This is a genomic window from Brevibacillus sp. B_LB10_24 (assembly GCF_046036945.1).
In the GTDB taxonomy this organism is placed as follows: domain Bacteria; phylum Bacillota; class Bacilli; order Brevibacillales; family Brevibacillaceae; genus Brevibacillus_C.
On the sequence record NZ_JBJQOQ010000008.1, the window covers coordinates 115,343 to 173,013 of the forward strand.

59 protein-coding genes, 1 pseudogene and 1 riboswitch (2 of these 61 running past the window's edge) are annotated in these 57,671 nt (G+C 54.8%); of the genes and pseudogenes, 55 read left to right on the forward strand and 5 right to left on the reverse strand.

Annotated features, from left to right (window positions below):
- A protein-coding gene (locus ACI7RC_RS10055; protein WP_408108109.1) for a substrate-binding domain-containing protein crosses the window boundary here: on the reverse strand, positions 1 to 516 show its 5' portion. It extends 402 nt beyond the left edge of the window; the window shows 516 of its 918 coding nt (coding positions 1–516); its start codon is at positions 514 to 516; the stop codon falls past the left edge of the window.
- Between the two features lie 215 nt (positions 517 to 731).
- Here ACI7RC_RS10055 and ACI7RC_RS10060 point away from each other — a divergent pair, with 215 nt between their 5' ends.
- The 3 genes from ACI7RC_RS10060 to ACI7RC_RS10070 all read left to right on the forward strand — a co-directional run bounded on the left by ACI7RC_RS10060 (position 732) and on the right by ACI7RC_RS10070 (position 2,645).
- Entirely contained in the window at positions 732 to 1,037 is a 306-nt protein-coding gene (locus ACI7RC_RS10060) for a hypothetical protein (RefSeq protein ID WP_408108110.1), read from the forward strand.
- Positions 1,038 to 1,692: 655 nt separating this feature from the next.
- Entirely contained in the window at positions 1,693 to 2,190 is a 498-nt protein-coding gene (locus tag ACI7RC_RS10065) for a GNAT family N-acetyltransferase (protein ID WP_408108111.1), read from the forward strand.
- Between the two features lie 281 nt (positions 2,191 to 2,471).
- A complete protein-coding gene (locus ACI7RC_RS10070; protein WP_408108112.1) occupies positions 2,472 to 2,645 on the forward strand; it encodes a hypothetical protein in 174 nt (57 codons plus the stop codon).
- 109 nt (positions 2,646 to 2,754) lie between these two features.
- Here ACI7RC_RS10070 and ACI7RC_RS10075 read toward each other — a convergent pair whose 3' ends face one another.
- Entirely contained in the window at positions 2,755 to 2,991 is a 237-nt protein-coding gene (locus ACI7RC_RS10075; protein WP_408108113.1) for a hypothetical protein, read from the reverse strand.
- 150 nt (positions 2,992 to 3,141) lie between these two features.
- On the opposite strand from ACI7RC_RS10075, the gene modA reads away from it, so the two are divergent.
- The 20 genes and pseudogenes from modA (at position 3,142) to ACI7RC_RS10175 (ending at position 22,199) form a co-directional block, all read left to right on the forward strand.
- Entirely contained in the window at positions 3,142 to 3,999 is an 858-nt protein-coding gene (gene modA, locus ACI7RC_RS10080) for a molybdate ABC transporter substrate-binding protein (RefSeq protein WP_408108114.1), read from the forward strand.
- Between the two features lie 27 nt (positions 4,000 to 4,026).
- Positions 4,027 to 4,713 carry a molybdate ABC transporter permease subunit gene (gene modB / locus ACI7RC_RS10085; protein ID WP_408108115.1) on the forward strand — a complete coding sequence of 229 codons (687 nt, stop codon included), beginning with the start codon at positions 4,027 to 4,029 and terminating at the stop codon, positions 4,711 to 4,713.
- A gap of 14 nt (positions 4,714 to 4,727) precedes the next feature.
- Positions 4,728 to 5,384, forward strand: a complete 657-nt coding sequence (locus ACI7RC_RS10090; protein WP_408108174.1) for an ATP-binding cassette domain-containing protein — start codon at positions 4,728 to 4,730, stop codon at positions 5,382 to 5,384.
- 145 nt (positions 5,385 to 5,529) lie between these two features.
- The gene (gene aepX, locus ACI7RC_RS10095) at positions 5,530 to 6,423 is read left to right on the forward strand and encodes a phosphoenolpyruvate mutase (RefSeq protein ID WP_408108116.1); all 894 of its coding nucleotides are present in this window, start codon (positions 5,530 to 5,532) and stop codon (positions 6,421 to 6,423) included.
- Between the two features lie 3 nt (positions 6,424 to 6,426).
- Positions 6,427 to 7,563 (forward strand): phosphonopyruvate decarboxylase, encoded by a 1,137-nt coding sequence (gene aepY, locus ACI7RC_RS10100; protein WP_408108117.1) that lies wholly within the window; start codon positions 6,427 to 6,429, stop codon positions 7,561 to 7,563.
- 20 nt (positions 7,564 to 7,583) lie between these two features.
- Complete coding sequence (locus ACI7RC_RS10105; RefSeq protein ID WP_408108118.1) at positions 7,584 to 8,714, forward strand: 2-aminoethylphosphonate aminotransferase; 1,131 nt, start codon at positions 7,584 to 7,586, stop codon at positions 8,712 to 8,714.
- Positions 8,715 to 8,886: 172 nt separating this feature from the next.
- A complete protein-coding gene (locus tag ACI7RC_RS10110) occupies positions 8,887 to 9,663 on the forward strand; it encodes a YheC/YheD family protein (protein WP_408108119.1) in 777 nt (258 codons plus the stop codon).
- Entirely contained in the window at positions 9,660 to 9,920 is a 261-nt protein-coding gene (locus ACI7RC_RS10115) for a hypothetical protein (RefSeq protein WP_408108120.1), read from the forward strand. The genes ACI7RC_RS10110 and ACI7RC_RS10115 overlap by 4 nt, the downstream gene beginning before the upstream one ends.
- Positions 9,921 to 10,043: 123 nt before the next feature.
- Positions 10,044 to 10,853, forward strand: coding sequence for a TrmB family transcriptional regulator (locus tag ACI7RC_RS10120; RefSeq protein ID WP_408108121.1), 810 nt, complete (start codon positions 10,044 to 10,046; stop codon positions 10,851 to 10,853).
- 89 nt (positions 10,854 to 10,942) lie between these two features.
- Positions 10,943 to 11,665: an alanyl-tRNA editing protein gene (locus tag ACI7RC_RS10125; RefSeq protein WP_408108122.1), complete on the forward strand. Its 723-nt coding sequence runs from the start codon at positions 10,943 to 10,945 to the stop codon at positions 11,663 to 11,665.
- 53 nt (positions 11,666 to 11,718) lie between these two features.
- On the forward strand, positions 11,719 to 12,453 hold the full coding sequence (locus tag ACI7RC_RS10130) for an AzlC family ABC transporter permease (protein ID WP_408108123.1): 735 nt from the start codon (positions 11,719 to 11,721) through the stop codon (positions 12,451 to 12,453).
- Positions 12,444 to 12,770, forward strand: coding sequence for an AzlD domain-containing protein (locus ACI7RC_RS10135; RefSeq protein ID WP_408108124.1), 327 nt, complete (start codon positions 12,444 to 12,446; stop codon positions 12,768 to 12,770). Before ACI7RC_RS10130 ends, ACI7RC_RS10135 begins: the two co-directional genes overlap by 10 nt.
- 91 nt (positions 12,771 to 12,861) lie before the next feature.
- A complete protein-coding gene (locus tag ACI7RC_RS10140; RefSeq protein WP_408108175.1) occupies positions 12,862 to 15,135 on the forward strand; it encodes a DEAD/DEAH box helicase in 2,274 nt (757 codons plus the stop codon).
- Between the two features lie 74 nt (positions 15,136 to 15,209).
- Positions 15,210 to 15,851 (forward strand): annotated as a pseudogene (locus ACI7RC_RS10145) (IS607 family transposase).
- On the forward strand, positions 15,811 to 16,923 hold the full coding sequence (locus ACI7RC_RS10150; protein WP_408108125.1) for an RNA-guided endonuclease InsQ/TnpB family protein: 1,113 nt from the start codon (positions 15,811 to 15,813) through the stop codon (positions 16,921 to 16,923). Before ACI7RC_RS10145 ends, ACI7RC_RS10150 begins: the two are co-directional and overlap by 41 nt.
- Positions 16,924 to 17,086: 163 nt before the next feature.
- Complete coding sequence (locus ACI7RC_RS10155) at positions 17,087 to 18,337, forward strand: ribonuclease H-like domain-containing protein (RefSeq protein WP_408108126.1); 1,251 nt, start codon at positions 17,087 to 17,089, stop codon at positions 18,335 to 18,337.
- A gap of 48 nt (positions 18,338 to 18,385) precedes the next feature.
- On the forward strand, positions 18,386 to 18,526 hold the full coding sequence (locus ACI7RC_RS10160) for a hypothetical protein (RefSeq protein ID WP_408108127.1): 141 nt from the start codon (positions 18,386 to 18,388) through the stop codon (positions 18,524 to 18,526).
- A gap of 136 nt (positions 18,527 to 18,662) precedes the next feature.
- Complete coding sequence (locus ACI7RC_RS10165) at positions 18,663 to 20,423, forward strand: SulP family inorganic anion transporter (RefSeq protein WP_408108128.1); 1,761 nt, start codon at positions 18,663 to 18,665, stop codon at positions 20,421 to 20,423.
- A gap of 14 nt (positions 20,424 to 20,437) precedes the next feature.
- On the forward strand, positions 20,438 to 20,785 hold the full coding sequence (locus ACI7RC_RS10170; protein ID WP_408108129.1) for an ArsR/SmtB family transcription factor: 348 nt from the start codon (positions 20,438 to 20,440) through the stop codon (positions 20,783 to 20,785).
- Positions 20,786 to 20,873: 88 nt separating this feature from the next.
- Complete coding sequence (locus ACI7RC_RS10175) at positions 20,874 to 22,199, forward strand: AAA family ATPase (protein WP_408108130.1); 1,326 nt, start codon at positions 20,874 to 20,876, stop codon at positions 22,197 to 22,199.
- 36 nt (positions 22,200 to 22,235) lie between these two features.
- On the opposite strand, the gene ACI7RC_RS10180 is transcribed toward ACI7RC_RS10175, so the two are convergent.
- Complete coding sequence (locus tag ACI7RC_RS10180; protein WP_019120072.1) at positions 22,236 to 22,409, reverse strand: hypothetical protein; 174 nt, start codon at positions 22,407 to 22,409, stop codon at positions 22,236 to 22,238.
- 105 nt (positions 22,410 to 22,514) lie between these two features.
- Between ACI7RC_RS10180 and cymR the strand changes: the two genes are divergently transcribed.
- From cymR to ACI7RC_RS10265, 17 genes are all read left to right on the forward strand, one after another.
- Entirely contained in the window at positions 22,515 to 22,934 is a 420-nt protein-coding gene (cymR, locus tag ACI7RC_RS10185) for a cysteine metabolism transcriptional regulator CymR (protein ID WP_408108131.1), read from the forward strand.
- A 16-nt stretch (positions 22,935 to 22,950) separates the two neighbouring features.
- Positions 22,951 to 24,099 carry a cysteine desulfurase family protein gene (locus tag ACI7RC_RS10190; protein WP_408108132.1) on the forward strand — a complete coding sequence of 383 codons (1,149 nt, stop codon included), beginning with the start codon at positions 22,951 to 22,953 and terminating at the stop codon, positions 24,097 to 24,099.
- 104 nt (positions 24,100 to 24,203) lie between these two features.
- Positions 24,204 to 26,462, forward strand: coding sequence for an SF1B family DNA helicase RecD2 (gene recD2 / locus ACI7RC_RS10195; RefSeq protein ID WP_408108133.1), 2,259 nt, complete (start codon positions 24,204 to 24,206; stop codon positions 26,460 to 26,462).
- An 84-nt stretch (positions 26,463 to 26,546) separates the two neighbouring features.
- Positions 26,547 to 27,044, forward strand: coding sequence for a PRC-barrel domain-containing protein (locus tag ACI7RC_RS10200; protein ID WP_408108134.1), 498 nt, complete (start codon positions 26,547 to 26,549; stop codon positions 27,042 to 27,044).
- A gap of 22 nt (positions 27,045 to 27,066) precedes the next feature.
- A complete protein-coding gene (locus ACI7RC_RS10205; RefSeq protein WP_408108135.1) occupies positions 27,067 to 27,267 on the forward strand; it encodes a hypothetical protein in 201 nt (66 codons plus the stop codon).
- Between the two features lie 30 nt (positions 27,268 to 27,297).
- The gene (locus ACI7RC_RS10210) at positions 27,298 to 27,480 is read left to right on the forward strand and encodes a hypothetical protein (RefSeq protein WP_408108136.1); all 183 of its coding nucleotides are present in this window, start codon (positions 27,298 to 27,300) and stop codon (positions 27,478 to 27,480) included.
- Positions 27,481 to 27,594: 114 nt separating this feature from the next.
- Positions 27,595 to 28,659 (forward strand): AI-2E family transporter, encoded by a 1,065-nt coding sequence (locus ACI7RC_RS10215; RefSeq protein ID WP_408108137.1) that lies wholly within the window; start codon positions 27,595 to 27,597, stop codon positions 28,657 to 28,659.
- A gap of 334 nt (positions 28,660 to 28,993) precedes the next feature.
- Positions 28,994 to 31,639, forward strand: coding sequence for an alanine--tRNA ligase (alaS, locus tag ACI7RC_RS10220; protein ID WP_408108138.1), 2,646 nt, complete (start codon positions 28,994 to 28,996; stop codon positions 31,637 to 31,639).
- Between the two features lie 176 nt (positions 31,640 to 31,815).
- Positions 31,816 to 32,079: an IreB family regulatory phosphoprotein gene (locus ACI7RC_RS10225; RefSeq protein ID WP_026074229.1), complete on the forward strand. Its 264-nt coding sequence runs from the start codon at positions 31,816 to 31,818 to the stop codon at positions 32,077 to 32,079.
- 5 nt (positions 32,080 to 32,084) lie between these two features.
- On the forward strand, positions 32,085 to 32,498 hold the full coding sequence (ruvX, locus tag ACI7RC_RS10230; protein WP_408108139.1) for a Holliday junction resolvase RuvX: 414 nt from the start codon (positions 32,085 to 32,087) through the stop codon (positions 32,496 to 32,498).
- A 5-nt stretch (positions 32,499 to 32,503) separates the two neighbouring features.
- A complete protein-coding gene (locus tag ACI7RC_RS10235) occupies positions 32,504 to 32,794 on the forward strand; it encodes a DUF1292 domain-containing protein (protein ID WP_408108140.1) in 291 nt (96 codons plus the stop codon).
- Positions 32,795 to 33,070: 276 nt separating this feature from the next.
- On the forward strand, positions 33,071 to 33,685 hold the full coding sequence (locus ACI7RC_RS10240; protein ID WP_408108141.1) for a DedA family protein: 615 nt from the start codon (positions 33,071 to 33,073) through the stop codon (positions 33,683 to 33,685).
- 3 nt (positions 33,686 to 33,688) lie between these two features.
- Positions 33,689 to 34,417 carry a DedA family protein gene (locus tag ACI7RC_RS10245; RefSeq protein WP_408108142.1) on the forward strand — a complete coding sequence of 243 codons (729 nt, stop codon included), beginning with the start codon at positions 33,689 to 33,691 and terminating at the stop codon, positions 34,415 to 34,417.
- Positions 34,418 to 34,504: 87 nt separating this feature from the next.
- Positions 34,505 to 35,620, forward strand: a complete 1,116-nt coding sequence (mltG, locus tag ACI7RC_RS10250) for an endolytic transglycosylase MltG (RefSeq protein WP_408108143.1) — start codon at positions 34,505 to 34,507, stop codon at positions 35,618 to 35,620.
- 58 nt (positions 35,621 to 35,678) lie between these two features.
- Complete coding sequence (locus tag ACI7RC_RS10255; protein WP_408108144.1) at positions 35,679 to 36,326, forward strand: O-methyltransferase; 648 nt, start codon at positions 35,679 to 35,681, stop codon at positions 36,324 to 36,326.
- Between the two features lie 47 nt (positions 36,327 to 36,373).
- Entirely contained in the window at positions 36,374 to 37,003 is a 630-nt protein-coding gene (gene udk, locus ACI7RC_RS10260) for a uridine kinase (protein WP_408108145.1), read from the forward strand.
- Between the two features lie 187 nt (positions 37,004 to 37,190).
- The gene (locus tag ACI7RC_RS10265) at positions 37,191 to 38,984 is read left to right on the forward strand and encodes a peptidoglycan D,D-transpeptidase FtsI family protein (protein WP_408108146.1); all 1,794 of its coding nucleotides are present in this window, start codon (positions 37,191 to 37,193) and stop codon (positions 38,982 to 38,984) included.
- Here ACI7RC_RS10265 and ACI7RC_RS10270 read toward each other — a convergent pair.
- A complete protein-coding gene (locus ACI7RC_RS10270) occupies positions 38,944 to 39,423 on the reverse strand; it encodes a Mov34/MPN/PAD-1 family protein (RefSeq protein ID WP_408108147.1) in 480 nt (159 codons plus the stop codon). The genes ACI7RC_RS10265 and ACI7RC_RS10270 overlap by 41 nt on opposite strands.
- Before the next feature lie 205 nt (positions 39,424 to 39,628).
- Between ACI7RC_RS10270 and ACI7RC_RS10275 the strand changes: the two genes are divergently transcribed.
- Both ACI7RC_RS10275 and ACI7RC_RS10280 read left to right on the forward strand, forming a co-directional pair.
- Entirely contained in the window at positions 39,629 to 41,317 is a 1,689-nt protein-coding gene (locus ACI7RC_RS10275; RefSeq protein ID WP_408108148.1) for a methyl-accepting chemotaxis protein, read from the forward strand.
- Between the two features lie 136 nt (positions 41,318 to 41,453).
- Positions 41,454 to 41,762: a hypothetical protein gene (locus tag ACI7RC_RS10280; RefSeq protein ID WP_408108149.1), complete on the forward strand. Its 309-nt coding sequence runs from the start codon at positions 41,454 to 41,456 to the stop codon at positions 41,760 to 41,762.
- Positions 41,763 to 41,868: 106 nt separating this feature from the next.
- On the opposite strand, the gene ACI7RC_RS10285 is transcribed toward ACI7RC_RS10280, so the two are convergent.
- Entirely contained in the window at positions 41,869 to 42,285 is a 417-nt protein-coding gene (locus tag ACI7RC_RS10285) for a hypothetical protein (RefSeq protein WP_408108150.1), read from the reverse strand.
- A gap of 197 nt (positions 42,286 to 42,482) precedes the next feature.
- Positions 42,483 to 42,676: riboswitch (cobalamin riboswitch) on the forward strand.
- 241 nt (positions 42,677 to 42,917) lie between these two features.
- On the opposite strand from ACI7RC_RS10285, the gene ACI7RC_RS10290 reads away from it, so the two are divergent.
- The 13 genes from ACI7RC_RS10290 to ACI7RC_RS10350 form a co-directional block, all read left to right on the forward strand.
- On the forward strand, positions 42,918 to 43,961 hold the full coding sequence (locus tag ACI7RC_RS10290; protein ID WP_408108176.1) for a FecCD family ABC transporter permease: 1,044 nt from the start codon (positions 42,918 to 42,920) through the stop codon (positions 43,959 to 43,961).
- On the forward strand, positions 43,958 to 44,758 hold the full coding sequence (locus ACI7RC_RS10295) for an ABC transporter ATP-binding protein (protein WP_408108151.1): 801 nt from the start codon (positions 43,958 to 43,960) through the stop codon (positions 44,756 to 44,758). The genes ACI7RC_RS10290 and ACI7RC_RS10295 overlap by 4 nt, the downstream gene beginning before the upstream one ends.
- Entirely contained in the window at positions 44,748 to 45,824 is a 1,077-nt protein-coding gene (locus ACI7RC_RS10300; protein WP_408108152.1) for a methyltransferase domain-containing protein, read from the forward strand. The genes ACI7RC_RS10295 and ACI7RC_RS10300 overlap by 11 nt, the downstream gene beginning before the upstream one ends.
- Positions 45,825 to 45,888: 64 nt before the next feature.
- The gene (locus ACI7RC_RS10305; RefSeq protein ID WP_408108153.1) at positions 45,889 to 46,926 is read left to right on the forward strand and encodes an ABC transporter substrate-binding protein; all 1,038 of its coding nucleotides are present in this window, start codon (positions 45,889 to 45,891) and stop codon (positions 46,924 to 46,926) included.
- 64 nt (positions 46,927 to 46,990) lie between these two features.
- Positions 46,991 to 47,365, forward strand: coding sequence for a (2Fe-2S) ferredoxin domain-containing protein (locus ACI7RC_RS10310; protein ID WP_408108154.1), 375 nt, complete (start codon positions 46,991 to 46,993; stop codon positions 47,363 to 47,365).
- A gap of 253 nt (positions 47,366 to 47,618) precedes the next feature.
- Positions 47,619 to 48,371, forward strand: coding sequence for a vWA domain-containing protein (locus ACI7RC_RS10315; protein ID WP_408108155.1), 753 nt, complete (start codon positions 47,619 to 47,621; stop codon positions 48,369 to 48,371).
- A 17-nt stretch (positions 48,372 to 48,388) separates the two neighbouring features.
- Positions 48,389 to 49,300, forward strand: coding sequence for a hypothetical protein (locus tag ACI7RC_RS10320; protein WP_408108156.1), 912 nt, complete (start codon positions 48,389 to 48,391; stop codon positions 49,298 to 49,300).
- The gene (locus ACI7RC_RS10325; RefSeq protein ID WP_408108157.1) at positions 49,300 to 49,719 is read left to right on the forward strand and encodes an EsaB/YukD family protein; all 420 of its coding nucleotides are present in this window, start codon (positions 49,300 to 49,302) and stop codon (positions 49,717 to 49,719) included. Before ACI7RC_RS10320 ends, ACI7RC_RS10325 begins: the two co-directional genes overlap by 1 nt.
- A gap of 18 nt (positions 49,720 to 49,737) precedes the next feature.
- Positions 49,738 to 53,817, forward strand: a complete 4,080-nt coding sequence (gene essC / locus ACI7RC_RS10330; RefSeq protein WP_408108158.1) for a type VII secretion protein EssC — start codon at positions 49,738 to 49,740, stop codon at positions 53,815 to 53,817.
- A gap of 134 nt (positions 53,818 to 53,951) precedes the next feature.
- The gene (locus ACI7RC_RS10335) at positions 53,952 to 54,221 is read left to right on the forward strand and encodes a WXG100 family type VII secretion target (RefSeq protein WP_019120055.1); all 270 of its coding nucleotides are present in this window, start codon (positions 53,952 to 53,954) and stop codon (positions 54,219 to 54,221) included.
- An 87-nt stretch (positions 54,222 to 54,308) separates the two neighbouring features.
- Entirely contained in the window at positions 54,309 to 56,195 is a 1,887-nt protein-coding gene (locus ACI7RC_RS10340; RefSeq protein ID WP_408108159.1) for a hypothetical protein, read from the forward strand.
- A gap of 10 nt (positions 56,196 to 56,205) precedes the next feature.
- Positions 56,206 to 56,634 carry an SseB family protein gene (locus tag ACI7RC_RS10345; RefSeq protein WP_408108160.1) on the forward strand — a complete coding sequence of 143 codons (429 nt, stop codon included), beginning with the start codon at positions 56,206 to 56,208 and terminating at the stop codon, positions 56,632 to 56,634.
- 17 nt (positions 56,635 to 56,651) lie between these two features.
- A protein-coding gene (locus ACI7RC_RS10350; protein ID WP_408108161.1) for a WXG100 family type VII secretion target crosses the window boundary here: on the forward strand, positions 56,652 to 57,671 show its 5' portion. 45 nt of this gene lie beyond the right edge of the window; only the first 1,020 of its 1,065 coding nucleotides appear in the window; the start codon lies at positions 56,652 to 56,654; its stop codon lies off the right edge, out of view.

Sequence of the window (57,671 nt, forward strand, 5' to 3'; positions counted from 1 at the left end):
GGTCCGGATTTGCTTGGGGTTGCCCGGCTGCACGTAAAAACCGGCCCGGCGCGACAAGAGGTTCATCACGACGTAGCGATGCCCGATCAGCAGTCTGCGGATGTACGGTATGTTGTACTCTCCGGTATCGCCGTCGAACAGGTGGGTGCTGACCACATCGGCGTCCCCCTGATACATGGCAATCAGGCTGTTCAGGCTCCCGACGTAGGAGCGGAGCGGCCGATAGGATTTCGTCTGCCCTTCGATATGGTTGGCCAACATGTCCAGGCTGACATCCTGTCCGCTGATGATGATTTGCCTGGAGGCAGTACTTTTCAGGGAGGGAGCGGGCATGTGGACGACTGGCGCCCCTTTTGCTCTGGACTTGTACGCTTCGAGATCGACAGCATCTACCCGCATCTGCCGTCCGACCCGGTAGGCGGGCAGTTCGCCCTTCTTGATCAGATCGTAAACTGTCAGTTTGGAGATGCGCAGGATTTTGGCGATCTCTTCGGTTGTATAGGAAATGTCGTTCAATTATGTCCACCTCGAATCATTACCGGTTCCGGCGAGTAGAGCGCAGCGTCCGGCTGTACTCTCTATTATATCGCGCGGGGCGCCCCGGGAGAGAGGCCTTTTTTCGATCTTCCCGTCACCCCGATTTCCTTCGCGGATGGTTGAACACCGTTGCCGTTTTCCATTCGTATAGTACTATATATCACCGTAAAAATCTGTATGATGGAGGATCGGGCATGGCGAGAAGAAAAAGGGACAACAAAGAACAAGCAGCTGTTGAGATGACGCCTGAATTTGGAAATTGGCTGAAAGACAAAGGGGTAAAAGCCCGGACGCTGCGAAAGAGTCCTGCCAAGCTGCAGGAGTATTATCAAGAATGGCAGAAGGAGAGCAGACCAAAGAAAAGGTCGCTGCTGTCATTTCCGAAATTGCCTAAAATTAATTTGAGCTCCGTAAGTGAACGCGTCAGTCAAATCCACGATATTTTAAGCACCATTTCAAGTTTGAAAGATGCCTTTAGAAATTCATCCAAATGGTCATAGGTTATGGAGCCAGGGACTATCGTTCTTGGCTTGTTTTTTCGTTCGACGAATGGTGAGACCGCAAATGGTTGACAAGGGTATTCATCGTATCGTGTCAGAGGGGCTTACCGTACGAATCGATCAGAAAATTACGGATCAAGGCATTGCGATTTACTTCCAGGTTGTATGTTGAGGATTCATGTATTTTTGGTGAATTCCTGCATTTTTATGTGGAGAGCAAGAGGAAGTATCTACGGATTGCATAGGCAAGAAGTAGTAGATGGGCTGTTCCGCCCCCGATGTCTAAAAAGACATAGGTTGCTTACGAAGACAACTTCACAGATACCCCGTACTTGGATATGGAGTAGATCGGGCAAACCCCTATCTACAAAAGGTACATGAAGTTGCTCATGGTAAGAAGCCCCGACTTCAACTCGCGTTAGCGAGTAAGTTGGGGAGGTTCACAAGTCTGTATAATAGAGAAATCACATCAACTGAAACGGGAGGCTGTTATGGAGATAAGAGCACTTGGACCCGAGGATGCGAATTTGTATCGGAGCATCAGATTGGAAGCCCTGCAGCATCACCCTGAAGCATTTGGTTCCAGTTATGAGGAGGAAAAGGAATTNAAGTCTGTATAATAGAGAAATCACATCAACTGAAACGGGAGGCTGTTATGGAGATAAGAGCACTTGGACCCGAGGATGCGAATTTGTATCGGAGCATCAGATTGGAAGCCCTGCAGCATCACCCTGAAGCATTTGGTTCCAGTTATGAGGAGGAAAAGGAATTTTCTGTTGAAAAGTTTGCAGGCAGGTTGCAGGAAGAGCATTCCTTTACTTTCGGTGCCTTTGAGAATGGACGGCTTTTTGGTGTCGTTACACTCGTCTTGGAACAGAAAAACAAAAGGAAGCATCGGGCCAATATTTTCGCCATGTACGTTTCTCCCGAAAAACGAAATCTTGGCATCGCCAAGACATTAATGATCGAAGCCATAAGGAAGGCCAAAAATACAACAGACGTCGAACAGCTTCATCTCTCAGTCGTTACAGACAATCAACCTGCTAAGAAGCTGTACCGTTCCTTGGGTTTTGAAACGTATGGAATCGAGAAGAGAGCGTTAAAAATCGATCAGAACTACTTCGATGAGGAGCTCATGGTGCTGTATGTTTAGGTTTTTTCTTCCCCGCATACAAAAAGGGCTTCCCCATCTTGGAGAAGCCCTCGTGAGACCGGTACAGCAGTACAGCAAGAAGCGCCTAAAGAATGGCTATCGGAGCTTGAAATCTTTCTTGTGCTCTCCATTATATGATTCACTACAGAATCGGAACGCAACTTGGAGAATTGGTTCCATATGAGTGTGATACCAGTCTGATTGTCCGGACAGACGGGAAAGAAAACGGACAGCAAGTAGAAAAATCCCACCTATGATGTACCGGGTCAAGTGGCTTCAACTTGTTGAACTTCATTGAATCCGACCGTGTCGATCACCTTGGGAACGAAGTGTATACAGGTGTCGCGGTAAATGACAATCCCGAGGGACTCATCGCGTTTCTCACAAGCGGGGCCAAGCTGTCGCAGCCGATCTATCTGAATGGACGTCAGCCGAATTGGCGAGGTGAAGGGTAGTTGGAAGGGGAAAATCCTGATTGATCAAAGCAAAGCTACCGAGGCTACCAAAATAGCGCGGTAAACGCTCTTCGGGCGCATTATCTATGCCTCTCATTTCATTATAAAACTAATGCTGTTCTGCTGCTGGCAGATTGAGAATAATTTCCTTTAGAAATTTGTCATTATTGGTAAAATCCTCTGGATCATTAATCAAATGTTTCTTTTGTTGAGACGATAGATGATAAATGTATGTAGCTACTGTTTCTTTTGTTTGATCAAGTGATACATTTTCGACAGATGTAGCTGTACTCTCTCCGTTTTCGGAAGCAGCGATTGTGAGTTGAGGAATATTCGGTATAGTCAACTATTTTTTTCCATTATTTCATAGATTGCAGGTGAGGGGAGATAGATAGTTGCTACAAAAGGTTTGACATTGACCAATATATGTTTAATTATAATTAGATATATCTAATTATAATTAAACATAAGTGAGGAACATGGGAGGGATCTTTTCGTGCTAAAAAAATGGGCGATTCTACTAACTGCCTTGTTCATTCTGGCAGTTCCTGTCGGCTGTTCCAGCGGTGGGCAAGAGCCTGCGGGCGGGCAGCCAAATCAGCCGGCGGCAACCAGCGCCGGCACGGACCAAACGGATCAATCGAAAACAGAAACACCTGCCAAAGATGTGGAACTGATGGTCTCGGCTGCGGCCAGTTTGACGGATGCCCTGCAGGAGCTGAAGAGTGGATTTGAGAGCGAGCATCCCGGTGTTACGCTTACATATGTGTTCGGCAGCTCAGGCAAGCTGGGGCAGCAGATTGAAAACGGAGCGCCGGTTGACGTCTTTTTATCAGCCAGCGGGAAGGATATGGACAAGCTTCAGGAGAAGAATTTGATCAAACAGGATACTCGCGTCGATTTTGCCAAAAACCAATTGGTGCTTGTGGCCAATCAGTCCAGTTCTCTACAGCTCGACTCTTTTGAGAGAATCACTCCGGACAAGGTCCAACACTTTGCGATTGGGGAACCGGAAAGCGTCCCGGCGGGCAGGTATACGAAAGAAGTGTTGGAACATCTGAAACTTTGGGATTCGCTGCAAAGCAAGCTGGTGTTTGCCAATGATGTGCGCCAGGTGCTGACTTACGTCGAGTCCGGCAACGCGGATCTGGGCGCTGTCTACGCGAGTGACGCGGCCATCGCCAAACAGGTAAAGGTACTGGCGACCGCCGATCCCAGCTGGCATAAGCCGATTGTCTATCCGGGAGCCGTGGTCGCCAGTGCGGCCCATCCTGCCGAGGCGAAGGCGTTTTTGGACTATTTGCAGGGAGACAAGGGCAAAGAGACATTGGAAAAATATGGATTAACCCGATAAGGGTGCTGTTTGCAGGGGGTGGATACTATGCCAGACGCAAATTGGACTCCGCTATTATTGTCCCTTAAGGTAGCCGGCATTTCCACCTCTGTCGTCTTTCTTGCGGGGGTGCTGATTGCCAGGCTGCTTTCGCGAAAGAACTTCTTCGGCAAAAGCTTTCTGGATTCGCTGCTGCTGCTTCCGCTGGTGCTGCCTCCGACTGTCGTCGGTTTTGGCCTCTTGATCACGTTCGGGAAAAACGGATTCATCGGCAAATGGCTGATGGAGTGGTTTGACGTCCAGGTTGTCTTTTCCCTTACCGGTGCTGTCATCGCCTCGATCGTCGTCTCCTTTCCGCTCATGTACCAAAGCGCGGTCGCGGCCTTCTGCGGAATCGACAGCAGGTTGGAAAACGCCGCCCGAACGATGGGATCCTCGGAGTGGAGGGTGTTCTGGACGGTCTCGTTCCCGTTGGCCTGGACCGGCCTGCTCTCCGGACTCGTCCTTTCGTTCGCCCGCGCGCTGGGTGAGTTTGGGGCGACCTTGATGTTGGCCGGGTACATCCCGGGGAAGACGGACACGCTTCCGGTAGCGATCTACTTTGCTGTCGAGGCGGGACAGATGGACAAAGCATGGTTTTGGGTCGTCATCATCGTCGCGCTTGGACTCAGCACCACGATGTGGCTGAACTGGTGGAGCAAGCGAAACATCAATCGCTATGCGAATCAAAAATAGGCGGGGTGACGGGCATGTTTTCCATTCATATGAAAAAACAACTGGCTCACTTTCCCCTCGAGATCTCCTTTGAGGCAGACCGTGAGATCGTCGTCTTGTTCGGGCCGTCCGGTTCCGGCAAGACGACTGTGTTGAATTGCATCGCGGGACTTAGCCACCCCGATGCCGGCAGCATCACGCTGAACGGCGTCTGTTTCTTTGATGGAAAGTCGCGGCCGGTGGCGCCGCGCCGGCGCAACATCGGCTATCTGTTTCAAGATTATGCCTTGTTTCCTCATATGACGGTGGAAAAAAACATTCGCTACGGGATGAAGGGCGGCTCCTCGGCCCATGTCGATCAATTGGTGGAAGTGCTGGGCATCGGGCATCTGCTTGGCAAATACCCCCAGCAGATATCCGGCGGGGAGAAGCAGCGGGTGGCGCTGGCTCGCGCCTTGGCGACGGAGCCGCAGATGCTGCTCTTGGATGAGCCGCTGTCGGCGCTCGACCGAAAGACGCGCCTGCAATGCCAGGAGGAATTGCTGCGGCTGCACCGGGATTGGAACATACCGTACGTGATCGTCACGCACGATCTGGAAGAGGCCAAGAAGCTGGGCGACGCCATCTACTTTATCGAACGCGGGCAGATCGTCGACACATTCATCAAAAGGCCGGTGAGCGCCAACATATGAGCTTAGGAATGGACGAGGTTAACCCTGAAGCGGGTTAGCCTTTTTTTATGTACAAATGGCGAAAAACAGGCCTTTGCCGCAGGTTTTCTTCCGCTCATTTTCATAAGTTATTGTACATTTTGACTTCAGAAGAAGGGATGCTTCTATGAAAAAAACCGCGAAGTTCAGGCAGTTGATTCAGTCGAAAAACCTGGAGTTCTTAATGGAAGCACATAATGGACTGGCCGCGAAAATCGTCGAAGAAGTCGGCTTTAAAGGGATTTGGGCCAGCGGATTAACGATTTCGGCAAGTCTGGGAGTGCGGGACAACAACGAGGCTTCCTGGACCCAGGTACTGGATGTTCTGGAATTTATGAGCGACGCCTCAAGCCTGCCGATCTTATTGGACGGGGATACCGGATACGGAAACTTCAACAACGCAAGGCGATTGGTGAAAAAACTGGAGCAGCGAAATATTGCCGGGGTGTGCATCGAAGATAAGCTGTTTCCCAAGACCAACTCATTTATTAATGGCCGGGCCCAGCCGCTCGCCGAGATCGACGAGTTTTGCGGCAAGATCAAAGCGATGAAAGACGCGCAGTGTGACGATGATTTTGCGGTCATCGCGAGGGTGGAAGCCTTTATTGCCGGCTGGGATCTGGCGGAAGCGCTGCGGCGGGCAGAGGCGTATCGGCAAGCCGGTGCAGATGCTGTCCTGATCCACAGCAAGCGGGCAGATGCGGCGGAGATTGAAGCGTTTATGGCGGAATGGGGCGGCAGACATCCGGTCGTAATCGTCCCGACCAAATACTACGCCACTCCCAGCCGGCGTTTTGCGGAGCTGGGGATCAGTCTGGTCATCTGGGCGAACCACAATCTGCGGGCATCCATTCAGGCGATGCAAACCATTTCCCGCCAAATTTTTCTCCAGGAGAGCATCGAAGCGGCGGAGGGCAGCGTGGCCCCCTTGGATGAGGTATTCCGGCTGCAGCAGGCGGACGAACTACAAGCCGCCGAAAAGAAGTATCTCCCTTTCAAAAAAACAATTCAGGGGGATTGATTCATGCTGGAGACAAACGAATTCGGAGCAGAACTGCAGAAATGGGGGTTTGCCTTTTTCAGCGGCGTCCCGTGCTCCCTGTTGAAAAATCTGATCAATTACGCGATCAATGAATGCGAATACGTTGCCGCGGCCAACGAGGGAGATGCCGTGGCGATCGCGGCGGGCGCCTATTTGGGCGGAAAAAAACCGGTTGTCCTGATGCAGAATTCGGGCTTGACGAACGCCGTGTCTCCCCTGGTCTCGCTCAACTACCCGTTTCAGATTCCGGTGCTGGGATTTGTCAGCCTGCGGGGGGAACCTGGAGTGCCTGATGAACCGCAGCACGAACTGATGGGGCAGATTACGACACAACTGCTGGACTTGATGCAGGTAAAATGGCAGTACCTGTCGGCCGACATGGAGGAAGCCAAGCGGCAGCTGCGGCAGGCAAACCAGTGCATCAACGGCAACCAGCCTTTTTTCTTCGTCGTCAGGAAAGGAGTCTTTTCCGCAGAGCCCCTGCAAAGACAAGCGACCCCAGCCCGATCCAATCACAGCAAAACATTCAAAAATAGGGAGGATCAGCTGCCCACCCGCCGCGAAGCCCTTGCCGTCATCCATGCATTAAAAGGAAGCCGCACCGTACTGCTCGCCACGACTGGAAAAACCGGCCGGGAATTGTACGAGATCGAAGACGCCGACAATCATCTGTACATGGTCGGCTCGATGGGCTGTATCAGTTCGCTAGGGCTGGGATTGGCCCTGACCCGGAGGGATTTGGATATCGTCGTCATCGATGGAGACGGCTCGCTGCTCATGCGTATGGGAAGTCTGGCGACAAACGGCTATTACGGCCCGCCCAACATGCTGCATATCCTGCTCGACAACAATGCCCACGATTCGACCGGCGGCCAGAGAACGGTGTCAAACCAGACTGACTTTGCGGCGATTGCCGCTGCGTGCAGCTACGAAACATCGGCTTATGTCCACAGCTTGAAAGAACTGGAGGACGCGATCAAGGAATGGAAGCAGTCGCGCGGATTGACCTTTCTCCACTTGCGGATTGCAGCAGGCTCGAGCGGGCAGCTCAGCCGTCCCAAGACAAAACCTGCCGAAGTAAAAGAGCGCTTGCAGCGCTTTGTTCAAACATCATCCTGACTTGCGGAAGGGGAGTCCTTATGCAGGGGGTAAAGCGAAACATTTTACTAAATCCAGGTCCTGCGACAACGACCGACACGGTGAAATACGCACAGGTCGTGCCAGATATATGTCCCCGAGAAAGCGAATTTGGCGATTTGATGGAATACGTATCGGAGGAGCTTACCCGGCTGGTGGCCGACCCCGCGGAGTACACGACCGTCTTGTTCGGCGGCTCAGGTACGGCAGCGGTTGAAGCGATGCTCACCTCTGTCGTGGATGAGGATGCGGTATTAATCGTGAACAACGGGGCCTACGGCAAGCGGATGTGTGAGATTGCCGAAGTGTACGGGCTGCCTTTTCTGGAATGCAAGAGCCCTGCTGACGATGCGATTGACTTGGCCGCGCTGGAAAACATGATCAAAACCGCTCCTCGAAAAATAGCCCGGCTCGCTGTGGTTCACCATGAGACGACAACCGGCCTGTTGAACGACATTGCTTCAATTGGCGAGATCTGCCGCAAGTACCAGATTGACATGCTCGTCGACGCGATGAGCTCGTACGCAGCCGTCCCGATCGACATGAAGCAGACGAATGTCAGTTTTCTCACAGCAAGCTCCAATAAAAACCTGCAGGGGATGGCAGGCATCTCGTTTGTCATCGCCCGGCGGAGCAAATTGGAGGCGATGCGGGAGAGGAAACCGAGAAACTACTACCTCAACTTATACGCGCAATACAAGTTCTTCCAGGCAACCCGGCAGATGCGCTTCACCCCGCCTGTACAAACCTTGTACGCGCTCAAGCAGGCGATTGAGGAATTAAAGCTGGAGGGGGTGAGCGGACGGTACGAAAGGTACAGCAAATCGTGGGAAACTCTGATGGACGGGCTTGCCCGGCTGGGGCTTGCCACGATCGTGCCCAAGCAGCATCACTCCAAAATCCTGACTTCTGTCCTCGAACCGGATTGCGAGGGATATGATTTCGACGATCTGCACGACTATTTGTACAGCCGCGGGTTTACAATCTACCCCGGGAAAATCGAGGCAACGAAAACCTTTCGAATTGCGAACATCGGCGATATTACCTACAAGGATATAGAAGTGTTTTTGCAGTTATTGGAAGAATGCCTCAGACAGATCGGTCATGCCTGCAGGAAGGGGGACGGCCAGTGAGCAAGGAGCCCTTCTTGCCCGAGACGCGCAAACTGTCGCAGCACACTTTCCGCGAGTTTATCCCATTTCCGCAAGCTGGGGGACCAAGACATGTACGACCGCATCAAGGCGTACAAAGAGGATAAAATGCCGAAACTCGGCAACAAGCAATTTTGTTAAGGATTGATTCAGAATGAATAAATGGGAAAAATATACATTTCTTCACGGGGAGACTCAAATCCGTTCCATGCTGCCAGAGACGCGGTTGATGACGGCGGATCACGTGCAGGGGATGCTTCAAAAGCACGGTTCCATCATCTTGAAGCCGATCGATGGAAGCGGCGGGAGAGGAGTCATTCTCGTATCTTCCGCCGAAAATGGCCGCTCTCTGATCCAGATTAAATTGACCAAACAGACGGCAGCTAACCGCGATCTGTTTTCTGTTCTCACGAACGAAATCCTGGGGGACTTTCTTCCCTATTTGAACGGTATGGACATCAATCAGCTGCTTGCGTCAAGTTATATAATTCAACAGCGGATACCCCTCGTTGAAGCAGATCATCGCCCCTTTGACATTAGGGTCATGGTACAGCGAAAAAGCGATTCTCCGTGGACAGTGACAGGCAAGCTGGCGAAGTTGGCTGACAGCGGTTATGCCATTACGAACGTGAATCTGGGCGCTTCGATCCTCCCCGTGGAAACGGTACTGGCGCGTTCGCTCTTGCGCGAGCATTCACAAAAAAAATTGCTGTCCCAATTGGATCAAGCCGCACTGCTGGTCGCCCGGCGGTTTCAACAAAAGCTGCCGGTCATTCGCGAAATCGGCTTAGACATGTGTTTCGATCCCCAGGGGAATCCGTGGATCATCGAAGCTAATTTCAAACCCCATGATTACCTGTTTCTAGCCTTGGAGGATAAAACGATGTACCAGGCTATCCAGGAATACAGACAAAAGGAGGGAGAAAATTGAATATTGATCAGATCATTAACCGCATCAAAAGCGTTCCAAAAGAAAAATGGAACGACGAAGAAACCTTGAAATCACTGTTTCGACAGACTGCCAATGAAGCGGGAAAATCGCTTACCGAGGATGAGATTGACCAGCTGTTCCAACAGTTCAAAAGCTTGCTGGAAGGGGGATCACAAGAAGCGCTGCTTTCGCTTTTGCTGCGACACGGGATAAGCAAGAGCCAGCTCGATGAAATGGGGGAAAAGTTCCAATCGTAACCGCTGTCGGGCCCCGATTGCTGCCTGGTTGAACTTTTTGTTCCCGAATGCTCTGTGTCCGTTGACAAATCACGTTGTTCGATTATAGTTGGTAGTATACTAACCACGTAAAAGGACCTGACTATGGAGAACATTTACAAGGAATTGCAAAAACTGGGGTTTTCCCAATACGAGTGCAAGGCCTATGTCGGCTTGCTGAAGCATTCTCCTGTCACCGGCTATGAGATCAGCAAGCGCACCGGGGTGCCCAGGTCGATGATCTACGAAGTGCTGGGAAAGCTGCTGGACAAAGGGGCCGTCTATACGGTTCCGTCCGAACCCGTTAAGTATTCGCCGGTCCCTGCCGCCGAGTTGATTGACCGATTGCGGAAAAGCTTTGCGCAATCGTTCGACTTTTTGGAAAAGAGCCTGGCCGCATTGGAAGGGGAGCGCGAGACGGATGTGATCTGGCACATTCGCAGTGATGAGCAGGTGCTGGCTGAAATGTTGGAGCTGGTCGGCAGCACCCGGGAGGAGCTTTGGCTGTCCGTATGGGAACAGCAGGTTCCGTCCATCCAGGCGGCGGTCGAAAGGCGCATCCGGGATGGCATCCATGTGTTTTCCATACTGTTTGGCGCTCCCGAAACCCAGCTTGGTTATACCTGCCATCACAACTACATGACGCCGGATGTCGTAAGGGACCGGATGGGAGGCTGCTTGACGATTGCCGCGCGTGACGGGGAAGAAGTGCTGATCGCCAATTTCTCGCAAAAGACCACGGCCTGGGCGGTGAAGACGAAGGATCCCGCCCTGGTCTTGGTGGCGACGGAGTACATTAGGCATGACATCATGATTTCGGAAGTCACCCGCAGGCTCGGCCCGGAAAAACTGGATGCCCTGTGGAGAAATCAACGCGATTTGTACCATGTTGTTACGGGGAAACGGTTGAAATAGCCAACACCGTTTTTTCTTTCCGCTTTTTTGTAGTCGTTAGCTTCATAACATCTATCTTAATCAAGTTTTTGAGCACAGGAGGGATAAAATTGTCTGCGAAGGAACTGTACCTGCAAGACAGTTATTTGCGTACCTGTACGGCTAACGTGATCGGTGTGGACAAGGAGAAAGTGATCCTGGATCAAACGGTCTTCTATCCGACCGGCGGCGGCCAGGAACACGATACCGGACACCTCGTCCAGGACGGACGGGCTTTTGAAGTGTACCAGGTGAAAAAGGAACAGGGGCAAATCGTCCATTACGTGAAGAATGCAGAGGAACTGAAGCAGGGGGAGGCGACTGCTGAAATCAACTGGGACAGACGGCACGGACTCATGCGACACCACTCTTTGCTGCACGTCCTGGGAGCGGTCGTCTACGAGAAATACGGAGCGCTTTGCACGGGGAACAAAATCTACCCGGACCGCGCGAGAATCGATTTCAACAACCTGCATGATCTAAGCGAAGCACAGCTGCAAGAGATCGTCGAAGAGACAAACCGAATCATCCGGGAGGATCATCCGATTACATACCGCACCGTGCCGCGCGAGGAAGCGGAATCGATCTCAGGCATGATCAAAACCGTGACAAGCCTGCTGCCGCCATCGGTTACAAATGTCCGCCTGGTCGCGATCGGATCGGTTGATGAACAGGCGTGCGGAGGCACCCACGTGGCGAGGACGGGCGAAATCGGGGAGATGGCCCTGGAGAAGGTGACGAGCAAAGGCAAAGAAAACAAGCGCCTGGAAGTGTACCTCGTGCCTCATGCATAAGCTGCTCGCCTTGACGAGAGAATACCGGGGATTTTGAGGGGTGGGAGGATGGAATGGAGAGAGAGAATATCAGTATCAAGCTGCCGGCCGCAGCTGGCGGAGAAGACAGCTTTCTTCAGGGGGTAAAGGATTGTCTGCCCACTGTATTTGGTTACCTGAGCATCGGTTTTGCCGCAGGGGTCGTGGAGAAAACGGCAGGCTTAAGCGTGGCGGAGATCGTGCTGCTGTCGCTATTGCTCTATGCCGGATCAGCCCAGTTTATCGCCGCCGGGATGCTGGTGGCAAACGCTCCGGTGCTGTCGATCATCGTTACCATTTTTATCGTCAATCTCAGGTACCTGCTGCTGAGTGCCGCCTTGGCCCCGCATTTTCGGCATTCGTCGGCATGGAAAAACGCCATCACCGGTTTTTTGCTGACAGATGAGACCTTTGGGGTGGCGGCCAACTATCTCGCGAACAAGCAGTCGGCCCATGAGCGATGGATGTTGGGGCTCAACCTGACTGCCTACCTGAATTGGCTGGTGGCCAACATCGCCGGCGCTTTTTTCGGCCAGTGGATTTTGCATCCGGAGGTATTTGGTTTGGATTTTGCCCTGCCGGGGATGTTCATCGGATTGCTGGTGCTGCAGCTGGCCGGCCGCTCCAAGCTTCGCGTTGATCTGATCGTGGCGGCAAGCGCCGTCTGTGTCACGATCGCCGCCAGTTTTGTGCTGTCGGGCGGACTGGATGTCATATTGGGGACCGTATTGGCGGCAACGGTAGGGATGGTGATCGAAAAATGGAAGTGAGATGGGAGATCCTGTTGATCATCCTGGGCGGGGCTCTCGTCACCGTCATCCCCCGCGTCTTTCCGCTGATCGTCTTGAGCAAGGTGAAACTGCCCGATTGGGGCATGCGCTGGCTCAGCCACATTCCTGTCGCCATCATGGCCGCGCTGCTGGCGCAAGGGCTGCTGCTCCCGACCGAGGAATTCACGTACCTGTCCAACAACCTGCGGCTGGTCGCGGCGCTGCCGGCGTTTTTGACGGCCATCTTGACCCGCAGCCTGATGGGAACGGTTATCGTCGGCATCCTGTCGATGATGCTCCTGCGCTGGCTTGTGTGAGAAAGAAGCGGACACGTCCCCCGTGTTCGCTTTTTGTCTTCCCTCATTTACACTCAGAACATCCATTCGTATAATGGAGACATAGAGGGTGATGAAGATGAAAAAGAAACTGGCGCTGACCGACATCCTGGAGCAATTCCGGCAGGATGAGCGCTTCAGAGAAAATATTGCGCACTGGACGACCATTCCTCCCCGCGAGGCCAGAAGCGTGCCCTTCCCGGCCGATCTTGATCAGCGGATATGCGATACATTGTCCCGCCGGGGGATCACGTCGTTGTATACGCATCAGGCGTCTGCCTACGAGAAGGTCCAGGCAGGCCGCCATATTGTAGCCGTCACTCCCACGGCGTCAGGGAAGAGTATGTGCTACCACCTGCCGGTCCTGCAAAGGCTGTCGGAAGATTCGCAGGCTCGCGCGCTGTACCTGTTTCCCACCAAGGCGCTGGCCCAGGACCAAAAAAGCGAGCTGCACGAGCTGATCGAAGAGACGGGCCTCGCGATCAAGTCCGAGACCTACGACGGGGATACCCCGGCCAATATCAGGCAGACCATCCGCAAGGCAGGAAACATCGTCATAACCAATCCCGATATGCTTCACTCGGCCATTCTTCCCCATCACACCAAATGGGTCTCTTTTTTTGAACACCTCGCTTTTATCGTCATTGACGAACTGCATACATACAGGGGCGTATTCGGAAGCCACGTGGCCAACGTGATCCGCCGCCTGAAGCGGATCTGCGCCTTTTACGGGAGCCGGCCGCAGTTTATCTGCACCTCGGCGACGATCGCCAATCCCAAGGAGCTGGCCCAGCAGTTGACAGAGGAGCAGATGGAGCTGATCGACAACAATGGCGCTCCAGCCGGCACGAAGCACTTCCTCTTCTACAATCCGCCGGTCGTCAACCGGCAGCTCAACATCCGCCGCAGCGCCACGCTGGAAGCCCGCGACATTGCGGCTTCCTTCCTGACGAACAACATCCAGACGATCCTGTTCGCCCGCAGCCGCGTCCGCGTCGAAATCCTGCTCAAATACTTGCAGGAACTGATCCGATCCAAGCTGGGCCCGAAAACGATTCAGGGGTACCGAGGCGGCTACCTGCCGACCCAGCGGCGGGCGATCGAACGGGGACTGCGCCAGGGGGAGATCATGGGCGTCGTCAGCACCAATGCGCTGGAGCTGGGCGTCGATATCGGCCAGCTGCAGGCGTGCGTGATGACCGGGTATCCCGGATCTGTCGCCAGCACGTGGCAGCAGGCGGGACGAGCGGGCAGACGCCAGGGCGAGTCCGCAGTCGTACTGGTCGGAGGCTCCACGCCGCTCGACCAATACGTCATCTCCCATCCGGAATACTTCTTCGACCGCAGTCCGGAGACGGCGCGAATCAATCCGGACAACCTGATCATCCTGGTCGACCACATCAAATGCGCCGCCTATGAACTGCCCTTTTCCGAAGGGGACCGCTTCGGCCGCGCCGAGATCACCGAAATCCTGGAGTTTTTGACCGAGGAGCAGATCCTGCATCACTCGCGGGGAAAGTGGTTCTGGATGAACGATTCCTTTCCTGCCCACAACGTCAGCCTGCGCTCCGCCTCCCAGGAAAACGTGGTCATCATCGACATCAGCGAGCGGGGGAATGAACGGGTGATCGGCGAAATGGACCGGTTCAGCTCCCTGACGCTGCTGCACGAAGAGGCGATCTACCTCCATCAGGGGGTGCAGTTTCAGGTAGAGCGGCTGGACTACGATGAAAAGAAGGCATACGTGCGGGAAGTGCAGGTCAATTACTACACGGATGCCAACCTGGCTGTTTCGCTCAAGGTGCTGGACCAGCAGGAGGCGCGCCGGCTGTGGCAGACGGAGTGCGGCTGGGGAGAAGTCTCGGTCCATGCGATGGCGACGATTTTCAAGAAGATCAGGTTTGAAACCCACGAAAACATCGGGTCGGGGCCGATTCATCTGCCCGAGGAGGAATTGCACACGAACGCAGCCTGGATCAGCTTTCCGGAAAGCCTGTTGGCCGCGATCGGCAAGGAGGATGTAGAACGCGGGCTGATCGGATTGGCCCACGTTTTGCAGCACGTCGCGCCGTTGTTTGTCATGTGCGACCCTCAAGACTTGCACGTGGTGGCACAGCGCAAAGCGGTCCATTCCGGTCAGCCGACGATTTTCCTCTACGATCGCTACCCCGGCGGTATCGGCCTGAGCGATCAGGTGTACAAGGAGATAGAGACGATCCTCGACCAGGCGGAAGGAGTGCTTCATTCCTGTCCGTGCAGCTCCGGCTGTCCTTCCTGCATCGGCGGGGCGGAAGAGGGAGGAAAATCGCTGGCCCTGTCCCTGCTGCGGGTCGCCCGGGGAGGGTGAGAACAGAATAAGGAAGTTATAAACAATTTTAAACATCTCGAACATTTATCATATAATGTTAATTCGGTGATGAAATGGGACTGTTCGCTATTGGAAAAGTTGCCGAGATAATTGGAGTGACTCGGAAAACATTAAGGGAATAGGACAAGGCCGGAAAACTAAAACCGCATCATGTCATTCACAGCGGATACCGGTACTATTCGCAAGCGCAAATAAACGAACTTTTACGAAAGAATGAACAAGCTCAACGGATTGTTGTCAGGTACACGCACGTGTCCAGTCCGAAGCAAAAAAACGATCTTGAACGGCAGATTGAAAATGTTAAAACGTACATGATGATTGCGAAAGGCTATTCGTTTGAGATCATTTCTGATATCGGTAGCGGCATTAACTACAATAAAAAAGGGTTAAATCGACTATTGGAACTCATCGTGTCCTCGCACGTCGAAAAGATTGTTGTTCTGTACAAGGATAGACTGCTTGGATTCGGATTTGAACTCATGGAAAACTTGTGTAGTCAATTTGGAACATCTATCGAAATCATTGATCATACACCAGAAAACAGAAGAACAAGAACTGGTAGAAGATTTGATTCAAATTGTCGCCGTGTTCAGTTGCCGATTACGAGGAAAACGGGCAAACAAAGCGAAAAGATGCTCAAGGAGTTGATCGAAGATGATTCTAGCGAAAAAAGTCAGAATCAAGCCGACACCTGAGCAGGAACAGCAATTATGGCGTTCGGCAGGAGCCGCCCGTTGGGTATACAATTGGACGCTCGCCAGACAGGAAAAAAACTATCAGAATGGTGGCAAGTTCATTCCTGACGGCGAATTGCGGAAAGAATTGACAAAGCTGAAACAGATTGAAGAATATGCGTGGCTGAATGAAATATCGGCACAAACTACAAAGCAGGCCGTCAAAGACGCATGTAATGCCTATAAGAAGATGTTCAAAGGTCAGTCTAAGAAACCGAAGTTCAAAAGCAGAAAACGATCAAAACCGGCGTTTTACAGCAGGTATGATCGACTCAAGACCAAAGGAAGCCTTGTTTATCTTGAAAAGATCGGTTGGTTGCAAACAAGCGAATCGATTCCTGAATCGGACAAGTACAGCAATCCACGAGTGTCTTTTGATGGTAAGTATTGGTATGTTTCTGTCGGCATCGATCAGGAGCAAGAAAAACCGGAACTGATGGAAGAAATCATAGGTATTGACGTAGGCGTAAAGGAATTGGCCGTATGCAGTAACGGCATGATCTTCAAAAACATCAATAAGTCTGCCGCCGTAAGAAAGATGGAGAAACGCTTGCGTCGGTTGCAGCGCAAGATTTCTCGAAAATACGAAATGAACAAGGAGGGAAACCGTTTTGTCAAGACGCGCAACATTGTAAAAGCTGAAAAGTCGATTCGTTTGCTTCATCGGAGACTGGCGAATATCCGCACTAATCATATTCATCAAGCCACAAGCGCGATAGCGAAAACCAAGCCGAGCGCTGTGGTTATGGAAGACTTGAATGTGAGTGGAATGATGAAGAACCGCCACTTGAGCAAAGCGATAGCCGGGCAAAAGTTGCATGAGTTCGTCCGGCTGATGGAATACAAGTGCGAGAAGATCGGCGCAAGCTTCATCAAAGCCGACAAATGGTTCCCGTCATCAAAAATGTGTTCATGCTGTGGGAAGATGAAACAGAACCTGAAAATATCTGACCGCATCTATGAATGCGATTGCGGAATAAAGATTGACCGCGACTTGAACGCGGCAATCAACCTATCAAAATTGGTGATGTAGCACCTAAACGCTTACGCCAATATGTAGGATTCGTTGCATCCGAATTTACGCCTGTGAAGTGTTATACCAAACGCGAGTAGCTTCGGCAAAAGCGGACACGTTGAAGCAGGAAGCAAACAAGACTTGTGCAGACTTGTACAATTTCTTGGCAACGGAAGTGCGCATGTCTCTTAAAGCGAAACTCAACCGGATGAGAGGCCATCTTGCCATCGAGACCCCGAAAGCAGCCGACTTGCCCGCGGCAGATGTTCCCCACCTGGAGAGCTGGCGGGAGCTTGACGCCGCACCGCACGGATCTGCCGACGACTACGTGATCATCCGCGAACGCCGCTATCCGCTCGACTTCCAGTATGGCAGATACCGCTTCCGCGAGCTTACCGACATCATCCGTGCCTGGGAGGAGGCAGGGAGGGGAAGCCACCCGCTGTCCGCTGACGGCAGGCGGGCAGGCGATCTGCTCTTTTTTGACACGGAGACCACCGGACTGCATGGCGGGGTCGGCAATACCATCTTTCTGCTGGGGTACAGCCGCGTCGAGGGCCGGGAGGTCGTCGTGAGGCAGCATTTTCTGGCTGCCCCCCACGCGGAGGTAGTCTTATACCAGTCCTTTCTGGAGACGGCCCGGGAGGCAACGCATCTCGTCACCTTTAACGGAAAATCTTTCGACTGGCCGCAGGTGAAGACCCGTCACACGCTTCTTCGCGACCTGGTCCCAGATTTGCCGTCGTTTGGCCATTTCGACCTCTTGCATCCGGCAAGGCGCCTGTGGAAGCACGAACTGCCCTCCTGCCGGCTGTCCGTCATCGAGCAGACAAAGCTGGGAGTGGCGCGCCAGGATGACGTACCGGGCTATCTGGCACCCATCCAGTACTTCGATTACCTCTCCGCGGGCGACCCCCATCTGATCGAGGGAGTGCTGCGCCACAATGAACTGGATGTCTTGTCGCTCATCACCTTGTACATACACCTGTCCAGGCTGCTGCTGGAACGTAAGGGCGGGGCGGCGACCGAAGCGGAGCGGCTGGAGATCGCCCGCTGGTGCGAAGCGATCGGCGAGCTGGAGCATGCGGCGCAGGGGTACCAAGCCGTTGCCGAGAGCAGCTCCGCCCTTCGTGGCCAGGCAAAGCTGGCCCTGGGCCGCCTGTTCAAAAAACAGCGAAAATGGCGGCAGGCGCTGGCAGTGTGGGAGTCGTGCTTTCAGGAAAACAGCCATGTGCCGCAGGAGATTTACATCGAGGCGGCCAAGCTGTGTGAACACCAGTTGAAAGACGACGAAAAGGCGCTTGCCTACACCCTCAAGGCCTTCGATTTGTGGAAGAAAAGAGGGACGATCCTGCGCAGTAAGTCGAAAGCAGAGCGGGAAGCATTTGAAAAGCGGATTGTCCGGCTGGAAAACAGGATAGACGGGCGATAGTGCCGTATCATAAATTCAGAAGCACGTATTACATGGCAAAAGGAGCTAGTGCCCCACTTCCAGGGCGAAGCGTTTGCGCAAAAACTGGAAAAGGTAGAACAGGTGCTAAACAACCTGAAGACGCTTGACGTGCGCTTGACAAAGGCAGAAGTTCAGGAGATAGACCGCATTTTCGCGGATCGCAAATAAACAGGGGGGCGTGGACGTTTCCACGTCCTCTTTTAAACGAATAAGCAAAATCTGCTTTAACTTCTCACAACAGGGATGTAATATATTTGTATATTCAAAAATTCAAATATACAAATATTGAAAAGAAGGGATTTTTGTGAGGCGGTTTTTTGCAGGCAGATTTAGCGGTTATTCGATTCATGACTTTCGCGGGGACCTTCTTTCCGGAGTCATCGTCGGGGTGATTGCGATTCCTCTCGGCATGGCGTTCGCCATCGCTTCCGGCGTCAAACCGGAATACGGCATTTACACGACGATTATTGCCGGGATCTGCATTTCCCTTTTCGGCGGGTCATCCTTTCAGATCGGGGGACCAACGGGGGCCTTTATCCCCGTCCTTTTAGGGACCGTCATGACGTACGGTTACGAAAACCTGCTGGTTGCTGGCTTTTTGGCCGGCGTTATGCTATTTCTAATGGGAATGTGCAAACTGGGCTCTTTGATCAAATATATTCCGCGTCCCGTTACCGTCGGGTTTACCGCGGGGATTGCCGTCATCATCTTTTCGGGGCAGATTGCCAATTTTTTGGGCCTGACGGGGATTCAGAAGCATGAGGATTTCTGGTCCAACATGAAAGAAATCTTTGTTCATTTTGACACGTTGAACTTTTACAGCATCGCTACGGCCGGGCTTTGCCTGGTCTTGCTGTTGCTCACACCCCGGTACTTTCCGAAAATACCTGGTTCGCTCATTGGCCTGATCGTATCGAGTATAGCGGCAGCGCTTCTCTTTCCCGATAAAGTAGCTACCATCGGTTCGACATACGGCCCGATACCCAGTACTTTACCCAGCTTGCGCCTTCCTGACATCACGTCAGGAAACATCCTGAACCTGCTCCAGCCTGCCTTTGTCATTGCGATGCTGGGCGGGATTGAATCCCTGCTCTCGGCGGTTGTCGCTGACGGGATGACCGGGAGGCGGCACGACAGCAACCGGGAGCTGATCGGGCAAGGGATCGCAAATATGGCGGCGCCGCTGTTCGGCGGAATACCGGCAACCGGAGCGATTGCCCGAACGGCAACGAACATCAGATCCGGCGCCAGATCGCCCCTGTCCGGCGTGATTCACGGCGTATTCGTCCTGGTCGTGCTGCTGCTGTTGGCCCCGTACGCTTCGGCGATTCCGTTGGCCAGTATGGCGCCCATTTTGATGGTCGTCGCCTGGAATATGAGCGAGAGAAAGGAATTTACCCGCTTGCTGAAGACGAGGACGGGTGATTCACTCATCCTCTTGATCACCTTCCTGTTGACCGTGTTGACGAATCTGACCATCGCCGTTGAGGTGGGGCTGTTGCTGTCGGCGATTCTCTTCGTCAAGCGAATGAGTGATATACTGACAGTGACAAAGGTCCTTCCCGATCCGGCACACAAGCATAAAAAAGTTCAGGCGGATATCGTAAAAGCCGGGCGCAACTGCCCGCAGATCAGCATGTACACGGTAGAAGGCCCGCTTTTTTTCGGAGCGGGGCAGCTGATGGAGGACTCTATCGCAGGTACGATTGATCACCAACCCCATACCCTGATTTTGCGAATGGGGAAAGTCCAGTACATAGACACGACGGGCGAAGCGCATCTGGCCAGGATTGTTCGAACGGTGCAAAGCAGCAGGGGAACGATCCTTATCTCAGGCATCCAGGCCCAACCGCTGGAAGTGATCAGACGGACAGGCTTGTACGATAGGATTGGCAGCGGGCACTTCTTTGGCCACACCGGAGATGCGCTCAATTTTGCGCTCTCGCGAATTGACGCAAACCAATGCCTAGGCTGCAACCAGTTCGCTTTTGAGGAATGTATGCGGTTGGCCCAACCAGTCGATGTGCCCGCAGCGCAAGGACGGCTTCCTGTTCACCGCTTATGAAAGGAGGAGGATTCATGGATTTGGAGCTGCAAAAGTTTAAAGCGGATTTTTTCAAAGCGCTTGCCCATCCCCTGCGGATCAGGATTCTGGAGCTGTTGGCCGAGGGCAGCAAGAATGTAAATGAACTGCAAACGATCATTGGCGTGGAAGGCTCTGCCGTTTCCCAGCAGTTGAGTGTGCTGCGCTCGAAAAACATCGTGTACGGAATAAAGGAAGGAAATCGCGTGCTGTATTCGCTTCGCGACCCGATGATTGTGGATTTGCTGCATATCGCCCGGCAAATCTTCAACAATCATCTGATCAATGCGATATCGATGCTCGATAAATTTACCGATGACATGGCGAAGGAGTCGGACGGGTAATTCCTGAACGCAGGACATGGCGGCGGCAACGGGGAATATGCTATAATCAATGAATTAAGAACCAATCGGAATGGAAGGAATTCAGACAATGGACTTGTTTTCATATGCCTTTGAAGAGCAGCAGTCGGGAAAGATGAAGCCCCTTGCCGCACGGCTGCGCCCGCGCAGCGTGGATGAGGTGTTGGGACAATCACATATTTTGGCGCCAGGGAAACTGCTTCGCCGGGCGATTGAGGCAGATCAGGTATCGTCGCTGATTTTTTACGGACCGCCGGGGACCGGCAAAACCACGTTGGCCAAAGTGATCTCGCGGACGACCAAATCCCACTTTTCCGAGCTGAATGCGGTCACCGCGGGCGTGGCTGACATTCGCCGTATCGTCGAAGAGGCGAAGGAGCGGCAGGTGATGAGCAATCAGCGGACGACCCTGTTTATCGACGAGATCCACCGCTTCAACAAGGCCCAGCAGGATGCGCTGCTGCCTTATGTCGAAGAAGGGACGATCATCCTGATCGGAGCGACGACGGAAAATCCGTTTTTTGAGGTGAATGCGGCGCTCTTGTCCCGTTCGCAAATCTTTCCGCTCCATCCGCTGAGCGAGACCGAACTGCGCCAGGTGGTGGAGCGCGCCCTCACCGATGAAGAACAAGGGCTGGGCGAGCTTCATGTGAAGCTTGAGCCGGAAGCGGAGCAGCACCTGATCCGCTACGCCGAAGGTGACGCCCGCCGGCTGCTGAACGCCCTGGAACTGGCCGTGATGACCACGCCGCCCGGACCGGACGGGACGATAACCGTAACGCTGGACGTCGCAGTGGAATCGATTCAGCGCCGAGCGGTTCGCTACGATAAAAGCGGGGATAATCATTACGACACGATTTCTGCCTTTATCAAGTCCATCCGGGGCTCAGATCCGGATGCCGCGCTGTACTGGCTGGCACGGATGATCGACGCCGGCGAAGATCCGCGGTTTATCGCCCGCCGCCTGGTGATTTCGGCCTCCGAGGATATCGGCAACGCCGACCCGCAGGCGATTACGGTGGCGATCTCCTGCCAGCAGGCCTTGGAGCTGGTCGGCATGCCGGAGGGACGCATCCCGCTCGGCCAGGCGACCACTTACCTGGCGACTGCGCCAAAGAGCAACGCGGCCTATCAGGGGATCAACGAGGCGCTGTCGCAGATTCAGGCAGACGGCCATAAACCGGTTCCCCTCCACCTGCGCGACCGCAGCTACAAAGGGGCAGCCCGGCTTGGACACGGGGAAGGGTACAAGTATCCGCATGATTTTCCCGGCGGTTACGTTCCCCAGCAGTATTTGCCGGACGGAGTGTCGCACACCTTTTACCGTCCCAAGCCGATTGGCTACGAAAGAGAGATAATGGCGCGGCAAGAAGCACGGAAGCGAAGCCGCACTTGATGCAACGGCTGGCCGAGAAGACCGTCCGGCTGCATATTATGTGCGGACGTCGCCTCCCGGCTTGTCCGGCAGATCGCCGTTTTCATTCGGCTGTTTGCTGTTTTCACTGGCACCAAAGCGTGCTTTGTGGGCCAATCTGCCCGCAGGCTGATCATACAATTGGTCTGAGGGATGATTACGTCCTCGCTCTGAGCGCTTGTTAGTCGCCATGAGACTCACCTCCTGTATGCTAGTGTTTCCGCGTTGTGGAATACTCATGCCAGAGAGGTGTCCATACAGCAAACAGTCAAATTGATTCAAAGAGGAGTTGTTTACTTGAAGATCTCGACCAAAGGACGTTATGGACTCACCATTATGATGGAATTGGCAACTCGCTATGGCGAGGGGCCCGTCTCGCTGAAAAGCATCGCGCAACGCCACGACCTCTCCGAACACTACCTGGAGCAATTGATCGCGCCGCTGCGCAATTCCGGATTGGTCAAAAGCATCCGCGGCGCATACGGCGGCTACATCTTGTCCAAACCGCCGCAGGAGATCACCTCCGGCGACATCATCCGCGTGTTGGAAGGGCCGATCAGCCCGGTTGAATTTACCGAGGAGGAGGATCCTGCCAAACGGTATCTCTGGCTGCGCATCCGCGACAGCATCTCCTCCGTCCTGGAATCGACTACCTTGTACGACTTGATTACCTATAAAGACGAAGGGCGTTCGGACAGTTACATGTTTTATATTTGAATCGAAGGTGAAGAAGATGAGTTCACGAGTGTATTTGGACAACGCAGCCACGACGCCTGTTCACCCGCAGGTCAGAGAGGCGATGCAACCCTACTGGAGCGACATTTTCGGCAATCCCTCCAGCATTCACAGCTTTGGCCGGGAAGCGCGGAGGGCCGTCGAACAAGCCCGCGAGGAACTGGCCGGCTTTATCGGTGCGTCAGCCGGGGAGATCGTCTTTACTGGCAGCGGCACCGAGGCAGACAACATGGCCGTGATCGGCGGGGCGCTGGCCAATCAGACACGCGGCAAGCACCTGATCACCTCGCAGGTGGAACACCACGCCGTGCTTCACGCTTTTGCATACCTGGAAGAATTCGGCTTCGAGGTTACCTATCTGCCGGTGGACCAAACCGGCATGATCCGAGTAGAGGAGCTTGCCCAGGCGATTCGTCCAGATACGATCCTGGCATCGATCATGTACGGCAATAACGAAGTAGGAACGATCCAGCCGATCGAGGAAATCGGACAAATCCTGCAAGAGCGGGGAATTCTCTTCCACACCGACGCCGTCCAGGCATTTGGCTCGCTGCCGATCGACGTGCGCGAGCTGCCGGTTGACATGCTGTCTGTGTCGGCACACAAGGTAAACGGACCAAAAGGCGTCGGCGCCCTTTGGTTAAAGCCGGAGGTCAATCTCAGTTCCCGTTTGGTTGGCGGGGCGCAGGAACGGGGGCGCCGGGCAGGTACGGAAAACGTGGCGGGGATCGTCGGCTTTGGCGAGGCGGTAAAAATCCTGCGAGCCGATATGGCGCAGCGGGGCCCCAAGTACCTGGAGCTTCGCGAGACGATGATTCGCGTCTGGCGCACGTCTGAGGTATCCTTTACCGTCAACGGACATCCGGAGCGCTTTTTGCCCCATGTGCTCAACGTCAGCTTTCCCGGGACGGATACGGAAACCATGCTGCTCAGCCTTGATCTGGCCGGGATTGCGGCATCCAGCGGGTCGGCCTGTACCGCGGGTTCTCTGGAGCTGTCCCACGTGCTTTTGTCGATGTGCATCGGAGACGAACAGGCCAAATCGGCGATCCGCTTCAGCTTTGGCATTGACAATACCCCGGAAGAAGCAGAACAGGCAGCGGCCAAGACTGCTGATATTGTGAAGCGGCTCACCGGCCAGCGCTAAAAATGTTGCTGCACCTGTTAAAACAGCTTACAATTGAACCTAACAGAAAGCGAAAATCCACTTCACCCAAAAGAGTGGATTTTTCTGTGTAAGGAGGCGGCGACTTGCAACAGACGCTCCCGCTGTTTACGGAGAAGTACATTCGCGGACAGCTCCTGCATGAGATTTTTTACAACGAAGAAAATTGGTACGGGGTGATCCGCTTTAAGATAGAAGAGACGAATGAGCCGATCAAAGAGACGGAGGTTGTCGTCGTCGGCAATTTTCCACGGCTTCACGAAGAAGAAATTTACACTTTTTACGGTGAATGGAAAAACCATCCCAAGTTTGGCATGCAGTACGCCGCTCAGCGGTATGAGCGGGAAACGCCCAAGACCAAGGCTGGAGTGGAGAAGTACCTGTCGAGCGGGTTGTTCAGCGGGGTCGGCAAAAAGCTGGCCAAGCGAATCGTTGAACACCTGGGCACAGATGCGCTGGGCATCATCGCGGAGACGCCGGAGCGGCTGGAGGAGGTCCCCGGCTTGTCGAAGGAGCGGGCAAAGCAGATTTACCAGTCGATCCTGGAGCACCGTTCTCTCGAGCGGACGATGGTGTTTTTGTACGAATTTGGCATAGGAGTCCATCTCGCCCTCAGGATTTACCAGATCTACAAGCTGGAGACGATGGATGTCCTGACCGAGACGCCCTACAAGCTGATCGAGGATGTTCAGGGCATCGGATTTAAGCGGGCAGACGAGATTGCCCGGGCCACCGGAATCTCCGCCGCTTCGCCGGAGCGGATCAAGGCGGCCGCCCTGCACGTGCTGCAGGAATCCTCTTACGGGGAAGGACATGCCTATTTGCCGTTGGATGAATTGGTTTCGCGAACGCTGAAGCTGCTTGTCGAGTGCGGCGGGCACAGCTTTTCGGAGGACGATATCCAGCTCGCTATTCAGTACATGTTTGAGGAGCAAAAGCTGGTGTGGGACGAAGAGCGGGTGTACCTTCCCTCCTTGTTTTTCGCCGAGATCGGTTTGGCCAAGCGCCTGCGCTATTTTGCCGATCGGGAGGATTTTGCCGGATTTCCCGCCTCCGAGTTTTTAAAAGCGCTCGGCAAGGTAGAGGAAGAGCTTGGCATCACCTATGCTGCGACGCAGCGGGAAGCGGTTGAGAAGGCGATCGCCAGCGGACTGATGCTGCTTACCGGCGGGCCGGGCACCGGAAAAACGACGGTGATTCGGGGTATTTGCCACGTATTTGCCCAGTTAAACGGCATTTCGCTTGACCCGAATCACTACGATTCCCACGAGAACCCGTTTCCCATCCTGCTGGTGGCGCCGACGGGACGGGCGGCCAAAAGGATGTCCGAGACGACAGGACTCCCGGCGATGACGATCCACCGCCTCTTGGGCTGGCGGGGGGAAGGGTTTGAGCACGATGCGGAGCATCCGGTTCGGGGCAAGCTATTGATCGTCGACGAGATGTCGATGGTAGACATCTGGCTGGCCAACCAGCTCATTCGCGCCTTGCCGGACGAGATACAGATCGTCATGGTGGGCGACCCGGATCAGCTTCCCTCGGTCGGACCGGGCAATGTGCTGAAAGACTTGATCGACTCGGGCCTGCTTCCGCTGGTGGAACTAAAGGATATTTACCGCCAGGCGGAGGAATCGTCCATCATCCGCCTGGCGCATGACGTGAGGCAAGGGATTGCGCCGGCCGATGTTACGGCTCCGGCGCCTGATCGCCGATTTTTCACAAGTTCGCCACAAGATGTCGTTGAGATCGTGAAACAAATTTGTCTGGGGGCCGTAAAAAAAGGGTATACCGCCAAAGATGTACAAGTTCTGGCCCCGATGTACAAGGGGACGGCGGGCGTCAACCAATTGAATGAAGAACTGCAGGAACTGTTTAATCCCAAACAGGATCAGAAGCGGGAAGTCCAGTTTGGCGAGACGGTGTTTCGGATCGGGGACAAGGTGCTGCAGTTGGCCAACAATCCCGAGGAGCAGGTTTACAACGGTGATATTGGCACGGTTGCAGCCATTTTCCATCCAAACGAAAACCAGGAGCGGGAGGAACTATTGGTCGTCAGTTTTGACGGGCGAGAGGTGACGTACAAGCGGTCCTCGTACCATCAGCTGACCCTTGCCTACTGTTGTTCGATCCATAAATCGCAAGGAAGCGAATTTCCCATCGTCATTTTGCCGTTTGTGCGAAATTACTACCGCATGCTGCGGCGCAAGCTGGTCTATACCGGGATTACCCGCAGCAAGTCGTTTCTGATGATGTGCGGGGACCCCGAAGCGTTCCGGATGGCTGTTGAAAATGACGATGAAGGAGCCAGATATTCACATCTGCAGAAGCGGCTTTGCCAGACGTAAGGCTTTAGGCGAAGCTGGAACAGTTTCATCAGCATGTGAATGGCCCGTCCGCTCATACTAAAAAGGCGGAAGGGGGTGTCCCTTGTGCGAAGAGCATTGGATCTCTTGGGAATGCCGGTCATCTGTCTGGAAACGGGTGAACAAATCGGTACGGTCCAGGATATTCTCTGCGATTCTCGTCTGCATATGCTTGGTATCGTGCTGCAGCAGCAAAGCTTGTTTCAGCCGGGGACGTACATTCCCGCCAATCATATCTACGCGGTGGGGGACGACTATCTGACCGTTTTGGACAACGGGGCGATCACTCCTCTTGAGCAGCTCGTCAGACAGGATACGGTTCGGTTCTTCACAGGAAAGCAGAAGCTAAAAGGAAAAACCGTGTTAACCACCCGGGGAGACAGCCTGGGGACGATAGAAGATGTATATTTTTCCCATGACTTGGCAAGACTAGTTGGATGCGAGCTGTCGGAAGGATGGATTACAGACCTGACCGAGGGACGTAAGCGGCTGCCGGTGACGCCGTCACTCATGGTAGGCAAGGAATCGCTTATACTCGATCATCCGACCGATATCCTGTCGTGAAGGGCTAAGGAGGATATGGAAGATGAAAGTGATCTGCCCAAATTGCGGATCGAAAGACATCGGGAAGATTGGTACCAGCCAGTATTACTGCTGGAATTGTTATGTTGAGCTGAGTGTGGCCGGCGAACAGATTTCCTCCATTTACCAGGTGGAAGAAGACGGGTCGCTCCATTCGCTCAACGATCTGTTCCTCGATGATCAAGCGGTCCAGGCTCAATTGTAAGGAGAACAGTTTTGAGGAGGGAGTTTTCGCATGTTTGGACGTGGAATGCTCGGAAAGATATTGGCCGGTGGACTAATCGCCTTGCTTGGTTACCTGTTGATGCCGAGACAGAAACGGAAACAGCAAAACCTGCTAAACTTTGGCCGCAATACTCTCTCCCGCCGAAACCTGCGGCGCATGGGCCGCGGCTTCATGCGCCAGTTTGCCCGTTAACCACAGCGGCACCATTTGCCCCCGCCTTTTTGCGGGGGTTTTTCAGTTTGCTTACATGATCCCCACCCGGATGTACAACATAATACTGTGACAATGGCCTTAAGGGAGGGGAAGATGGAGAATCTGGGTCGAGGGCGTTTCTTTTCTGTTGCCGTCGGATTAATCGTTCTGCTGGTCATTGTGAACCTGCTTTGGTGGATTCGGCCGCTTTTATCCCATTTATACGATTTGGCAAAAGAGATACTTGTTCCCTTTCTCGTCGGACTGATCATCGCCTACCTGCTGCACCCGATCGTCTCGCTTCTGGAACGGCGCAAAGTTCCCAGGCTGATTGCGGTGCTCCTCATATACGTCTTGTTTGTCCTGACCGTTGTCATCGCGCTGCTCAATGCGCTGCCGGTGTTTGCCGGCCAACTGGCGGAGCTGGCTGACGATCTTCCGCGGCTGACCAATTGGTACCACATGTGGATGAACGAATGGGAGGCGCACAAGTACTTCCTCCCCGACAGCGTGCAGAGCGGAGTAGACCGGGTTATCATCCAGTCAAAAGAGCGGATGGCGCAGGGGATCAGCGATCTGGTGAACAACGCCAGGCAGACGCTGGCCAAACTGCTCGGATACGCCGTGGTGCCGTTCATCGCTTTTTACATGTTAAAAGACATGGAAGCGATCCAGCGGGCCTTGCTTTTGATCATCCCCCGCCCATACAGGAAGCAGACGCTGACGATCGTCAGGGAGGTGAATGATTCCCTGGGCAAATACGTTCACGGCCAGCTGGTCGTAGCCCTGGTCGTAGGAATTTCCGCCTACATCGGCTACTGGCTGATCGGCATGCCCTACCCGTTTGTCCTGGCGTTCATCGTCAGCCTGGCCAACGTCATCCCGTACATCGGCCCGTTGATCGGAGCTGCCCCCGCCCTGGTCGTGGCGCTGACGATCTCGACGAAAAAGATGATTCTGGTGCTGGTCGTCAACTTGATTATCCAGGTGGCGGAAGGCAATATCCTATCGCCCAATATCGTCGGGCGTTCGCTTCACCTGCATCCGCTCCTGATCATCTTTGCGCTGCTAGCCGGCGAGGCGCTCGGCGGGTTGGTCGGCATGGTATTGGCTGTCCCCGTGATGGCCGTGCTCAAGGTCGTCATCAACCGGATCGCCTTGATGTCGCATGAAAGTTGACATCAGGCGGACAATTTTTTTATAATACAAAATAAGTTCACACAGCGAAATCGATGAGGGAAAGAGTAGGTTACAGCCCGTCTACAGAGAGGGTGCCACGCGGTTGAGAGGGCGCCTAGATCGAAGCGTATCCGAAAGCTACTCCCAAGACCGGACAAATTCCGGCGGCTGACCCCGTTGACAGTCATGAAGGCGACAAACCGTTTTTTTCGATGTCCGTTTGAAGTACGGACGGTTTGTAAGCAGGGTGGTACCGCGAGAAATGAAGCTCTCGTCCCTGAGTGGACGAGGGCTTTTTTATTTTCTTTTTTACACCGACAAGGAGGAATTCCTGATGAAAAAATGGACAGGCAATCAGATTCGCCAGATGTACTTGGACTTCTTCGTAAGCAAGGGTCATCGCATCGAGCCCAGCGCGTCGCTGGTCCCCTATGATGATCCGTCGCTTCTGTGGATCAACAGCGGCGTGGCGACGCTGAAAAAATACTTTGACGGCCGCATCATCCCCGACAACCCGCGAATCGTCAATTCACAGAAGGCGATTCGCACCAACGACATCGAAAACGTCGGCCGCACAGCGCGGCACCACACGTTTTTTGAGATGCTGGGGAACTTCTCGATCGGCGATTACTTCAAAGAAGAAGCGATCGAGTGGGCGTGGGAATTCCTGACCAGCCCGGAGTGGATCGGATTCGATCCGGAGAAGCTGTCCGTAACGATCCACCCTGAGGACGACGAGGCACATGAGATCTGGCACAAGAAAATCGGGCTGCCGGAAAACAGAATTATCCGCCTGGAAGCCAACTTCTGGGACATCGGCGAAGGCCCCTGCGGTCCCAACTCGGAGATTTTCTACGACCGCGGCGAGCGCTACGGCAACGATCCGAACGATCCGGAGCTGTATCCGGGCGGGGAGAACGAGCGCTACCTGGAAGTCTGGAACCTCGTCTTCTCCCAGTTTAATCACAACCCGGACGGTTCCTACACGCCGCTGCCGAAAAAGAACATCGATACCGGAATGGGGCTGGAGCGGATGGCCTCCGTCATCCAGGACGTGGACAACAACTACGAGACCGACCTGCTCTTCCCGTTGATCGAGGCGACGAGCGAGATCAGCGGGGTGAAGTACAAGGCCAATCCGGAGATGGACGTAGCGCTGAAAGTGATCGCCGACCACGCCCGGACGGTCGTGTTCGCCATCGGCGACGGCGCCCTGCCGTCCAACGAAGGCCGGGGCTACGTGATTCGCCGCTTGCTGCGGCGCGCTGTCCGCATGGGCAAGCTGCTCGGGATCGAGAAGCCCTTCCTCTATCGCCTGACGGAAGTGGTAGGCAAGATGATGGGCGAGCACTATCGCGAAGTGGTGGAAAAGCGCGATTTCATCGCGAAGGTGATCCGGGCGGAGGAAGAGCGTTTCCATGAGACGCTGAACGAAGGGCTGGCGATTCTCGAACAGTTCGTGAAAGCAGCCAAGGAGAAGGGCGAGACGATGCTCTCCGGTGAGAGCACGTTTAAACTCTACGATACCTTTGGTTTCCCGGTCGACCTGACAGAAGACTTCGCCCTGGAACACGGGCTCGGCGTCGACCGCGAAGGATTCGAACGGGCGATGGAGGAACAGCGGGAGCGGGCACGTGCTGCGCGCCAGGAAGTGGACAGCATGCAGATTCAAGGCGGACCGCTGAGCGATTTGACGGTTAAGAGCGAATTTGTTGGTTATACTGATTTGGTAGTAAGTGCCAAGGTTGTCGCTATTATTCACAACAACCAGTTGGTGGATGAGGTTGAAGAAGGCGACACATGCCTGGTCGTATTGGACCGCACGCCTTTCTATGCCGAAAGCGGCGGCCAGATCAACGACGAGGGTTCGCTTCAATCCGACATGGTCAAAGCCCGCGTCATCGACGTGCAAAAAGGGCCGATGGGGCAGCACATTCAAAACGTGTCGGTAGAAGCAGGAACGCTGAAAATCGGCGATGAAGTGACGGCGTCCGTCAACCGCGAGGCGCGGGGCGACATCGTGAAAAACCATACGGCGACCCATCTCTTGCATCAGGCCTTAAAGGATGTCCTGGGGCGGCACGTCAACCAGGCCGGTTCCTTGGTAGCGCCGGAGCGCTTGCGTTTTGACTTCACGCATATCAGTGCGATCTCGCCGGAAGAGCTGGCCCGGATCGAAGCAATCGTCAATGAAAAAATCTGGGCGAACATCGACGTCAACATCATGCACAAACCGATCGCGGAAGCGAAAGCGATGGGCGCCATGGCACTTTTCGGAGAGAAGTACGGCGAGATCGTCCGAGTCGTCCAGGTGGGCGAATACAGCCTGGAGCTGTGCGGCGGCTGCCATGTGAAGAATACGGCAGAGATCGGCCTGTTCAAGATCGTCAGCGAGGGCGGCATTGGCGCTGGCACCCGCCGGATCGAAGCCGTTACCGGACGCGGGGCCTTCCAATACCTCAACGGCCAGCTTGCCACGCTGCGGGACGTAGCGCAGATCGTCAAGGCGCCGCAGCTGCACGAGACCCCGGGACGGGCAGAGGGATTGGCCCAACAGTTGAAAGAGGTGCAGCGGGAGAACGAATCGCTGCGGGCCAAATTGGGCAACATCGAAGCGGCCACGCTCACCGATCAAGTCAAACAGGTAGGCGGCGTCAACGTCTTGGCGGCCCGTGTGTCGGCGACTGATATGGACAACCTGCGCGGCATGGTCGACGAGTTGAAGCAGAAGCTGGGCTCGGCCGTGATCGTACTGGGTGCCGTCCAGGAAGATAAGGTCAACCTCGTCGCCGGTGTGACGGAAGATTTGCTGAAACAGGGCTTCCATGCAGGCAAGCTCGTCAAGGAAGTGGCTGCCCGCTGCGGCGGCGGCGGCGGCGGCCGTCCCGATATGGCTCAGGCCGGCGGGAAGGACCCGGCGAAACTGGGTGACGCGCTTGCTGCCGTCACCAGCCTGGTAGAGGGTCAGAAAACAACGTAAACATACTTGATGCTGCCAATCCCGGGTGCAAGCCGGCAGGCCGGCCAGCTTGAAACGGGCATGAGGAAAATATTTTGCAGACAAGGATTTGCCAAACGGTAAGGCGAATAGTGTATAGTAAAGAGTAACACGTTGGAAAAGGATCCCCTTTTCTTACTGGAAACGAGGTGTTGGTTATGAGTTCCATGGACAATACCATGAAATTTACGGTACCCAAGGAAACGAGCGAGGCGGAAGTCAGAGAGACGTTGACCGAGGTGTATCGCGCCCTTCAGGAAAAGGGATACAATCCAATTACGCAAATTGTCGGTTATCTGCTTTCCGGCGATCCGGCCTTTATTCCTCGCCACAACAACGCACGCAGTTTGATCGGGAAAATTGAGCGTGATAAATTGATCGAAGAGCTGGTAAGGGTGTACCTTTCCCAGCAGCGGTCATAACGGATATGCGCATTCTCGGATTAGATCTGGGCGAACGGACCATCGGCGTTGCCGTCAGCGACGAAATGGGCTGGACAGCACAGGGAGTAGAGACCATCCGCCGGCAATCCGCTGAAAAGGATTACGCCCGGTTAAACGAGTTGATCTTACAGTATCAGGTGGAGGAGATCGTCGTCGGCCTCCCCAAAAATATGAATGGGACGATCGGTCCGCGCGGCGAGCAGTGTCAGGCGTTTGCCAGCGCTTTGGCGAAGCGGACCTCCCTGCCCGTCCACCTCTGGGACGAACGCCTGACGACGATGGCGGCGGAAAGAATGCTGATTTCCGCCGACGTCAGCAGGCAAAAGCGGAAAAAAGTAATTGACAAAATGGCAGCCACCCTGATCCTGCAGGGGTACCTGGATGCGAAATCGAGGTGAAACAGATGAGTGAAGAATTGGAAGGCGGATTTGACGTCGGTGAGATTATCGCCTTGACAGAAGAGGGCAGCGAAGATGTTACCCGCGATTTTCGCATTATGTACATCTTCGACATCGAAGATCGCACCTACCTGGTGCTGGTACCGGTCGACCAGGAAGAGGAAGAAGAATACGAGGTTCACTTCCTGCGCTACGACGGAACGGATATGCTGCAGGCAATCGAAGACGACGAAGAATGGGAACAGGTGGAAGCCACGTTTGAGACCCTGATAGCGGAATTGGAGCATGAAGACTAATCCATTGCGGATTGGTCTTTTTTTTGTCTTGCGCAGGCCCGGCAAACCTTACAATCTTGTAAGGGAGTTGAAAGGGAAATCGATAGGAGGATCAGGGACGCCTCCATTACAATACTCGTAGAAGGAAATGACCGACACGGAGGTTGTCGATATGAAACAATTCATTCAAATCATGGCGATCGTCATCCAATTGGTTTGCGATACAACGTCAACCGTTTCCTTGATGAACTTGGAGAAGCTCGTCAAGGTGTAAGCCTGCGAGAGGAGCCATTGGATATGCAGGAGGTATTGCTTCATTCCGTACAGTTGTACGGTTATCTGGCGGTTTTTTTGCTGCTCGCCCTGGGGATCGTCGGCCTGCCCGTTCCGGACGAGCTGGTGATGATGTTTACAGGGTATTTGGCCGCACAGGGCAAGATGTCGTTTTGGGTAGTGCTGATCGTATCGGTTGCAGGCAGCATGTGCGGCATGCTGCTCTCTTTCCTGCTCGGGCGCTTCTTCGGGATTCCGCTCTTGCGAAAGCTGGGACCGCGGCTGCGCCTGAAACCGGCTCGCATCGAAAAGTCAGGCAGATGGTTTGAACGGTACGGGCTGTTTGTCGTCTGCTTCGGGTATTTTTTGCCCGGCGTTAGAAATCTCAGCGCCTATTTTGCCGGCGTCAGGCGGTGGAGCGTGTTCAAGTTTTCCGGTGCTGCCTTGCCGGGGGCGGCGATTTGGGCGTTTTTGTACGTCCGTTTGGGCTTTTATCTCGGAGACAGCTGGCGGTCCTGCTTCGCTTCGACAAGAGGGTATTTGCTGCTGGCTGCCGGGATTCTTCTTGCCGTGATTTTGATCTGGAGCGGGAAAAAGGTTCTGGGGAACAGACAGAATGGTAAAACGAGGGGGAAGTAAACCGTGGCAACAATCGTACATTGGTTTGAGACTTACGGGTTATGGGTGCTTTTTTTTGGCCTGCTGCTGGAATACGTAGCGCTTCCCTTCCCCGGAGAATTCGTCTTGACGTATGCTGGTTTTCTCAGCTACTCGCACCACTTCTCTTGGCTTTGGTCTGTCCTGCTTGCCGCGGCCGGCACGACGCTCGGCATCTCGATAACGTATCTGATTGGCCGACGGGTCGGCAGGATGTTTTTTGAAAAGGTGGGAACGTATTTTTTTCTTGGACCTGACAAGCTGGACAAGGCGTCCCGCTGGTTTGATACATACGGTAACAAAGTGCTGTTTATTGCGTTCTTCATTCCCGGACTGCGTCATGTTACCGGCTACCTGTCGGGGATTTTGAAGCTCCCGTTTCGCACCTTTGCCGTCTATGCCTACAGCGGAGCCGTTTTCTGGGTGCTCACCTTCTTTGGGGCCGGGTATCTGCTCGGGCCGAACTGGCAGGGGGTTCACCGGGTCACGTCGTCGCCCTGGGTCCAAGCCGGGATGATCATCGCTGCTGCATGCGTCGCCGCCGTTTTTGTCTATAAGTACCGTCGGCAGCTTGGCGGCTGGCCGGCAACGGTGCTGCGCCGTTTGTACGAGCGCTGCGGCCGGGTTCAAGTCGGCTGGGTCGTCAAAATGACGGCAGTTCTCCTCTTGATCACGGCAGTCACTTTGCTTTCCCGTTACGTTCAGACAAAGTGATCCGTGCGTTTTTTCCTTGATGAAAATGATGCAAGAGTCAGGGACTTTCGGTATAATGGAGAGCGATGTTTACAGAGGGGGATTCCGGTGGAACAGAACAGAGAGAATCGGGCTGCCGAGGAGTTGCCTGTCCTTCCCAAATTCCGGAGGAGAAGGCGGAGGGGCGGTCTTTTACAGGGATTTTTGCTGCTGCTTGTGCTGCTCGTACTGGCAGCGGGAGCGGGAGCCTTTTACGTATACGCTCAGCTGCAGCCGATCGACGCGAACGGGAGCGAGACCGTCAAAGAGGTGGACATTCCCGCCGGCTCTTCGGTGCGCGTGATCGGACAGATTTTGCAAGATCAAGGATTGATCAAAAACGGATTGGTCTTTAGCTACTACTCCCGGTACAAGGGGATCAGCAGCCAATTGCAGGCGGGGAAATACCAATTCCGCACAGGAATGACATTGGACGAGATCCTGCAGGATATGGCGGAGGGCAAGGTTGTCAAGGACAGCATCCGGTTTACGATTCCCGAAGGCTGGAGTGTCGAGCAGATCGCGGCCGCTCTGGAGAAGGACGGGCTGGTCAAGAAGGATGCTTTTTTAAAGGAAGTAAATGAAGGTGATTTTTCCGCGTTTTCCTTCGTGTCCGCCATTCCGGCCAAAGCGGAGCGAAAATACCGGTTGGAAGGGTATTTGTTCCCTGAGACCTACGAGGTGGAAAAAGGGGCGACAGCCCATGATATCATCGTGAAGATGCTGCAGCAGTTTGAGCGCGAGGTGAAGCCGGAGTGGCTGGAAGCGTTGAAAAAGCGAAACATCACTTTGGATAATGCCTTGATCCTGGCCTCCATCGTCGAGCGGGAAGTGACCGTGGACAAGGAGCGTCCGCTCGTCGCCGGGGTGTTTTTCAACCGGCTGCGAGACAACTGGCCGCTGCAGGCTGACGCGACTGTCCAGTTCGCGCTGGGAAAACAGCGGGATCTGATAACGTACGCCGACTTGAAGGTAGAAAGTCCGTACAATACGTATCTGCACAAGGGACTGCCGCCGGGACCGATCGCCAGCCCGGGCAGAGCCTCGATAGAAGCGGTCGTCAAACCGGCATCGCACGATTACTTTTTTTACGTAACGAAAAAGGACGGCTCGTCCGAGCACTACTTCTCCCGAACGCTCCAGGAGCACGATGCCCGGGACGCGCAGAGCCGCAGCAACAAATAAGGTGAGGGGCGGCGCGAATCCGTTTTGAAGTCATTTTGGTACGACGAGGTGTTGTGTAGTGATCACAAGTCCAGCCGTTGAGGCGTATTTGACCGGCTTGGTCCCCGAGCGATCTGCACTGCTGCAGCGATTGGAGCGGGAAGCGGCAGAAGAAGGAATTCCGATCATCCTCTTGCCGTCGGCCCAGTTGATCCGGCTGCTGCTTTTGACCCATGGGCCCAAGCGCATCCTCGAGGTGGGGACGGCTATCGGCTACTCGGCGATTTGGCTGGCCGAGGCTGCCGGGCAGGCGGAGGTCGTCACCATCGAACAGGATGAGGCCAGGGCAGCCCGCGCGCAGGCCAATTTTGCTGAAGCGGGACTCGGCGACCGGATCAAGCTCATCGTGGGTGATGCGACGAAGGGGCTGCCGGATCCGGAAGCAGGACCTTTCGACTGCCTGTTCATCGATGCGGCGAAGGGACAGTACCAGGCTTTTCTCGACCTCTATCTGCCGCACATAACGGAGGGCGGCCTGGTCATCTGCGACAATGTCCTCTTTCGCGGCCTGGTGGTCGACCCGGAAGCGGCCGGCAAAAGGCAGCGTCCGTTGGTTGAAAAGTTGATACGGTTTAATCAGTACCTGGCAAACCATCCCCTGTTGGAGACTTCGTTTGTCCCGATCGGAGATGGCATCGCGATCAGTTGGAGGCGAACTGGCGCGTAAGCTGGCCTGAAGTTGAAATCATGGGAATGAGGAAGGAGAATTACCGCATGGGTCAGCCACTGCTGATAGGGGTTGCCGGAGGCAGCGGTTCCGGCAAAACCACTGTCGCAAAGGAATTGTACAAGCAGTTTGAGTACGAGAGCGTCCTGATGATCGAGCAGGATTCCTACTATAAAGATCAGAGCCACTTGACCATGGAAGAGAGGGCCAAGACCAACTACGATCATCCGTTTGCATTTGACAACGACCTGCTCTTGGCCCATCTGCAGGAATTATTGCACAGGCGGCCGATCAAGAAGCCGGTATACGATTTTAAAGTGCATAATCGCTCGTCCGAGCAGGTGCTGGTAGAACCCAAAGACGTCATCATTCTTGAGGGGCTGTTGATCTTGGAGGATCAGCGGATCCGGGATCTGATGGACATCAAGGTGTTCGTCGACACGGATGCCGACGTGCGGATTGTGCGCCGGATTCAACGGGACATCGAGGAGCGGGGGCGAACGCTGCGCTCTGTCGTTTCGCAGTATTTGACTGTTGTCCGGCCGATGCATTTGCAGTTCATCGAACCGACAAAGCGCTATGCCGACGTGATCGTGCCGGAAGGCGGCTACAACCGCGTCGCGCTTGACCTGTTATCGACAAAAATCCGCGATATTTTGCTGCAAAAGGGACTTTAGCCGGCCGGAGGAAATTTCCTCCGGTTTTTTTGTACTTTCGGAAAGTTTAATTCCGCTAATGCGTTAAATGATGAAAGTATGAGAAAAACGAAGGCTTTCGCTATTGGACTTGGCGATAAGCCAAGTTTTTCTCATTTTTTCTTTCGTTCTAGGAAATAATAGGCAAAACGTGCGGGGAGGGAAAAGCGTGTATCTGTTGCGGCTGGCCAAACGCAGAAGTTTCTTGATCCTGCTGCTGCTCACCGTGTTTTGGGGCGGACTGATCGCCCGGCTCTGGTGGCTTCAGCTTGGCTTTGCCCACCACTACTCGGCCCGCGATATCGATCTGGTCAAACACGCGGTCAGACAGCGGCAGCAAACCGTCATTCTCGACAGCGGGCGAGGCGAGATACGGGATCGGAACGGCTATCCTTTTACCGGGATCAAAACGCTGACGCTTGTCCTCTTTCCGCTGGCCCGCACCGGCATGGCAGACGCTTCTGCCGCCCAAAAACTGGCCTCGCTGATCGATTGGCCCCAGGCAAAGCTGGCGGAGGCGATCCGCAAGGTAAAAGACCCCCATGCCCTGCGGGACGAACGGGGCAAACTGGTCGCCTTGTCCGCGCGGCAGGCGGAGGAGATCAACAGACTGAAGCTGCCGGGCGTACTGGCTTTGCCTGTTGCACAGCGCTATCGTCCTGATGCAAGGGCCAAACAGGTCATCGGCTTTGTCGGTCAGAACCCCGAGCTGGTCAAACAACTGTACCCATCCGAACTGAGGTCGGGAAAGATGAGTCTGGACAGCGGGATTGGCGCCTCCGGGCTGGAGCGGAGCTTCGATCGGTTTCTGCAGCAGATCGAGCCCGCCCGCCTGTCCTATTTTGTCGATGGCGCAGGCCGGCCGCTGCGGGGGTTGGACATGCGCTTCAAGCAAAGCGAGAACAGCTACTATCCGCTTTCGCTGACCACCACGCTGGATGCCAAGATCCAGGCCAAGCTGGAACAGGCGGCTGACCAGGCGGGACTGAAACAGGGATCGATCGTGGTTCTGGACGCCGGATCGGGGGATGTGGTCGCGATGGTCAGCCGTCCGGCGTATGATCAGTCAAAGGTTGACATCGCCGCAGGCAATTGGCAAAACAGGGCGGTCAAACAGCTCCCCCCCGGTTCTGTCTTTAAAATCGTCGTCGCGGCGGCAGCGCTGGAGGAAGGCGCGGCCCTGCCGACGGAAAAATTCCAGTGCACGGGAGAGTACGGCAAGTACGGTTTTTCCTGCTGGAACAAGGAGGGTCACGGGGCCGTCACGATGGAGGAGGCATTCGCCCAGTCCTGCAACATCGCGTTTGCCGAGATTGCCAAGCGGTTGGGCGGGGCAAAAATAGAGGAGTACGCCCGGCGGCTGGGCCTGACGGTGCCGGTGGGCTGGACGGCAAAGGAGCTGTACCAGTTGAAGAACTTCCGCCAGATAGACGCGGAAGAGTCCGGGACGGTCTTTGCACCTGGCGTTCCCCGCGAGGATGAAGGCGTGCTGATCCAGACAGCGATCGGGCAGCGGGATGCCAGGATCACCCCCCTTCAGGCGGCCAATCTGATGGTGACCATCCTGCGGGGCGGACAGCCCGGACAAGTGCGCCTGGTCCGGGATATCACCTACCAAAACGGCGTCACCTTTTACCATTTCTCCCCGCAGCCGCTTGAAGGACAGGGAGTTAGCCAAATAACCGCATGGAAATTGCGGCGCTACCTGGAACAGGTTGTACAAAAGGGAACAGGCAAGTCGCTTGGCGGCCTGCCCTGGAAAACAGCGGGAAAGAGCGGCACGGCACAGGTGACCGTACGGGGGCAGCGGCGCGACCACCAGTGGTTTGTCGGTTATGCGCCGGTTGACAAGCCGCGCTACGCGATCGCCGTGGTGGCAGAAAATCGGCCGGCGAGAGGCACCCACCTAGGGACAGCCATTTTCAGTTCAGTTGCCGAGACCCTTGCTTCCCTACGAGAATGACCCTCTCTACCTCCTGCATCCTGCCTCCGTAGATAAAGCCCCTGACCCTGATCCCATGCCTGTGCATGCCGACGATCAGCATGATGGGCGAAGAAGATTGGTACGTTTCCTGGTAGGTTTTTAATGCAAACGTTTTTCGATCCCCCAGGCTGGGCGTCAAGCGCTTCACCGTATGGCTGTGCCAATCTCCGATGTAGCGCAAGCGCCCGGCGCTCCGCAGCTTCAGCTTGGCAGTCACGGTTCGAATGTGATTTTCATCAAAAACGACGGTCTTCCGCTCTTTTATCGCACGCGGCCCGGGTTCGCTGGCATATGAGACGACCCAATCCCCGTTTAGTTGGTATCCCATCAAAATGCCGCCAGTTTCCACGTTGGGATTTTTGCTTACCGCCTGTTCGATCTGCTTCCAGGCTTTTTCGGTGACGTACAGTGTTGTCATGACATTTCCCCCCTTACAGTTGCCGTGGGTCAGTAACACTACATCGTATGAAGGAAGGCGGGATGAGGAACCTTTTGCGGCGATTTTTCCAATAAGAAGGACAGAGGTGAGTCGAAACTTTCTGAACAATTCGGTTTTATCTTCATGTTTTATGGGTAAATATTCCATATACATACTTCTCAGTATCAATATAGGGGGGAGTTTCTTGAAATTCACGCTTGGCAAAAAATTAGTCAGCGCTTTTGTCATCATCGCTCTGCTATTGGGGGCAGTCGGAATTACCTGTCTTTACTTTTTGCAGAAGGTGGATCAATCGTATTCGGACATACTTGTCAGGCGGGAACATATCTTGACGAATCTAAACGACATAAGCAACGGGACTGTTCAGATGATGAACAGTGTCCGCAGTTTTCTGGCGGGGGCGAACAAACAGGATGCGATCAAGTTTGAAGGCGCCTATCAGCAGGCAGAGGAGCTGCTCGGCCAAACGGTTCCCCTGTTGAGACGCGATACAGATATCGAAACCGTCCAACAAGTACAGGAGATGGTGAAACAGCTCAAAGAGAAGGGGGACAAGGTGTTCGCACTGCCCAGCGACCAGCAGGAGGAGGCAGTCAGGCTGGTCATCGCCGAAGCGGTGCCGCTCGGCTTGGAAATGAAAAAGCTGGTCGATGAGATGGCGTCGGATCAAAAGCAGTTGATCGAGACAGCTGTAGAGAGCAACCAGAGCCTGGTCGTCTCGCTGAAATGGATTTCCCTGGGGCTGATCGCAGCCACGTTCATCCTGGCAGTGGCGATCGGGATCGTCTTCTCGCGGAGGGTGTCCAGATCGATTGGGGTTCTGAGTCTCGCGGCCGGCAAAATCGCCGAGGGAGATTTTTCAGGCGGCGACATCCGGATCAAAAGCCGGGATGAAATCGGTGATTTGGCCCGCTCCTTCCAGCAGATGAAGGAAAATCTCCGCGTGCTGATCAGGCAGGTAGCGTTAAATGCCCAGCAGGTGGCTGCTTCTGCGGAGCAGCTGATGGCCAGTTCCGACCAGACGAGCAAAGCCGCCGGGCAAATCACTTTGACGATACAGGAAATGGCTGCCGGCTCCGATCAGCAGGTCCAGGAAGTGGAAGGAAGCGCAAAAGAGATCCAGGAGATGTCAACAAGCGCACAGCATATCGCGGCGAGCGCCGGTCACGTATCTGGCGTCGCTGCCGAAGCTTCCCGAAAGGCTGCAGACGGAGACCAAGCCATCCGGACGGCGGTGGAGCAAATGGAAACGATCAATCGGACGATGAGCGACTTGACCCGGGTTATCGAAGGGCTGCAGGGGCGCTCAACGGAAATCGGACAAATCATCGAAGTGATCACCAGCATCTCCGCTCAGACCAATCTCTTGGCTTTAAACGCAGCGATCGAGGCGGCGAGAGCAGGCGAACACGGACGCGGGTTCTCGGTGGTGGCCGACGAGGTTCGCAAGCTGGCGGAACAATCGACGGCATCGGCTCAGCAAATCGCTGACTTGATCAGCGCCATTCAGCTTGAAACCGGGGCGGCCGCCCAATCGATGCAGAGAGGCCGGCAGGAAGTGGAGAACGGGATGGGCGCGGTCCATCAGGCGGGGAAATCCTTTGCCCAGATTCAAGCTTCTGTCCTGGAAGTGACGAACCAGATTGAAGAAGTATCCGCTGCGTCCAAACAGATGGCGGCAGGAACGGAAAAAGTGGTGCAGACGTTTGAGCGCGTGCTGCAGCTTGCCGAGGGTTCGGCATCAGGCAGCCAGAGCATCTCGGCAGCCACACAGGAACAGCTGGCCTCCATGGAGGAAATCACTGCGTCTGCCGGCGCGCTGTCCAAACTGGCGGAGGAATTGCAGCAGCGCGTGGAAACATTCAAGGTGTAGCGGATAGGGAGGAACGGAAAAACATCGCGGGAGTTGCGATATTGATCTTTTTCATATTTTCTTTGATTATCTTTTCATATATAATACCTACACAAAACTATGGCACATTGAAAGAAAAATAGAAAGTTACGTTAACATGTACACAGCTCATGTTGCAGGCGAATTCAGGCAATTTACGTATGATTATAGTTGGGTTGAAGGGTTGCATTATTTTGATGCCTATGCTTCCCTATGCGAAGCTTCCGCGGCGCTATGCAAAAATGGAGACGTATATGGGATAGCCAGTCGTCTTAAACGTTTCGCTGAAAAAGATAATTTTGATAAACTAAGTTATAAAGATGCGCGGTATATAGCAGATTTTTTGGATTCGCTGTTAACAGATTCACCTCCCACTTCGGATGAAGTCTTCAAGTTTTTGGGTTATATTGTAGAACTTAGCAAGTAAGTAGATTCTTATGCGGTCTCGGGACAACCTTCGGTTTACCGTGGCCGCATCATATTTTCTAAGATTGGAAGCAGGCTGCCCTAATACGGGGGGAGTAGAAATGGAATCAGTCGGCGGGACGAAGGAATTTCTTGAACATCAACTTGACCAGCAGATCGGAAATCCAGAACATGGAGGAATTAATCGCGATCAGCCGCCAGAATGGCTGCGTATAGTGAAGGAAATCTAGAAAATTGTCCGCAGGGTGAGACGTGAAGGCCAGCGTAAAGGCAATGATAAAGGGTGAGAGCACCACAAATGTAAGCAGAATCTGCAGCATTCCCGAATAAACAGGGCCGAGATACCTTATATTCATAGCTAACAGGTCAGCCACTAATGAGACGGGCAAAGAAACAATCATGAATACGCTTGCCACCACAGCGCCGTAGATAAAGACAAAGACAGGCTCCTTAGACTGAATCCCGATGATGGAAACGGAAAGGACAGAAGCCAAAAGGACCGTGACGTATTTGCTCCCCATCAAGTCAATCCCCCCTCGGAAGGTTCTGCGAATCCTTGCATCCGTTGACATCTGAATTCCAACATTTCCCATACCCTTATAGTAAAACATTTGGAAGGATTTGCATATTCCTAATTTCCGACTGCCTATTGCTGGACGCACAGGTAGCAATCTTCCAAACTTTAGGGTAAGATAAAAGGAATGCAGGCACCAACCTACAATTTCATAGGATGCAGCCAGGTGCCCTTGTGGGAACAAGGGGTAACAGGGAATCGGGTGAAAGTCCCGAGCGGTCCCGCCACTGTATCCGGGGAGTTCTCTTTTCATACAGGCCACTCGATGCCACAACGTCGGGGAAGGCGAAAGAGCGCGACGATCCGGGAGCCAGGAGACCTACCTAGCATGCTCACACCAGCAATGCCTTCGCGGAAAGGAGAGGTGTACGGAAAGAAGCAACGATTGTTTGCCGCAGTTTGTTGTTTTTCTCATAAGATCCGGACCCGTAACCCCATCTGCCGAGATGGGGTTTTTTCGTATGTAGGCAAGCGAGAATTGCAGAAAGGAGCAAAAAATTGAGAAACCTGATACCCCAGCTATCTTCAAAAGGAATCGTACGGGCAAGCGGAAATGCCCGCCCGGCCCTTGTAAACGGCCGGATGGGGCTAAGGGGCGTCCTGTGGCTGCTGTTCGGGATGTTTTTGCTATCCGTGACGCTGGCCGTCATGCTCGGCCCGATCAAGATTGCCCCTGAGACGGTGTGGAAAATCCCCCTGTCCCATCTGCCCGGGATTGGACAAGCAATCGAACGGGATTGGACGAAGGCGCAGGAGCACATCATTTGGGATATCCGCTTCCCCCGTGTGCTGCTTGGGGCTGTGGTGGGAGCAGGGCTTGGCGTGGCCGGGGCGGTCATGCAATCCCTGCTGCGCAATTCGCTCGCCGACCCGTACATCCTCGGCGTCTCTTCCGGTTCGTCTGCTGCCGCCACATTGGTTATCATCTTCGGGGTACTTCCGTATTTCGGGCAGTACGCGTTGACTTTCGGTGCCTTTTTCGGTGCTCTCGTTTCTATGATCGCCGTTTACTTGGTCGCCCAGGTACGGGGAAGCATCAATACTTCTCGACTGCTCTTGGCAGGCATTGCCGTCTCAATGGTTTTATCTGCCGTAACCAACTTTATTATCATGCTGGCTCCGAAAGAACAGGGCATCCGGGACGCGATGTTTTGGATGATGGGCAGTTTCTCTGGCGCCAAGTGGGAGTACTTGACGATCCCCGGTTTGGCTGTGCTGGCCGGTACCGCGTTTTTGCTGTTTCAATACCGCGCCTTGAATGCCGTCTTGATGGGCGACGAAACGGCGAAAACACTTGGCATCAACATGGATGCGTTTCGAAAAACGCTTATTCTCGTCGTTTCGCTGCTTACCGGGGTCATCGTCGCCGTGAGCGGCTGCATCGGGTTTATCGGCATGATGATGCCGCATATTGCCCGGTTTTTGGTCGGCTCTGACCATCGGCGGGTCCTCCCGGTATGCGCCGGGCTGGGGGCGATTACCGCTATTTGGGCAGATGTTCTCGCCCGCCTGGTATTGGCCCCCCAGGAAGTGCCGATCGGTGTGGTTACCGCACTGTGCGGCGGGCCGTTTTTTATCTGGCTGCTGCGCCGGAGTACATATACCTTCGGAGGGGGAAGCAAATGAACGTGACAGTGGAACACGCTTCGTTTTCGCTGATGCAAACGCCTATTGTCCAGGATATATCCCTGCATGCCGCCTCGGGGCAATTTGTCGGCATCATCGGGCCGAACGGGAGCGGAAAATCCACGCTGTTGAAAATGATCTGCCGAATCCTGGAGCCGGATGCCGGAATGGTCAGTTTGGATAACCAGGAGCTAAGCCGATTGGCTTCGCGCTGCATTGCACAGCGGATGGCAGTCGTCAGTCAGGAGACGACGCAGATGTTTGATTTTTCGGTATGGGAAATGGTGCTGATGGGGCGGACTCCGCATAAACGCTTGTTCGAGCCGGATACCTCATTGGATGAAGAGATTGTGGACATGGCCCTGCAGCGCGTCGGCATGCTGGAGTACGCGGAGCGCAGCTTTATGAGTTTGTCCGGAGGTGAAAAGCAGCGGGTGCTGATCGCCAGGGCGCTGGCTCAGCAGGCGCAGGTGATCGTACTGGACGAGCCGACGAACCATCTGGACATCCGCTACCAGCTGCAACTGCTGGATCTGGTCAAGACCCTGGGCGTCACCGTCATCTCGGCGCTGCACGACTTGAACCTGGCTTCCGTTTATTGCGACTATTTGTACGTTATGCAGGATGGACGGGTGTTCATCTCCGGGCCGCCTGAGGAAGTGCTGACAGCGGAATTGTTGCACGACGTATTTGGCGTAGCGAGCGAAATCGTGATTCACCCGCTGACGAAAAAACCGCATATCACTTTTTTGTCCAACCTGGTTCGACAGACAGGAGGGTGGAACAATGGCATATAGCAAATGCAGCTTTTGTCACTTCATGTACGACGAATGGTTTGGCGACACGCGAAACGGCGTCCCCGCTGGCACGCCGTTGGCAGAGTTGGCCGGCAGCGTCTGTACCCGCTGCGGCATGCAGGGCAGGCGGCATGAACGGCAAGGTACGCCCCTCTACGCCGGGCTGGAGGCGGAGTATTACGATCAATTTGCCGGGAAGGGCGGAATCGCCTTTTACCGCAACTGGCTGCTGGCGTGCACCGAATCGCCGGCTGTCCTGGAGCTTGGGGTTGGAACAGGCAGAATTGCCGTGGAAATCGCCGAGAAAGCGGGGACAGTATGCGGAGTGGATTGGAGTCCGGCGATGCTGAAAGTGGCGAATGCCAAGCGGGAGCGGATATTCAAGCAGAACCCGGAAAGGTTGGAACTGGTTGAAGCAGACGTGATGGCTTTTCAGCCCGGCGCCATGTTTTCGCATGTACTCTGCACAGATGGCTTGTTCCAGCATTACAGTCTCGTTGAGGAACAGATCGCTTTGCTGCAGCGAATCCGGGAAAATTTGCGGCCGGGGGGCTGGCTGGCCGTCGACCTGCTGCTTCCGCCTGAAGGGGGAGCCTGGACGGAGCGGCGGTGCAAGCGGCTGCCCAATGGAAAAATGGTGTACAAGCAGGTGGAAGGAGAAACTTCCTTGCGCCGCCAGTTGTTTCACTGCACGATTACTTTCGAGGCTTTCGTCGACGGGCTGCAGCAGGCGCGATACCGGGTGGAACGGGAATACGCCCTGATGACGCCGAGAGAACTGGGTCATCTGCTCGCCGCGGAAGGTTTTGCCGTCGTTGGCATGTACGAAAATTACGGTTTGTCCAAACCGTGGCGCACTGCTTCGCTGCCCCAAACAGAACCGGCTTTCGCCCGGTTGGAACCGGAGGAAACGTTGGCCGACCGGAGCGAAGCGGGGGAGGCTGACGGTCTCCTTTCCTACCGTCAGGATATGTGGCTGGAAGGCGGATATCCACTGGACGGGATGATGAGTCGGCCGCCGGTACAGGCGGGATCTAAATTTACATTAATTTCCAAGTCTCGATAATCGAAGAAGTTCCTGTAAGCTGCAAGGCTTGCTTCAAAAAAACAATGCGAGGAGAAGTCCGATCATGAACAAGCAACGCAAGTCTGTCAGTCAACTGATCCTGTTTCTATGTCTGATGATCATCCTTTCTGCCTGCAGCAGTTCAACGAACGGAGTAGGCAATACCACTGCCATCAATGAACCTGTCAAGCAAGCCGATTCACAGGGGAAGACGCCGGCAGACCAGGAGTACCAAGCATTTGAACTGACGAATCTGGGGTATACCCAGACCTTTACAGAGGCCCCCAAGCGGGCTGTCACGTTGAATCAGCACGTCACGGAAATGATGCTGGCTCTCGGCCTGCAGGATTCCATGGCAGGAACAGCTTATTTGGACGACAAGATACTGCCCGAGTATGAGGAAGCGTATTCCAAGATTCCTGTGCTCTCCGATAAGTACCCCGCCAAAGAAGTGTTCATGGCGGCAGAACCCGACTTTGCCTACGCCGGCTGGCAGAGCGCTTTTACGGAAAAGACTCTGGGAACCGTCCAGGAATTGGCGAAGGCAGGCATGAAAACCTACGTTCAGGAGTCATCCAACATAACAGCGCCCACTCTGGATGATGTATACAAGGATATCGAAAATATCGGCCGGATCTTTCATGTAGAAGCAAAGGCAACGGAAGTGATCGACAAAATGAAGGCCGATATTGAGCAAATCACCAAGCAGATTGGCCCCGTCGAACAACCGCTTCGCGTCTTTGTCTATGACAGCGGGGAAGACAAAGCGTATACGGCGGCCAACACCTACATGACCTATCTGATCGGTTTGGCCGGAGGCAAAAATATCTTCGACGACATACAGAAGAGCTGGGCGGAAGTGAATTGGGAAGAAGTGGTGGACCGCAATCCGGATGTGATCGTCATCGTCGACTACGGCGACAAATCGGCCGACCAGAAGCGGGATTTGCTGCTTTCCAAAAAGGAGCTTGCCGACCTTCCGGCGATCGCCAACCAGCGCTTTATCGTCCTGCCCCTGTCGGCGGCGTCCGAAGGAATCCGCGCACCGCTTGCCTTGAAAATTCTTGCCGAGGGTTTTTATCCCGACCGGTTTCATCAATGAACAAGGCAATCGAACAGCCCTGAATTCATAACTTGTTCGACCAGTTAAAGGAGAGGATGCCTGTATGTCAACCTGGGACTTATCGAAAACCAAGCGCCACGTCCTCATATGCAATGGCGGAAGCTGCATGAAACAAGGAGCGGAAGAGGTCACGCAGGCGATCCGCGCCGAGATCAGCCGGATGCAGGCTGACGACGTGATTCACACGACGAGGACGCGGTGCAATGGACGCTGCGAGGACGCCTGTGTCGTGATCGTGTATCCGGAAGGGATCTGGTACAAACAGATCACCCCGTCAGACGCCGCTGTGCTCGTGCAGCAGCATTTCATAGCCGATGAACCGGTGAAGCATCGCATCAGCCATCAGTACGAGGAGCAGGGCTTTAAGCGAACCGGGCAAACAGTGCAGGGGATGCTGAAATCTGCCAAGACGAAGTAATCAAAAGATACGGAGCAGGCGGCCGCGCTGCAGAAACAGGATGCGCGGCTGTCTGGGACATCTCCGGGTATGCACTGTTGTTTCTTTAGTCCCGGTTAAGATATGTAAAATCATTCCAAAAATGAGGAAAAAGTTGGAGTCCCTAAAGAGGAAATTTGATGTAAAATGTATTTTGAAAATTCCAGTAATAGTCCCTCGGTCGGGGCTTTTCATATTTTCATGCCTGAAGGAAGGGAAAGGAGGCCCGTTATTCGTGAGCCATGAGGTCCAGGCGACACAAAAAACGCCGGCACTGATCATATACGTCATCGATATTAGCGGTTCCATGTGTCTGCCGATGGGTGACAGGCGGCGAATTGACGTCGTAATGGACTCCCTGTCCAGCGCGATCCGACAGATGATCTTTCGTTCCACCAAGGGAAGCCGGCTTTCTCCGCGTTACCGGGTCGCACTGTTCGCCTACAGCGATGAAGTGTACGACCTGCTCGACGGCATCAAGGGAATCGATGAAGTGGCGAGGTTGGGATTGCTGCCCGATCTCAGTCCGCTGCGGCTGACCGACACGGCCAAGGCATTTTCGCAGGTGGAAAAGCTGCTGCAGGAAGAACTGCCGTACATCCAGGATTGTCCTGCTCCCCTGGTGTGCCATATGACGGACGGGGCGGCGACAGGGGACGATCCCGAGCCCATCGCCCGCAAGATCATGCAGATGTCGGTGGCGGATGGAAACGTCCTGGTGGAAAACATCTTTATCTCGGACGACATCCTGCGGGTTCCGATCGTCGATCCCAAGCGCTGGTCCGGCATCTTTCCCGATACGACGCTTACGGATGAGCACGCCATCAAGCTTCGCAACATGTCTTCGCCAATCCCGGAGAGCTATCGGATCATGATGCGAGAGTCCAGTTACCAGATCGAACCGGGAGCGTTGATGATGTTCCCCGGGTCCAGTCCGGAGCTGGTGTCACTTGGTTTTCAGATGTCGGCAGCCACCCCGATTCGGTGAAAGTACAGGTGATGCCCATGGTAAAAAAGTACACTTGTATCAGAGTTGCGCAAGATGCGGAAACCCCTGTGCGAAGGTCAACGGGGGTCTTTACATACCGCTTTGCCTATGCCCGCGCGGCCGATACCAAAACGGCGGGGGACAAGGGACAAGATTACGTTACGTTTGGCAGGAGGGAAGGCTCGTTTATTTTTGCGATCTGCGACGGGGTAAGCCTGTCGTTCTACGGTGAGCTCGCCGCCCGGTTTTTGGGTGATGCCCTGCTGGATTGGCTGTCGTCCGCTGCGGTAGATCGGGCATCTGAGCAGGAGAAGCTGAGACAGAGCCTGCAGGCTTATCTGAGCAGCCTCACCGGTCCGGCCAGTTCAATTATCGATAAATATCCGATCCCCAAGGATGTGACGGGGATTCTCCGCGATGTTCTGGAGGAAAAAAGAAAGCTGGGCAGCGAGACGACATTTGTCTGCGGCCGGATCGACTTGCCCGGCCGCGTCCATAAAAACGGGAAGATCGTCCTGGCCTGGCAGGGGGATTCCAGGCTGCGGTTGTGGCAGCAAGCCCTGGAAAAAACATCGCTCCTTGGCGAGGCGTTTTTCACAGCCCACCGCTGGTCCACCTTGCGCGGACCTGTCGGGGGCGGTCCGCACGTGGCCATCTCGGAGCTGAGCCAGAGCTGGAGAATCACCCGTTTGCTGGTCTATACAGATGGTCTGGCCGACCTGGACGGGTGGAGGGGAATTCCTGACGATCGCCAGCTTCAGCAGTTGATTGACGATGCCGGAAGAAAAGCAACCAGCGATGACATTGCCGTTTTGGACGTATCGTGGAGACTGCCGGCAGACGGGCACAGGGCGGGGGAACCGCCGGTTTTGCCCGGATTCCTGGCAGACTGTGTTGCTAAAATCAAGCAGTTTTTAAGGAGGGCGTAATGGCTGCATATTCGCCATTTCACACAGTTATCGTCACCTTGGTGACAGGTCCGAATGAACCCGAGTGGCCCGATTTTGAGCTTCCCGCGCAGGTGCCTGCGGGCCGTCTGGCTCCGATGATCGCCTACGCACTCAAGGGAGAAGCGGCTGAGATCGAGCACGTGCATTACCTGCTGGAGATCAAAATAGCGGACGGCGATTGGCGAACGCTGGCCGAAGAGGGCACGCTGGCCGAGCTCGGAGTTGCCGAGGGGGCGTATCTGCGGGTCCAAAAGTCCTATTCGACGACACCGTTAAGAAAACCGCTCGACGGATGGCGCCCCATCTTTGAGAGACCGGCGCCGCAATACGAGGATCCGGGTGAAGCTGACGAGGAAGATGCTCCCGCACAAGGGTATGTATGGAAGCTGCTGAGATAAAGAAGGAGGGCACCGGCAGTGAAAACGGAATTTTTCCAAAGGTCGCCGAGGTTGAAACAGCCGCTGCCCCGCGGCACCGTCGAGATCCACCGCCCGCCGGCGGAACCGCAGGCTCCGACGATCTCGATCATTTCGATTATTGTCCCGGTGATTATGACGGCGTTCGTCTTGGGTATGTACCTGTACCTGAATTCGCTGATGAACCGGCCGGGCAATTACATCTACTTTCAAATGGTGTCGATGGGCGCTATGGCCGTATCCTATACAGTTCCGATTTTTGTCTATTTCCACAACAAAAGGAAGTATAAAAACAAGCTGAGGGCAAGGGAGCAGGGGTATCTGGAGCAGTTGCAAAAGCATCGCGCCGAATTGGCGGAGCACGACGAGTTCCAGGCAGAGGTGCTGAGGCGGATCGACCCGGATCCCGGGATATGCATCAGCAAGATCGTCCGGCGGGACAGTTCGCTCTGGGAGCGCTCGCCAAGAGATGAGGATTTTTTATACCTGCGGCTGGGGATCGGCGAGCGTCCCTCCTCTTTGACCATCAAGGCCCCCAGTCAGGAAGGCTATGAACAGGATCCGCTGATCCAGGAGGCCCAGAGAATTGCCGCTGATTTTGCAATGGTCGGCGAGGTTCCCGTCCGTCTGGCTCTGTTCAAGGCGAAAGTAGTCGGGGTCGTCGGCGAACGGAGTGCCGTCCTGAATGCGGTGCGCAATCTCGTTTTGCAGATCGTGACCCATCACTCGCCCGATGAAGTGAAGCTGGCGGCGTTTTTTTCTGCCCGCGAATCGCAGCAGTGGAGCTGGATGCGCTGGCTGCCGCACGCCTGGGATGACGAGAGAGCTGTCAGATTCCTCGCCAAAGAGAAGAAATCGGCCCATTTGCTGCTCGACTATTTGTACGGGCTGCTCAACCGCAGAAAGCACAGCAAGGGAGCTTACAATCCGGGGAGGCTGGATATTCCTTGCTTTGTCTTTGTCCTCTCCGCCCCCCAGCTGGTCGAGGACGAGCCGATTCTTCCCTTGCTGCTCAAAGAAGCGGAAGCCGTGGGCGCCTGCACCATCCTCTTGGCTGACACGAAGGATTCCCTGCCAATGCACTGCAGCGTCATTGTAGACGTAGACGCAGACAAGACCAGGCTGATCGAGACCGTCTCGGTTGGCGATGACGGAGCGGGTGATGTCGAGCAGGCGGTCTCCCCTGATCAGGTCACGCTCGAGATGGCGGATTCCTTCGCCCGCGCCATGGCCCCCATCCGCTTGAAGCGGTCTTCCTCCGGCGACATCCCCAAGGTTCTGACCCTGTTTGACATGCTCGGTGTCCATCGCGTGGACGAACTGGATGCGGCCGGCAGATGGCGGCAAAACCGTTTTCCCGACGCGCTGCCTGTGCCCGTAGGGGTGCGAGCGGGGGGCAAGCGGGTTTTGCTGAATATCCACGACAAGATCGAACGGAAGGGGCATGGACCGCACGGATTGATGGCCGGCACCACGGGCTCGGGCAAAAGCGAGGTGATCCAGTCGATCATCGCCTCGCTCGCGATCCATTACCACCCTTATGAGATGGCATTTTTGCTGATTGACTACAAGGGCGGGGGTATGTCCAACACCTTTGCGGATTTGCCCCACCTGATCGGGGCGATTACCAACCTGGAGGGGAATCTGATCGAGCGGGCCAAGGTGTCGCTTCGGGCGGAGCTCGTCAGGCGGCAAAAACTGTTAATCGAGGCCGGCAATCTGCAGCACATCGACGAGTATTACGCTTCCCCCTGGCGGGAGCGTCAGCCGCTGCCCCATCTGGTGATCGTCATCGATGAATTTGCCCAACTCAAAAAGGATCAGCCCGAGTTTATGAACGAGCTGATCTCGATCGCTGCCATCGGCCGAACGCTGGGCGTTCACCTCATTCTGGCGACTCAGAAGCCGGGCGGGGTGGTCGACGACAAGATCTGGAGCAACTCGCGCTTCCGCATCTGTCTGCGTGTCCAGGATGACGCCGACAGCCGGGAAATGCTGAAAATTCCCGATGCCGCCTGGATTACCACACCGGGACGGGGCTATCTGCAGGTGGGCAGCAACGAGGAATTCGAACTGGTCCAGTACGCCTGGAGCGGGGCGCCTTATCAACCGGATGAATCCCACAAGGTACATCAAGCAGAGATCGTCGAAGTGGCACTGAACGGCCAGAGAATCAAAAAGCGGATCGCCGGACTGGAGCAGCAACTGGCCAAACAATCGCACAGCCAGAAACAGCTGCAAGTCTTGATGGCCTACCTGAAAGAGACAGCGAGACAGGAGGGCCTCGTGCAGCTCCCGGGACCGTGGCTGCCGCCGCTGCCGGAGCAGCTTTTCCTGGAGGATATCCGCGGCGAAAGCGGTTGGAACGGGTGCGAATGGGAGCCAGCCGCGACCTGGCTGCAGCCGGTTGTCGGTCTGGCCGATGATCTCGCCAGCCAAAGGCAAGAGCCGCTTATGCTTCCGCTCGAAGAAGGGCATCTGCCGGTGTACGGCATGCCCGGAACCGGAAAGACCACGTTTGTCCAGACCCTGTTGGTTTCGCTGGCCTTGCAGCATTCGCCAGACGATGTGCACTTCTATATTCTCGACTTCGGCCGGATGCTGCGGGATTTGGCCCGGCTTCCCCATGTCGGCGCCGTCATCCTGGATGAAGAGAGCGACAAGGTAAAACGCCTCTTCCGCTTCCTGCTGCAGGAGCTGGATGCGAGAAGGGAACGCATCGCGAGTGCCGGGGCCAAAACCTTATCCGCCTACCGCCGGGCGACGGGAGAAGCGGTACCGGCGATCGTCGTCTGCATCGATGGATACCTCAACTTTCGCAACTCGTTTGAAACCGAAAACAGTCAATTGGAGCAATTGCTGCGCGAAGGCGGGAGCGTCGGCATCTATTTTGTCGTCACCGCCAACCGGATTACCGATATATTCGACCGGGTGCGCAGCAGCTTTGCCCTGGGCGTCTCCTTCGAATTGGCCGATCCGAGCGATTACTACTTTGCGGTGGGAAGGCCCGCCAAACCGCCTGTCAATCTGCCGGAGGGGCGAGCACTGGTCAAAGGAGGAGTGCCGCCATTGGAGTTTCACACGGCCCTTCCGACAAAAGGGGCAGATGAGACGCAGCGGACAAACGCACTGCGCGAACTGGTCAGGCGCATGGACGAAGCGTGGCTGGGCAGCAGGCCTAAGGAGATCAGGTCCTTGCCGGAGATGGTCCTGCTGGAAGAATTGCTTCGCCAGCCGCGCACAGGCAGCGGGGAACAGGCAAGAGGAAGACTAAAGGTCCCGGTCGGCATAGACGCGGACGACTTGACCCTGTTTGAGATCGACTTGGCGGAAGGACCGTATTTCCTCGTCGGCAGTCCGATCGAAGGCGGCAAGACATCCTTCTTGCTGACCTGGCTGCTCGCGCTCGGCCATCAATTCCCGCCCCAGCGGCTGGAGGTGTACGTGATCGATTTTGGCGGCAGTGAAAAAGGGCTTTCGGCTGTTCGCGACCTGCCGCACGTGCGGGGATATGCAGGTGACGAAACAGAGCTGGCCGGCTTGCTTCAGCTGTTGAGCGAGCAGATCAGCCAACGGGCCAAGACCGGACACACAAAGGCTCACAGCTCGGATGATCCGGCGATCTTTCTCGTCATCGACGATGCCGATCTGTTCTACAAGCGAGTCACTGATTTTCAGGTGAAGGATCAGTTGACCGCGATCCTGCGCCAGGGCAGAAACAGGAATTTTTACGCTGCCATCTCCGGGGTACCGGCGGATTTTCCCTTTAGCAGCAACGACTGGCTGGCGGAAGTCAAAGGGGCGCAGACGGGATTTTTGTTCGGAACGCTGGACGGAAACGATCTCGCTTTCTTAAAAATCCCCTCGTCAGAGGCAAACGCCTATCCGGGCGCCGCCTACAACAAGGTGCTGCCGCCGGGTCAAGGGTACTTTGCCAAACGGAGATACGTCCGAATCAAGGCCGCCTTTCCCTTCTCAGCCGGGCTGACTCCAGCGGTCTGGTTAAAAAGTCTGATGGCAAGGTGGGACTCTTCTAGTCAAAAAGAAGTGCAGATTGCGCCGGATGCCAGTGCTAGATAGACTTAATATGACATTTTTACCAGTAAATTGTGTTTATTTTAGAAAATTTGAATAAAACCAATTGTCAGGAAGATGTTCCTAATTGTAAAATTTTGTGTGAAAGGAAAATGATGCTTTTTGTGGGAGGTTGTCTCATGGCGAGGATTCTGATTACGCCCGATCAGGTAGATGCGGTCGCGAACGAATTCAGGCAGGGAAGAGAACAGAGCCAACAGATCATCGATCGTCTTAACCAGCAGGTCAACAATATGGAAGGTCAGTGGGACGGGATGACAAAGCAGCGCTTCTTTCAGGAGTTCCAGGAAGCCAATAAGCAGATGTCCAACTTTTTGCAGCTGTTGGAAAGCATTTCCCAAGAATTGACGCAGATCGCTGCCAGATTCCGTCAAGCCGACGAATCGTAAGGAGCGAAAAAGGACTAGGAGAACAGCCTAGTCCTTTTCCGTACGAAGCGATTGGCTCCACTTATCCGATTCCGGGAGGTGCTTCCGATGTCATTTCAACCCCAGGTAGGAGAAGAAATCACGATCGGCGGCTTAGCCTATACATTTGGTGAACATCCCATGGCACCGCATGTTCCCTATGGGCAGGAGGGACGGCAGGGAGTCGTATACCAGCTGATCCCCAAAATCGAAACCAGCTCCGGCTGGAAAGCATTGAAGGTCTTCCGCAGCAATTTCCGCGATCCGCAGATGGTGTACCTGTCAGAGCGGCTGGGACAGTACGCCAAACTGCCCGGACTGCTCGTATGTGAGCGGGAAGTGATCACCCCGCAGCAAAACGGTCCGCTGCTGTCCCATTACCATGACTTGATGTACGCCGTCGTGATGCCGTGGATCGAAGGTCCTACCTGGATGGATGTCGTTCTCGATCAGCGGGATTTGGGCAGAAGGGAATGCTTGCTGCTCGCCCGTTCTCTGGCAAAAGTGTTGTCCGCAATGGAGCAGCGGGGACTGGCGCACTGTGATCTGTCCGGCCCCAATATCATCCTGCCGAGACTGGTGAAAAGCAGCATCGAGGACGGTTTTTCCTATGTGGAGCTGGTAGATGTCGAGCAGATGCACGCCCCGAACCTGGAGCGGCCAGACGCCGTGGCGGGCGGGTCGCCGGGATACGCCAGCCCCCGCATGTCCCATTCAGCCGGCCAGTGGAGCCATTATTCCGACAGGTTCGCCGGTGCCATTCTGCTGGCGGAAATGCTGGGGTGGTGCGATCAGAACGTTCGTGACAGCGCCTGGGGCGAAAGCTATTTCATGCCTGAGGAGGTGCAGCAGCCCTGTAAGAGGTTCGACATCCTGGTCGAATCCATCTGGCGGCATTGGGGCAGGGAGATAGCCGGACTGCTTGCCAGCGTATGGGAGGGCCAGGCGCTCAACCAGTGTCCTACGTTTGGCGAATGGCTCTTGATGCTGATGAATGCCGACGAGACGCGGGAGGCGGTCCACAGTAATCCGCGGCAAGATCCGGTGAAGGAGGCGGCCGTTTCTCCGCCGGTTGATTTCGGACGCGGGGAACTTGCTGCCGGGGAGGTAGACCCTGAGTCGCTTCAGCTGTACAACAGGCAGATCGAACAGGCCAGACAGCTCGAGAACAAGGGGAATTTGGAGGCTGCACTGGACGTGTACCGCAGCGTGCAGGCGAAACTTCCCGCAAACAACAGCCTGGCCCAGGATCTGGTGATGATCACAAATGAGCTGGAAGCCCGGATCGAGGCGAGAAATTTGTTGGAACAGGAGGAATGGTACTCCGAACCAACAGAAACTCGGCGGGATCGCGGTGGATTTTTCAAGCGAAAGGTGCTCATCGCCGCGGTGTCAGCCGTACTGGTGCTGGGCGGCGGGGGACTGGTCTGGTCGCAGATCGCCGCGAGTAAACAAGAGCAGGCCAGGCAGGCACAGTTAGCCGCACAGCAGGAGGCCGAGGATGCGGCGAGACGCAAGGCGCTCGAGGAAGAGCAGGCGAGAATGCTGGCCCAGCAGGCGGCCCAGCGGCAGGTGGAAGAAGAGCAAAGACAGGCAGAGCTGGCCGCCCGGCAGCAAGCGGAGGAGGAACAGGCGAAGCGGGCAGCGGCTGAGCTCGAGGCGAAACAAAAAGCGGAGCAGGAGGCACGGAAAAAGGCGCAACAACCAGCCAAGCGAGCAGCCCAGAAGCAAACATCCCAACAGCAGGCCCAGCTCGCAGCGAAGCAAAAAGCAGAACAGGAAGCGAAGAAACAGGCGGAGCTGGCAGCCAAACAAAAAGCGGAGCAGGAGGCGAAGAAACAGGCGGAGCTGGCCGCCAAGCAAAAAGCAGAGCAGGAGGCGAAGAAGAAAGCGGAGGAAGGGAAGAAAAACAAGGACTGGTATGAGCCCAATTGGCGGGATCAAGGAGACAAGTAGGGGGAGACGGATGGAAACTTTGGATGGCCTTTTCCTCGCTGCCAAGCGGGATCCGGCAAAAAGGGCAGTGTTTTACCGGGCTTTGCTTCAGTCCGAGCTGATTGTACTGGGCAGAATTTCGGGGGATTTTGCAACAGATGAGGACGGGAACCGGATCGCGATGGATGATTCTTCTGTTCACTTGGACCTTTTTGAAGTGGAGGGAGAAATGGTCCTGCCCGTTTTTTCCAGGGAGGTTCACCTGGAAAACCTGATCCGCGAGACGCGAGATATCCTGTTGATAGACACAAAAGATTTGTTGCCGTTGATTGATTCTGAAGTGAAAGTGGTGCTAAATCCGGGTACGGCATTTGCAAAAGAACTGATCCCGCAGGAGCGGGCGGCCCTGCTTGACGGCAGCATTTTCACGTGGTTTTCGCCGGAAACAGAAAATGGTTAAGTGAAGGTGATGCAGAGGTGCGCATCCTCTTGACACCTGAGCAGCTCTATCAGGTAGCCAAAGAATTCGAACAGGCCAATGCCAACGGGCAGAGGATTATTGCCGGGCTAAATCAAACCATTCTCCACCTCGAAGCCCAGTGGCATGGCGCGAGACAAATGCAGTTTTACGCGAATCACCAGCAGGCCCGCCAGCAAATGGAGGGGTTTCTCCAGCTAATGCAAAGCGTTTCCGTTCAGCTGTCGGAGATCGCCCAGCGCTTCCAGCAGGCGGATGAACAGACTGACCAATTGCAGTTGACGGCGGCCGCTGCAGAAAAGAAATCGGATGACTCCCTGCTTGACCAGATCGGCGATGCAATCGGAGACGGGATCGGGATCGTCGGGAGCTTTCTCGGCGGCGTGGGAGGAGCAGTTGTCGATGCGGTCGAAGGGATCGTCGATGCCGTCAGCCATCCCATTGATACGGTAGAAAACATCATCGATGCCGTCTCCCATCCGATCGACACGGGAAAAGCAATCTGGGATGCAATCGCCCAATCATGGGAAGACGATGTAGTCAATGGCGATGCCAACAGCCGTGCCCACTGGTTTGGCAATGCCGTCGGCCAAATCGGCTTGGCGATTGTCGGGACAAAAGGCGTGGATAAGGCGGTCAAATTGCTGAAGGGCACAAAGGTAAAGATTCCAAAAGTTCCGCAAGGGCTGACCAGCACACAGTTCAACCGGGCGTCAACGCTGATCCGCGAACAAACCGGTTCGCTTAGCGATGATGTCGTTGTGCAGGGAAGCCGGGCCAAGGGGACGGCCAGGCCGGATTCGGATATCGACTTTGCGATCAAGGTGTCTCCGGAAAAATTCGACCAGGTGATCAAGGAACGGTTTAAAACGCCCAATCCGGGTTCCGCCAAGGAGAAGACGATGCTGCATGCGATTGAGACAGGCAAGATCCAGGCTGGAGAAGCCGGACTTCGCGGCTTGCGGAAGCAGCTGGAAAAGGAACTGGGCATGGACGTGGATATCTCTATAATAAAGAAA

Coding starts and splice junctions, on each gene's coding strand:
- ACI7RC_RS10060 (WP_408108110.1), top strand. CDS start 732: ATGGCGAGAAGAAAAAGGGACAACAAAGAACAAGCAGCTGTTGAGATG.
- ACI7RC_RS10065 (WP_408108111.1), top strand. CDS start 1,693: ATGGAGATAAGAGCACTTGGACCCGAGGATGCGAATTTGTATCGGAGC.
- modB (WP_408108115.1), top strand. CDS start 4,027: ATGCCAGACGCAAATTGGACTCCGCTATTATTGTCCCTTAAGGTAGCC.
- ACI7RC_RS10090 (WP_408108174.1), top strand. CDS start 4,728: ATGTTTTCCATTCATATGAAAAAACAACTGGCTCACTTTCCCCTCGAG.
- aepX (WP_408108116.1), top strand. CDS start 5,530: ATGAAAAAAACCGCGAAGTTCAGGCAGTTGATTCAGTCGAAAAACCTG.
- aepY (WP_408108117.1), top strand. CDS start 6,427: ATGCTGGAGACAAACGAATTCGGAGCAGAACTGCAGAAATGGGGGTTT.
- ACI7RC_RS10105 (WP_408108118.1), top strand. CDS start 7,584: ATGCAGGGGGTAAAGCGAAACATTTTACTAAATCCAGGTCCTGCGACA.
- ACI7RC_RS10110 (WP_408108119.1), top strand. CDS start 8,887: ATGAATAAATGGGAAAAATATACATTTCTTCACGGGGAGACTCAAATC.
- ACI7RC_RS10120 (WP_408108121.1), top strand. CDS start 10,044: ATGGAGAACATTTACAAGGAATTGCAAAAACTGGGGTTTTCCCAATAC.
- ACI7RC_RS10130 (WP_408108123.1), top strand. CDS start 11,719: ATGGAGAGAGAGAATATCAGTATCAAGCTGCCGGCCGCAGCTGGCGGA.
- ACI7RC_RS10135 (WP_408108124.1), top strand. CDS start 12,444: ATGGAAGTGAGATGGGAGATCCTGTTGATCATCCTGGGCGGGGCTCTC.
- ACI7RC_RS10140 (WP_408108175.1), top strand. CDS start 12,862: ATGAAGATGAAAAAGAAACTGGCGCTGACCGACATCCTGGAGCAATTC.
- ACI7RC_RS10150 (WP_408108125.1), top strand. CDS start 15,811: ATGATTCTAGCGAAAAAAGTCAGAATCAAGCCGACACCTGAGCAGGAA.
- ACI7RC_RS10155 (WP_408108126.1), top strand. CDS start 17,087: ATGTCTCTTAAAGCGAAACTCAACCGGATGAGAGGCCATCTTGCCATC.
- ACI7RC_RS10170 (WP_408108129.1), top strand. CDS start 20,438: ATGGATTTGGAGCTGCAAAAGTTTAAAGCGGATTTTTTCAAAGCGCTT.
- ACI7RC_RS10175 (WP_408108130.1), top strand. CDS start 20,874: ATGGACTTGTTTTCATATGCCTTTGAAGAGCAGCAGTCGGGAAAGATG.
- ACI7RC_RS10180 (WP_019120072.1), bottom strand. CDS start 22,409: ATGGCGACTAACAAGCGCTCAGAGCGAGGACGTAATCATCCCTCAGAC.
- ACI7RC_RS10190 (WP_408108132.1), top strand. CDS start 22,951: ATGAGTTCACGAGTGTATTTGGACAACGCAGCCACGACGCCTGTTCAC.
- ACI7RC_RS10205 (WP_408108135.1), top strand. CDS start 27,067: ATGAAAGTGATCTGCCCAAATTGCGGATCGAAAGACATCGGGAAGATT.
- ACI7RC_RS10210 (WP_408108136.1), top strand. CDS start 27,298: ATGTTTGGACGTGGAATGCTCGGAAAGATATTGGCCGGTGGACTAATC.
- ACI7RC_RS10215 (WP_408108137.1), top strand. CDS start 27,595: ATGGAGAATCTGGGTCGAGGGCGTTTCTTTTCTGTTGCCGTCGGATTA.
- alaS (WP_408108138.1), top strand. CDS start 28,994: ATGAAAAAATGGACAGGCAATCAGATTCGCCAGATGTACTTGGACTTC.
- ACI7RC_RS10225 (WP_026074229.1), top strand. CDS start 31,816: ATGAGTTCCATGGACAATACCATGAAATTTACGGTACCCAAGGAAACG.
- ruvX (WP_408108139.1), top strand. CDS start 32,085: ATGCGCATTCTCGGATTAGATCTGGGCGAACGGACCATCGGCGTTGCC.
- ACI7RC_RS10235 (WP_408108140.1), top strand. CDS start 32,504: ATGAGTGAAGAATTGGAAGGCGGATTTGACGTCGGTGAGATTATCGCC.
- ACI7RC_RS10240 (WP_408108141.1), top strand. CDS start 33,071: ATGCAGGAGGTATTGCTTCATTCCGTACAGTTGTACGGTTATCTGGCG.
- udk (WP_408108145.1), top strand. CDS start 36,374: ATGGGTCAGCCACTGCTGATAGGGGTTGCCGGAGGCAGCGGTTCCGGC.
- ACI7RC_RS10270 (WP_408108147.1), bottom strand. CDS start 39,423: ATGACAACACTGTACGTCACCGAAAAAGCCTGGAAGCAGATCGAACAG.
- ACI7RC_RS10280 (WP_408108149.1), top strand. CDS start 41,454: ATGTACACAGCTCATGTTGCAGGCGAATTCAGGCAATTTACGTATGAT.
- ACI7RC_RS10290 (WP_408108176.1), top strand. CDS start 42,918: ATGGGGCTAAGGGGCGTCCTGTGGCTGCTGTTCGGGATGTTTTTGCTA.
- ACI7RC_RS10295 (WP_408108151.1), top strand. CDS start 43,958: ATGAACGTGACAGTGGAACACGCTTCGTTTTCGCTGATGCAAACGCCT.
- ACI7RC_RS10300 (WP_408108152.1), top strand. CDS start 44,748: ATGGCATATAGCAAATGCAGCTTTTGTCACTTCATGTACGACGAATGG.
- ACI7RC_RS10305 (WP_408108153.1), top strand. CDS start 45,889: ATGAACAAGCAACGCAAGTCTGTCAGTCAACTGATCCTGTTTCTATGT.
- ACI7RC_RS10310 (WP_408108154.1), top strand. CDS start 46,991: ATGTCAACCTGGGACTTATCGAAAACCAAGCGCCACGTCCTCATATGC.
- ACI7RC_RS10320 (WP_408108156.1), top strand. CDS start 48,389: ATGGTAAAAAAGTACACTTGTATCAGAGTTGCGCAAGATGCGGAAACC.
- ACI7RC_RS10325 (WP_408108157.1), top strand. CDS start 49,300: ATGGCTGCATATTCGCCATTTCACACAGTTATCGTCACCTTGGTGACA.
- ACI7RC_RS10335 (WP_019120055.1), top strand. CDS start 53,952: ATGGCGAGGATTCTGATTACGCCCGATCAGGTAGATGCGGTCGCGAAC.
- ACI7RC_RS10340 (WP_408108159.1), top strand. CDS start 54,309: ATGTCATTTCAACCCCAGGTAGGAGAAGAAATCACGATCGGCGGCTTA.
- ACI7RC_RS10345 (WP_408108160.1), top strand. CDS start 56,206: ATGGAAACTTTGGATGGCCTTTTCCTCGCTGCCAAGCGGGATCCGGCA.